Source organism: Gelria sp. Kuro-4 (genome assembly GCF_019668485.1).
GTDB lineage: Bacteria > Bacillota > DTU030 > DUMP01 > DUMP01 > DUMP01.
Genome location: NZ_AP024619.1, coordinates 2077672 through 2134247, shown reverse-complemented (window position 1 = coordinate 2134247; position 56576 = coordinate 2077672). Strand labels below are relative to the sequence as shown.

At 63.2% G+C, this 56576-nt stretch carries 61 protein-coding genes, 9 tRNA genes and 1 riboswitch (2 of these 71 only partly in view); of the genes, 61 read left to right on the top strand and 9 right to left on the bottom strand.

Translation table 11 applies throughout. The features are described from left to right. The 16 genes from polA to K5554_RS10645 form a co-directional block, all read left to right on the top strand. On the top strand, positions 1-1465 hold the 3' portion of the coding sequence (gene polA, locus K5554_RS10720; RefSeq protein ID WP_255565380.1) for a DNA polymerase I. It extends 1166 nt beyond the left edge of the window; 1465 of the gene's 2631 nt are visible here — the last part of the coding sequence; its start codon lies beyond the left edge, outside the window; the stop codon is at positions 1463-1465. 2 nt (positions 1466-1467) lie between these two features. Continuing rightward, complete coding sequence (gene mutM / locus K5554_RS10715; RefSeq protein WP_221038458.1) at positions 1468-2292, top strand: bifunctional DNA-formamidopyrimidine glycosylase/DNA-(apurinic or apyrimidinic site) lyase; 825 nt, start codon at positions 1468-1470, stop codon at positions 2290-2292. 68 nt (positions 2293-2360) lie between these two features. Next, on the top strand, positions 2361-2612 hold the full coding sequence (locus K5554_RS10710; RefSeq protein ID WP_221038457.1) for a hypothetical protein: 252 nt from the start codon (positions 2361-2363) through the stop codon (positions 2610-2612). Positions 2613-2684: 72 nt separating this feature from the next. Then, the gene (gene ytaF / locus K5554_RS10705) at positions 2685-3308 is read left to right on the top strand and encodes a sporulation membrane protein YtaF (protein WP_221038456.1); all 624 of its coding nucleotides are present in this window, start codon (positions 2685-2687) and stop codon (positions 3306-3308) included. Between the two features lie 80 nt (positions 3309-3388). After that, the gene (coaE, locus tag K5554_RS10700) at positions 3389-4033 is read left to right on the top strand and encodes a dephospho-CoA kinase (protein ID WP_221038455.1); all 645 of its coding nucleotides are present in this window, start codon (positions 3389-3391) and stop codon (positions 4031-4033) included. Then, positions 4030-4605: a lytic transglycosylase domain-containing protein gene (locus tag K5554_RS10695; RefSeq protein WP_221038454.1), complete on the top strand. Its 576-nt coding sequence runs from the start codon at positions 4030-4032 to the stop codon at positions 4603-4605. Before coaE ends, K5554_RS10695 begins: the two co-directional genes overlap by 4 nt. 65 nt (positions 4606-4670) lie before the next feature. Continuing rightward, positions 4671-5714 carry a nicotinate phosphoribosyltransferase gene (locus K5554_RS10690; RefSeq protein ID WP_221038453.1) on the top strand — a complete coding sequence of 348 codons (1044 nt, stop codon included), beginning with the start codon at positions 4671-4673 and terminating at the stop codon, positions 5712-5714. 76 nt (positions 5715-5790) lie between these two features. Beyond that, positions 5791-5878 (top strand) — tRNA-Leu (locus K5554_RS10685). A gap of 4 nt (positions 5879-5882) precedes the next feature. Continuing rightward, a tRNA-Leu gene (locus K5554_RS10680) sits at positions 5883-5965 on the top strand. A 5-nt stretch (positions 5966-5970) separates the two neighbouring features. Beyond that, positions 5971-6046 (top strand) — tRNA-Val (locus K5554_RS10675). A 5-nt stretch (positions 6047-6051) separates the two neighbouring features. After that, positions 6052-6127: transfer RNA gene (locus K5554_RS10670), tRNA-Asp, on the top strand. A 20-nt stretch (positions 6128-6147) separates the two neighbouring features. After that, a tRNA-Phe gene (locus tag K5554_RS10665) sits at positions 6148-6223 on the top strand. 3 nt (positions 6224-6226) lie between these two features. After that, positions 6227-6301: transfer RNA gene (locus tag K5554_RS10660), tRNA-Gly, on the top strand. A gap of 94 nt (positions 6302-6395) precedes the next feature. After that, entirely contained in the window at positions 6396-7319 is a 924-nt protein-coding gene (locus K5554_RS10655; protein ID WP_221038452.1) for a ComEC/Rec2 family competence protein, read from the top strand. Then, entirely contained in the window at positions 7303-7530 is a 228-nt protein-coding gene (locus K5554_RS10650; RefSeq protein WP_221038451.1) for a DUF3006 domain-containing protein, read from the top strand. Before K5554_RS10655 ends, K5554_RS10650 begins: the two co-directional genes overlap by 17 nt. A gap of 46 nt (positions 7531-7576) precedes the next feature. Further along, positions 7577-7652 (top strand) — tRNA-Cys (locus K5554_RS10645). A gap of 76 nt (positions 7653-7728) precedes the next feature. Here the strand turns inward: K5554_RS10645 and K5554_RS10640 are convergent. Beyond that, the gene (locus tag K5554_RS10640) at positions 7729-8598 is read right to left on the bottom strand and encodes an NAD(P)/FAD-dependent oxidoreductase (RefSeq protein WP_221038450.1); all 870 of its coding nucleotides are present in this window, start codon (positions 8596-8598) and stop codon (positions 7729-7731) included. Between the two features lie 134 nt (positions 8599-8732). Between K5554_RS10640 and K5554_RS10635 the strand changes: the two genes are divergently transcribed. The 4 genes from K5554_RS10635 (at position 8733) to K5554_RS10620 (ending at position 13171) form a co-directional block, all read left to right on the top strand. Continuing rightward, positions 8733-9914, top strand: coding sequence for a M20 family metallopeptidase (locus tag K5554_RS10635; RefSeq protein WP_221038449.1), 1182 nt, complete (start codon positions 8733-8735; stop codon positions 9912-9914). 147 nt (positions 9915-10061) lie between these two features. Then, a complete protein-coding gene (locus K5554_RS10630; RefSeq protein WP_221038448.1) occupies positions 10062-11642 on the top strand; it encodes an AbgT family transporter in 1581 nt (526 codons plus the stop codon). Between the two features lie 73 nt (positions 11643-11715). Then, a tRNA-Leu gene (locus K5554_RS10625) sits at positions 11716-11804 on the top strand. A 473-nt stretch (positions 11805-12277) separates the two neighbouring features. After that, the gene (locus K5554_RS10620) at positions 12278-13171 is read left to right on the top strand and encodes an MBL fold metallo-hydrolase (protein WP_221038447.1); all 894 of its coding nucleotides are present in this window, start codon (positions 12278-12280) and stop codon (positions 13169-13171) included. Positions 13172-13175: 4 nt separating this feature from the next. Here K5554_RS10620 and K5554_RS10615 read toward each other — a convergent pair whose 3' ends face one another. Next, positions 13176-13559, bottom strand: coding sequence for a nuclear transport factor 2 family protein (locus K5554_RS10615; RefSeq protein ID WP_221038446.1), 384 nt, complete (start codon positions 13557-13559; stop codon positions 13176-13178). Between the two features lie 98 nt (positions 13560-13657). On the opposite strand from K5554_RS10615, the gene K5554_RS10610 reads away from it, so the two are divergent. Further along, positions 13658-14170: a methylated-DNA--[protein]-cysteine S-methyltransferase gene (locus tag K5554_RS10610; RefSeq protein WP_221038445.1), complete on the top strand. Its 513-nt coding sequence runs from the start codon at positions 13658-13660 to the stop codon at positions 14168-14170. A gap of 9 nt (positions 14171-14179) precedes the next feature. Here the strand turns inward: K5554_RS10610 and K5554_RS10605 are convergent, their stop codons facing one another. Beyond that, a complete protein-coding gene (locus tag K5554_RS10605; protein WP_221038444.1) occupies positions 14180-14353 on the bottom strand; it encodes a hypothetical protein in 174 nt (57 codons plus the stop codon). A gap of 60 nt (positions 14354-14413) precedes the next feature. Then, positions 14414-15826, bottom strand: coding sequence for a C69 family dipeptidase (locus K5554_RS10600; RefSeq protein WP_221038443.1), 1413 nt, complete (start codon positions 15824-15826; stop codon positions 14414-14416). A 173-nt stretch (positions 15827-15999) separates the two neighbouring features. Between K5554_RS10600 and K5554_RS10595 the strand changes: the two genes are divergently transcribed. Continuing rightward, complete coding sequence (locus K5554_RS10595; protein WP_221038442.1) at positions 16000-16782, top strand: ATP-binding protein; 783 nt, start codon at positions 16000-16002, stop codon at positions 16780-16782. 2 nt (positions 16783-16784) lie between these two features. After that, positions 16785-17954 (top strand): class I SAM-dependent rRNA methyltransferase, encoded by a 1170-nt coding sequence (locus K5554_RS10590; RefSeq protein WP_221038441.1) that lies wholly within the window; start codon positions 16785-16787, stop codon positions 17952-17954. Positions 17955-18197: 243 nt separating this feature from the next. On the opposite strand, the gene K5554_RS10585 is transcribed toward K5554_RS10590, so the two are convergent. Both K5554_RS10585 and K5554_RS10580 read right to left on the bottom strand, forming a co-directional pair. Then, on the bottom strand, positions 18198-19580 hold the full coding sequence (locus tag K5554_RS10585) for a sodium:alanine symporter family protein (RefSeq protein WP_221038440.1): 1383 nt from the start codon (positions 19578-19580) through the stop codon (positions 18198-18200). 177 nt (positions 19581-19757) lie between these two features. Continuing rightward, complete coding sequence (locus K5554_RS10580; protein ID WP_255565379.1) at positions 19758-21239, bottom strand: amino acid permease; 1482 nt, start codon at positions 21237-21239, stop codon at positions 19758-19760. Positions 21240-21386: 147 nt separating this feature from the next. Between K5554_RS10580 and K5554_RS10575 the strand changes: the two genes are divergently transcribed. Further along, complete coding sequence (locus K5554_RS10575; RefSeq protein WP_221038439.1) at positions 21387-22814, top strand: aminopeptidase; 1428 nt, start codon at positions 21387-21389, stop codon at positions 22812-22814. A gap of 133 nt (positions 22815-22947) precedes the next feature. Here K5554_RS10575 and K5554_RS10570 read toward each other — a convergent pair whose 3' ends face one another. Together K5554_RS10570 and K5554_RS10565 are read right to left on the bottom strand one after the other, a co-directional pair. Beyond that, a complete protein-coding gene (locus K5554_RS10570) occupies positions 22948-23340 on the bottom strand; it encodes a DUF1540 domain-containing protein (protein ID WP_221038438.1) in 393 nt (130 codons plus the stop codon). 132 nt (positions 23341-23472) lie between these two features. Further along, complete coding sequence (locus K5554_RS10565; RefSeq protein ID WP_221038437.1) at positions 23473-24828, bottom strand: sodium-dependent transporter; 1356 nt, start codon at positions 24826-24828, stop codon at positions 23473-23475. A 276-nt stretch (positions 24829-25104) separates the two neighbouring features. Between K5554_RS10565 and K5554_RS10560 the strand changes: the two genes are divergently transcribed. The 27 genes from K5554_RS10560 to K5554_RS10430 all read left to right on the top strand — a co-directional run bounded on the left by K5554_RS10560 (position 25105) and on the right by K5554_RS10430 (position 47776). Next, entirely contained in the window at positions 25105-26235 is a 1131-nt protein-coding gene (locus K5554_RS10560) for a DUF3866 family protein (RefSeq protein ID WP_255565377.1), read from the top strand. A 183-nt stretch (positions 26236-26418) separates the two neighbouring features. After that, positions 26419-26955, top strand: coding sequence for an NUDIX hydrolase (locus K5554_RS10555; protein WP_221038436.1), 537 nt, complete (start codon positions 26419-26421; stop codon positions 26953-26955). Between the two features lie 55 nt (positions 26956-27010). Then, positions 27011-27649 (top strand): stage II sporulation protein M, encoded by a 639-nt coding sequence (gene spoIIM / locus K5554_RS10550; RefSeq protein WP_221038435.1) that lies wholly within the window; start codon positions 27011-27013, stop codon positions 27647-27649. Positions 27650-27754: 105 nt separating this feature from the next. Then, the gene (xerD, locus tag K5554_RS10545) at positions 27755-28684 is read left to right on the top strand and encodes a site-specific tyrosine recombinase XerD (RefSeq protein WP_305038858.1); all 930 of its coding nucleotides are present in this window, start codon (positions 27755-27757) and stop codon (positions 28682-28684) included. Positions 28685-28689: 5 nt separating this feature from the next. Continuing rightward, complete coding sequence (locus K5554_RS10540) at positions 28690-29856, top strand: phosphopentomutase (RefSeq protein ID WP_221040598.1); 1167 nt, start codon at positions 28690-28692, stop codon at positions 29854-29856. Positions 29857-29892: 36 nt separating this feature from the next. Continuing rightward, positions 29893-30708 (top strand): purine-nucleoside phosphorylase, encoded by an 816-nt coding sequence (locus K5554_RS10535; protein ID WP_370636983.1) that lies wholly within the window; start codon positions 29893-29895, stop codon positions 30706-30708. 78 nt (positions 30709-30786) lie between these two features. Further along, positions 30787-31962 (top strand): D-alanyl-D-alanine carboxypeptidase family protein, encoded by a 1176-nt coding sequence (locus K5554_RS10530; protein WP_221038432.1) that lies wholly within the window; start codon positions 30787-30789, stop codon positions 31960-31962. 157 nt (positions 31963-32119) lie between these two features. Next, positions 32120-32464 (top strand): anti-sigma factor antagonist, encoded by a 345-nt coding sequence (locus tag K5554_RS10525; RefSeq protein ID WP_221038431.1) that lies wholly within the window; start codon positions 32120-32122, stop codon positions 32462-32464. 1 nt (position 32465) lies between these two features. Continuing rightward, on the top strand, positions 32466-32900 hold the full coding sequence (gene spoIIAB, locus K5554_RS10520) for an anti-sigma F factor (protein ID WP_255565376.1): 435 nt from the start codon (positions 32466-32468) through the stop codon (positions 32898-32900). Further along, complete coding sequence (locus K5554_RS10515) at positions 32893-33660, top strand: SigB/SigF/SigG family RNA polymerase sigma factor (protein ID WP_221038430.1); 768 nt, start codon at positions 32893-32895, stop codon at positions 33658-33660. Before spoIIAB ends, K5554_RS10515 begins: the two co-directional genes overlap by 8 nt. Positions 33661-33760: 100 nt before the next feature. After that, complete coding sequence (locus K5554_RS10510) at positions 33761-33970, top strand: dodecin family protein (RefSeq protein WP_221038429.1); 210 nt, start codon at positions 33761-33763, stop codon at positions 33968-33970. A 181-nt stretch (positions 33971-34151) separates the two neighbouring features. Beyond that, entirely contained in the window at positions 34152-34607 is a 456-nt protein-coding gene (spoVAC, locus tag K5554_RS10505) for a stage V sporulation protein AC (RefSeq protein WP_221038428.1), read from the top strand. 11 nt (positions 34608-34618) lie between these two features. Beyond that, a complete protein-coding gene (gene spoVAD / locus K5554_RS10500) occupies positions 34619-35632 on the top strand; it encodes a stage V sporulation protein AD (protein WP_221038427.1) in 1014 nt (337 codons plus the stop codon). A 24-nt stretch (positions 35633-35656) separates the two neighbouring features. After that, positions 35657-36007 (top strand): stage V sporulation protein AE, encoded by a 351-nt coding sequence (gene spoVAE, locus K5554_RS10495; protein ID WP_221038426.1) that lies wholly within the window; start codon positions 35657-35659, stop codon positions 36005-36007. Between the two features lie 11 nt (positions 36008-36018). Beyond that, positions 36019-37485, top strand: coding sequence for a spore germination protein (locus tag K5554_RS10490; RefSeq protein WP_221038425.1), 1467 nt, complete (start codon positions 36019-36021; stop codon positions 37483-37485). A gap of 16 nt (positions 37486-37501) precedes the next feature. Beyond that, positions 37502-38458, top strand: a complete 957-nt coding sequence (locus tag K5554_RS10485; protein WP_221038424.1) for an acyl-CoA dehydratase activase-related protein — start codon at positions 37502-37504, stop codon at positions 38456-38458. Continuing rightward, positions 38455-39573 (top strand): acyl-CoA dehydratase activase-related protein, encoded by a 1119-nt coding sequence (locus K5554_RS10480; protein ID WP_221038423.1) that lies wholly within the window; start codon positions 38455-38457, stop codon positions 39571-39573. Before K5554_RS10485 ends, K5554_RS10480 begins: the two co-directional genes overlap by 4 nt. Further along, complete coding sequence (locus tag K5554_RS10475; protein WP_221038422.1) at positions 39551-40522, top strand: acyl-CoA dehydratase activase; 972 nt, start codon at positions 39551-39553, stop codon at positions 40520-40522. The genes K5554_RS10480 and K5554_RS10475 overlap by 23 nt, the downstream gene beginning before the upstream one ends. Positions 40523-40610: 88 nt before the next feature. Beyond that, a riboswitch (Lysine riboswitch) is annotated at positions 40611-40794 on the top strand. Between the two features lie 104 nt (positions 40795-40898). Then, on the top strand, positions 40899-42239 hold the full coding sequence (gene lysA, locus K5554_RS10470) for a diaminopimelate decarboxylase (protein ID WP_221038421.1): 1341 nt from the start codon (positions 40899-40901) through the stop codon (positions 42237-42239). A 167-nt stretch (positions 42240-42406) separates the two neighbouring features. Then, positions 42407-43051 carry a site-2 protease family protein gene (locus K5554_RS10465; protein WP_221038420.1) on the top strand — a complete coding sequence of 215 codons (645 nt, stop codon included), beginning with the start codon at positions 42407-42409 and terminating at the stop codon, positions 43049-43051. Between the two features lie 34 nt (positions 43052-43085). Then, the gene (trpS, locus tag K5554_RS10460) at positions 43086-44075 is read left to right on the top strand and encodes a tryptophan--tRNA ligase (RefSeq protein ID WP_221038419.1); all 990 of its coding nucleotides are present in this window, start codon (positions 43086-43088) and stop codon (positions 44073-44075) included. 10 nt (positions 44076-44085) lie between these two features. Further along, on the top strand, positions 44086-44835 hold the full coding sequence (locus K5554_RS10455; protein ID WP_221038418.1) for a ScpA family protein: 750 nt from the start codon (positions 44086-44088) through the stop codon (positions 44833-44835). Further along, on the top strand, positions 44817-45389 hold the full coding sequence (gene scpB, locus K5554_RS10450) for an SMC-Scp complex subunit ScpB (RefSeq protein ID WP_221038417.1): 573 nt from the start codon (positions 44817-44819) through the stop codon (positions 45387-45389). Before K5554_RS10455 ends, scpB begins: the two co-directional genes overlap by 19 nt. A 107-nt stretch (positions 45390-45496) precedes the next feature. Beyond that, positions 45497-46084 carry a DUF2953 domain-containing protein gene (locus K5554_RS10445; RefSeq protein ID WP_221038416.1) on the top strand — a complete coding sequence of 196 codons (588 nt, stop codon included), beginning with the start codon at positions 45497-45499 and terminating at the stop codon, positions 46082-46084. Next, entirely contained in the window at positions 46054-46551 is a 498-nt protein-coding gene (gene ytfJ / locus K5554_RS10440; protein ID WP_221038415.1) for a GerW family sporulation protein, read from the top strand. Before K5554_RS10445 ends, ytfJ begins: the two co-directional genes overlap by 31 nt. Positions 46552-46652: 101 nt before the next feature. Next, a complete protein-coding gene (locus K5554_RS10435) occupies positions 46653-47234 on the top strand; it encodes a nucleoside recognition domain-containing protein (RefSeq protein ID WP_221038414.1) in 582 nt (193 codons plus the stop codon). An 8-nt stretch (positions 47235-47242) separates the two neighbouring features. After that, the gene (locus K5554_RS10430) at positions 47243-47776 is read left to right on the top strand and encodes a spore maturation protein (protein ID WP_255565375.1); all 534 of its coding nucleotides are present in this window, start codon (positions 47243-47245) and stop codon (positions 47774-47776) included. Between the two features lie 43 nt (positions 47777-47819). Here K5554_RS10430 and K5554_RS10425 read toward each other — a convergent pair whose 3' ends face one another. Continuing rightward, a complete protein-coding gene (locus tag K5554_RS10425; RefSeq protein WP_221038413.1) occupies positions 47820-48290 on the bottom strand; it encodes a hypothetical protein in 471 nt (156 codons plus the stop codon). Positions 48291-48420: 130 nt separating this feature from the next. Here K5554_RS10425 and K5554_RS10420 point away from each other — a divergent pair, with 130 nt between their 5' ends. The 10 genes from K5554_RS10420 to thrS form a co-directional block, all read left to right on the top strand. Continuing rightward, the gene (locus K5554_RS10420) at positions 48421-49362 is read left to right on the top strand and encodes a hypothetical protein (protein WP_221038412.1); all 942 of its coding nucleotides are present in this window, start codon (positions 48421-48423) and stop codon (positions 49360-49362) included. 6 nt (positions 49363-49368) lie between these two features. After that, positions 49369-50649 carry an FAD-dependent oxidoreductase gene (locus K5554_RS10415; protein ID WP_221038411.1) on the top strand — a complete coding sequence of 427 codons (1281 nt, stop codon included), beginning with the start codon at positions 49369-49371 and terminating at the stop codon, positions 50647-50649. 20 nt (positions 50650-50669) lie between these two features. Beyond that, positions 50670-51503, top strand: coding sequence for a pseudouridine synthase (locus K5554_RS10410; protein WP_221038410.1), 834 nt, complete (start codon positions 50670-50672; stop codon positions 51501-51503). After that, a complete protein-coding gene (aroH, locus tag K5554_RS10405) occupies positions 51415-51798 on the top strand; it encodes a chorismate mutase (protein ID WP_221038409.1) in 384 nt (127 codons plus the stop codon). Before K5554_RS10410 ends, aroH begins: the two co-directional genes overlap by 89 nt. After that, on the top strand, positions 51795-52481 hold the full coding sequence (cmk, locus tag K5554_RS10400) for a (d)CMP kinase (RefSeq protein ID WP_221038408.1): 687 nt from the start codon (positions 51795-51797) through the stop codon (positions 52479-52481). The genes aroH and cmk overlap by 4 nt, the downstream gene beginning before the upstream one ends. Positions 52482-52585: 104 nt before the next feature. Beyond that, complete coding sequence (locus K5554_RS10395; protein ID WP_255565374.1) at positions 52586-53128, top strand: 1-acyl-sn-glycerol-3-phosphate acyltransferase; 543 nt, start codon at positions 52586-52588, stop codon at positions 53126-53128. Between the two features lie 71 nt (positions 53129-53199). After that, a tRNA-Val gene (locus K5554_RS10390) sits at positions 53200-53274 on the top strand. Positions 53275-53364: 90 nt separating this feature from the next. Next, entirely contained in the window at positions 53365-54249 is an 885-nt protein-coding gene (ytxC, locus tag K5554_RS10385) for a putative sporulation protein YtxC (RefSeq protein WP_221038407.1), read from the top strand. Positions 54250-54367: 118 nt separating this feature from the next. Then, positions 54368-54961: a DUF445 domain-containing protein gene (locus tag K5554_RS10380; RefSeq protein ID WP_221038406.1), complete on the top strand. Its 594-nt coding sequence runs from the start codon at positions 54368-54370 to the stop codon at positions 54959-54961. Positions 54962-55252: 291 nt separating this feature from the next. Then, positions 55253-56576: the 5' portion of a threonine--tRNA ligase gene (thrS, locus tag K5554_RS10375; RefSeq protein WP_221038405.1), read on the top strand. The gene runs 605 nt beyond the window's last position; the window shows 1324 of its 1929 coding nt (coding positions 1-1324); it begins with the start codon at positions 55253-55255; the stop codon falls past the right edge of the window.

Sequence of the window (56576 nt, the reverse complement as noted above, 5' to 3'; positions counted from 1 at the left end):
CCATGTAACGGGGGATACCCTGCTGGGTGGTTACCTCCTCAACCCCACCGCCGATGGCCGCGACCTGCCGCGCCTGGTGAAGGAGTACCTGGGCGAGGAGCTGCCCCGCCTCCCGGGTGCCCCGGGCGAAAAGAAGGCGGAAGACGCCGCCGGGCGCGCCGGCGTGTTCTGCACCTGGGCACAGGCTCTGGACACCCTCTGGCTGCGCCTGGCGGAAAACCTTAAGACGGACGAACTCTGGCCGCTCTACCAGGAGGTGGAACTGCCGCTGGCCGGCGTGCTGGCCGAGATGGAGCGCACGGGCATCAAGGTGGACAAGGAGAAACTCCTCGCCATGGGCCGGGCGATCGGCGAGCGCATGGCGGCACTGGAGGCGGAGATCTTCAGCCTGGTGGGCGAGGAGTTCAATCTGAATTCGCCTAAACAGCTCGCCTTCATCCTTTTTGACAAGCTCGGCCTGCCCGCCAAGAAGAAAACGAAAACCGGCTACTCCACCGATGCCGAGGTGCTGGAGGAGCTGGCGCCCGCCCACCCGGCGGTGGCAAAAATCCTCGAGCACCGGCAGCTCGCCAAGTTGAAATCCACGTATGTGGACGCCATGGGCGCCCAGATAAACCCGGCCACGGGGCGCATCCACACCACCTTCACCCAAACGGTGACGGCCACCGGGCGCCTGAGCAGCGTCGAACCGAACCTGCAGAACATCCCCATCCGCTTGGAGCTGGGACGGCGGCTGCGCGAGGCCTTTGTCCCCGGCGAGCCCGGCTGGCTGATCCTGGCTGCCGACTACTCCCAGATTGAACTCCGGGTGCTGGCGCACGTGGCCGGCGATGCGGCCCTGCAGGCGGCGTTCCGTAACGAGGAAGACATTCACACCCGGACGGCGGCGGAGATTTTCCGCGTGCCCATGGGCCGGGTTACCCCAGAGCTGCGCAGCCGGGCCAAAGCGGTGAACTTCGGCATCGTGTACGGCATCAGCGATTTCGGGCTGGCGCAGAACACGGGGGTTTCGCGCCAGGAGGCCCGGGAGTACATCGAAAGCTACCTGGAACGTTATCCGGGCGTGCGCGACTACATGCGCCGCGTGGTGGAACAAGCCCGGCTCACCGGTTATGTGACCACCCTCCTCAACCGCCGGCGTTACCTGCCCGACATCACCAGCCGCAACTGGGCGCGGCGTTCCTTTGCCGAACGGACGGCCCTCAACACCCCCATTCAGGGTTCCGCGGCCGATATCATCAAGGTGGCGATGCTCAAGGTGAGCGCGGCGCTCAAGGCCAGGCACCTGGCCGGCCGGCTGCTGCTGCAGGTGCACGACGAGCTGGTTTTCGAGGTGCCGCCCGAGGAGCTGCCCGAACTCCAAGAGCTTGTGCGCCGGAACATGGAGCACGCCGTGGAGCTGAGCGTGCCGCTGAAGGTGGACATTAAAGTGGGGCCCAATTGGTACCAGGTGGAGAAGGTGTAAAAATGCCGGAGCTTCCCGAAGTAGAAACTATTCGCCGGAGCTTGGAGCCGTACCTTGTGGGCCAGGAGATTACAGCGGTTCAGGTTTTCCGCCCGCGGCAGCTGAAGAACGTTACGCCTGCGGAGCTTAACCGGCGCCTCGTCGGCCGGCGCATTGCTGAACTCGGCCGGCGCGGTAAGTACCTGTTGGTCAACCTTGAGGGTGGGGAGGTTCTTGTGGTTCACCTGCGCATGACGGGCCGGCTGCTTTTTTACCCGCAGGGCGCTGCGGTGACCCCTTACACCCGGCTGCTCATGGCACTCACCCCGCCGGCCCAGCTGCACCTCCATGACGTGCGTTCATTTGCCATGGTTTTCCTGACGACAAGCGAGGCGCTGCCCTCGCTTCCCGGTTTGGTTTCCTTGGGACCGGAACCCTTGGGCCCTGCCTTTACGCCCCAGGGTTTAGGCAAGGCGCTGGCCAAGCATCGCGGTCCCATCAAAAACGTGCTCCTCGCCCAGCGGGTGGTGGCTGGGCTGGGCAATATTTATGCCGATGAAGCCCTCTTCCGGGCAGGCATAAGCCCGCTAAGGCCGGCCGATACCCTGACGGCCGAGGAGGTGGCACGCCTTTTTACCGGCATCCGGGCGGTGCTCCAGGAAGCCGTTGCAGCCGGTGGCACCTCAATCCGCGATTACGTCAACGGACAGGGCGCGCCCGGTGCCTTTCAACGGCAGCTGGCGGTGTACGGCCGTAAGGGAGAGCCGTGCCGGCGTTGCGGCACGCTGCTTATGGGCGAGCGCCTGGCGGGCCGGAGCACGGTTTTCTGCCCCAAGTGCCAGCTGTGAGCGGGGCATAGCCGCTCCCGGGCAGGGTTATCCTAGATGTGACAAGGCGTAAAACGGGAGGCCTGCCCATGGGAGCCAAGAAATACCTGCAGTACGGCGGCGTGAAGTTCTGGAACAACGTGCCGCCGGAAGAGATCAACCGGTTCGTGCGCAGCCTTCCTCCGGAAAAGAAGGACTCGCTCTTCGAGGTGGTCCAGCTCTTGGAAGCGCACGGCCTCATCACCTTGGACCGGGATGAGGTTCGCACCATCGACCGCGGGTTTGAACAGCTCTACCAGGATGGTACCAAGCGGCTGGAGATCAGCCATAAGCCGCGCTGATGCGCCCCAAGCACGGACCACGGAAAGCCTGCATAAACTGGGGAGACGAGGGGCCATCCTGGAGGGAGGAGCATGGACGAACTTTCTGCCCTAGTGCTGGCACTGGCTGTAAGCCTAGACAGCTTGGGTGTGGGCTTTGCTTATGGTGCAAAAAAGGTCAGAATACCACCCGTCTCACTCTGTTTACTGAGCGGCCTGTCCATGGCAGCCATGTACAGCAGCATGCTGGCAGGCAGAGTCCTCGCCGGCCTGCTGCCGGCGGCGAGCAGCCGCTGGCTGGGCGGTGCAATCCTTATCGGTATGGGGCTGAGCTCCTTTTTTACCGCCTGGCGGTCGCAGCGCAAAAAGACAGGCGAAGACAAGCTGCTTTCCCTGCGCATCCGCCCGCTGGGCCTCATCATCCAGGTGATTGAAGAGCCGGGCCGGGCGGACTTGGATGCCTCCGGGGAGATCAGCTCGGGTGAGGCCGTACTCCTCGGCGCCGCCCTGGCGCTCGACGCGCTGGGGGCAGGCCTGGGAGCGGCGCTGACGGCCTTTCCGCCCTTCATTACGTCAGCGCTGGTAGGAGGCGCCGCCTTGTGTACCTTAAAGGTGGGCCAGGGCCTGGGGCAGCGCCTCCTGCGGCTGGAGACTTCCTGGGCCACGCTGGTGCATGGAGCTCTGCTGGTGGCGCTCGGCTTTTATCGACTGCTGTAAAACTGTCTCCCTGCTTTTTTATTTTTCCAGCAGGGAAGCGAATCCCGTGAAGAGAATAGTATCCACCCGGAGGGATAACAATGCCGGGGACGCCGATAATCGTTCTCACCGGCGGTATTGCCAGCGGCAAGAGCACCGTCGCCCGCATGCTGGCCGAGGAGGGAGGGGAAGTGATCTCGGCCGATGTGCTGGCCCGGGAGGTGCTGGTGCCGGGAAGCCCGGGCTGGGAAGAAGTGGTGCAGACGTGGGGTACCGGGGTGCTGACACCCGAAGGTGAAATCGACCGCCGGCGCCTAGGACGGCGGGTTTTCGCGTCTTCTGAGGAGCGGCGCCGGCTGGAGGAGATAACCCACCCGCGAATCTTTGCCCTCCTGCAAGAACGGCTGGCTGCTGCCGTAGCGAGGGCGCCTTTTGTTGTCCTGGAGGTGCCGCTTTATTTCGAGACGGGGAGGAGACTGCCGGCGAGCGAGGTCTGGGTGGTTTACGCGGACCGGGCGACCCAGCTGGCCCGCCTGGTGGAGCGCAGCGGGCTCACCCCGGCCGAGGCCGAGGCGCGGCTTGCGGCCCAGCAGCCCTTGACGGAAAAGTGCGCCCTGGCCGACCGCGTCATCGATAATTCAGGAACGAGGGAGCAAACGCGCCGCGCAGTGCAGGAGGCGCTGGCGGCTCTTTGGGGGCGCCGGGGGCCAGGAGAACAGGGGAGGAGTCCAAAGGCGGTTAAATGAGTGCAAAGCGGCTTAGACTAATGAAAACCGGAGCCTGGTTGGCGGTTTGGCTGGTCTTGGCGGGCCTCGTCTTCGACAGCCGTATCTTTTGGCGCCTCTTTTTTCCTTTACACTACCAGCCCCTGCTCGAACGCTATGGCAACGAGTACCAGGTGGACCCGCTGCTTCTGGCGGCGGTGATCCGTGCTGAGAGCAAGTACCACCCGCGCGCCCGGTCGGCGGCCGGTGCCTTAGGCCTTATGCAAATCGTCCCGGAAACGGGGGCCTGGGCAGCCGAAAAACTGGGGCTGGCCGGTTTTGCAGCGGACAAGTTGTTTGACCCGGAGACGAACATCCGCATCGGGGCCTGGTACCTGCGCGACTTGTTTGATGAGTTTCACGGCAACATTGTGCTGGCCCTCGCGGCTTACAACTCCGGGCGGGGCAATGTGCGCGGCTGGCTGGCGGCGCAAAAAGAGGGGCAAGGATCATTTACCATCGAAAACATACCCTTTCCCGAAACGCGCACCTACGTGCGCAGGGTGCTGCGAAACTACCACTGGTACAAAAGAATCTATAATACCGACCCCTAAAGAGGTATTAGCGCGTGGCAGGTCGAAATAATACAAGGCAGATGCTACCAAGGGAGTGAAATAAAGTGCCGGCGCAAGAATTGACGAGCCTGGAGCGCGTGCGCAATCTCAAAGTGGCCGCTGACAAGCGGTTTCACTCGGCCACCCACGAAGAGATCATGCAAGGGGCAACCACCGACATCTACTTCGTGCGCAGCTATGAGCTGTTGCATCACATGGGGTTAGGCGCCACCCCGGTGGTGGCGGAGATCTTTGCGCGCCGCGGCGGGATTTTGGCGGGCGTGGAGGAGGTTAAACACCTCCTGGCCGGCCGCGAAGGGCTGGAGATGTGGTCGCTCGATGAAGGCGAAGAGTTTGCACCTAAGGAAGTTGTCATGCGCATTTCAGGCCCCTACGACAAATTCGGCCTCTTTGAGACGGTGATCCTGGGCTTTTTGGCCAGCCCGAGCGGCTGGGCTACCGCCGCCCGCGAGTGCAAACAGGCTGCCGGCGATGCGCCGGTGTTCTGCTTCGGAGCGCGTCACCTCCACCCTGCGGTGGCGCCGGTGATGGAGCGGGCGGCTTTGATCGGCGGCTTTGACGGTGCCAGCTGCATCCTGGCGGCCAAACTGGCCGGCCGGGAACCGGCCGGGACCGTTCCCCATGCGGTGATCCTAATTATGGGCGACACGGTGGAAGTGGCCAAGGTTTACGACAAGGTGATGCCGCCCGATGCGCCGCGGCTGGTGCTGGTGGATACTTTCCACGACGAAGCTGAGGAAGCAGTGCGGGTGGCGGAGGCCTTGGGTGAGCGTCTCAGCGGGGTTCGCCTCGACACTCCGGGCGAGCGCGGCGGGGTCACCCCCGACCTGGTGTACGAGGTCCGGCAGCGCCTCGACCAGAAGGGGTTCCAGCATGTAAATATTTTTGTCTCAGGCGGTGTAACTCCGGAGCGCATTGTCGAACTGAAGGCGGCCGGTGCAGCGGCTTTCGGCGTGGGCAGTTACATCACGGCAGCACCGCCCATTGACATGACCATGGATCTGAAGGTGGTCAGCGGGGTGCCTGTCGCCAAGCGCGGGCGGATCCCAGGCATAACCCCTAATCCGCGCCTAAAACGACAGATTTAGCGCCGAGACGATCTTGACATCGAGCAATTTTGTGCTATAATCGTTAGTGTACTCGGCAGCGCGAGCTGCCGCAAGAGCCGAAGTGGTGGAACTGGTAGACACGCTGTGTTCAGGGCGCAGTGAGCCTCGCGCTCGTGAGGGTTCGAATCCCTCCTTCGGCACCAGTGCGTCGGAGTGGCGGAACTGGCAGACGCGCACGTTTGAGGGGCGTGTGGGCAACCGTGGGGGTTCAAGTCCCCCCTCCGACACCAAATGTGGGCGAATAGCTCAGCTGGGAGAGTGCCTGGATCACACCCAGGAGGTCACAGGTTCGAGCCCTGTTTCGCCCACCATAAGCGGAGGCGTGGTGTAGTGGTTAACATGCCTGCCTGTCACGCAGGAGATCGTGGGTTCGACTCCCATCGCTTCCGCCAATTTCCCTACAAATCAATAAGCCGCGGTAGCTCAGTTGGTAGAGCAGAGGACTGAAAATCCTCGTGTCGGCAGTTCGATTCTGCCCTGCGGCACCAGAAGCGGAAGTGGCTCAGAGGTAGAGCATCGCCTTGCCAAGGCGAGGGTCGCGGGTTCGAATCCCGTCTTCCGCTCCATTTTATTTTTAAGGCACGGCCTCCCTGAAAACGGGAGGATTTTTGTTCGGCCCGTCTTACGAATCTCGGGTTGGCCGGAGGTATACATAGCACTATGAAAACTGAGCATGTGCCATCTTTTCTGCGCCGGCGGCGGTGTGTCCCGGTCTTCTTGGCGCTTCTTCTCCTGGTGCTGAGCGCCTGCAGCCCCAGTCCACCGTCCGGGCTCAGCCGGGATGCCGGCGGGAGTGGAGGAGAGCCCCGGGTCCTTGATGTCCACTACCTGGACGTGGGCCAGGCGGACAGCATCTTGGTGCAGCTGCCGGGCGGGGAGAACGTGCTCATCGATGGTGGGAACGCCGCTGACGGTGAGAACGTGGTGGATTACTTAAAAAAGAGCGGGGTGAGGAGCCTGGCCGCGGTGGTAGCCACTCATCCGCACGAGGATCACATTGGAGGGCTGCCTGCAGTCCTTGCGGCCTTGCCGGTGAAAGAGTGTTACCTGCCGCGGCGGGCCGCCGCCACCCGCACGTACGAGCGACTGCTTGCCGCCCTTAAAGAGAAGCGTGTAGTGGTTAAAGAGGCGCGTGCCGGGGCGGTCGTGCAGCTTGAGGAACCGGCGGTTAAGGCCCAGTTCCTCGGTCCGGTGCGCACTGACTATGATGATCTGAACGATGTGAGCGCGGTGCTCAAGGTTACTTACGGGCGGACGGCCTTTCTCTTTACAGGCGATGCGGGCGAGGTGGCCGAGCAGGACCTCGTGGCACGCGGCGGGCTCAAGGCCGATGTTCTGAAGGTGGGACATCACGGCTCCGCTTCGGCAACAAGCACGGCTTTCCTGCGCGCGGTGCGGCCGGCCCTGGCGGTGATCTCCGTAGGGCGCCGGAACGATTACGGCCATCCGAGCCCATCTACCCTGCGGCGCCTGGGCAGGGAAAAGGTCAAGGTGTTGCGTACGGACCAGCAGGGAACTATTGTTCTTCTGAGCGATGGAAACAGGGTTTGGGAGGAGGGGATGAAGAGTGCTGCTGATCGTTGACCGGTTGGAGGAGCGGTGGGCGGTTCTGGAGTGGGAAGAAGGCACCTTCAACTTTCCGCGTCAGCTTCTTCCAGCCGACGTGCGGGAAGGGGACGTGCTGGACGTAGCTCTTAAGCGGGACGAAGCGGCGACGCGCCGGCGCAGCGAGGAAGCCAGAAAAGCCTTGGACGACCTGCTGGCCCCGCGGTGTGAGAGCGACGAGCAGCATTAGAGGTCTTGCCCGGAAGGAAGCGGCATGGTATAATAAGGGGCGATGAGGTGCGGTGGCGAAGAGGCTAACGCCGTGGTCTGCAAAACCACTATTCGCCGGTTCGATTCCGGCCCGCACCTCCATTTTTTGCTTAAAAACCCTGCCTGCTGGTAGGTAAGAAAAAACCCTGCTGGGCAGGGTTTTTTGGTATCCGTGCTGCTATTTTTTTTGGTCCAGGTAGCGAACGGCGCTGAGCGCGGCCACCTGACCTTCGCCTACCGCCTTGGCCAGTTGGAAGGGGCGGCCGGTGCAATCGCCGGCGGCGAACAGCCCGGGAATATTGGTGCGCTGCTCGCGATCGACCCGGATGGCTGTTCCGTTGAGGTCCAGCCCGGGTACGAGGCGATTGGGGTTGGTGGCCTCGCGGATGATGAAGACGCCCTTTACGCTGAGTACCGTGCCGTCGGTCAGTTCGAGCCCCTCCACGCCGGTCAGCCCGTGGATGGCGCGGGGCCGCGCGGGCAGCACGGTAACCTTGGCATTGAGTTTGTAGCTGCGCTTGTATAAGGGGAGATAGTAAACCTCTGCTGCTACATCGGCCAGGTAGTTGGCCTCCTCTTCACCCTCAACGATGTCCGATACCACGGCCACCGGCTGGCCGCCGAAGAGGGGACCGTCACAGGTGGCACAGTAACTGACGCCGCGTCCCAGGAAGTCTTCTTCGCCGGGCAGCGTCGCCACTTCCACCACGCCGGTGGCCAGCACGGCCGCCTTAGCCTCGTAAAGGGAAGTGCGGGTGAGGAGTTGGAATCTATCGCCCAAGGGAATGATGGCCTCCACCCGCGCCGGTTCCACCCGAAGGCCGAACTGGGCCACGTGTTTAAGAGCGGCCTGGCGCAGCTCTTCCCCCCCCACACCCGGCAGCCCGAGGTAGTTGTCAATGCGGGGGGCCTTGTGCAGCTTAGGGCTGCAGAACTCCGACCCGAGAATAATGAGGTCTTTCCTGCGAATGGCGGCGTTGATGGCCGCCGACAGTCCGGCCGGGCCGCAACCCACAACGGCCAGATCATAAAGCTTGTCGTGCTCCATGTTCATCCCTCCGTGATGTCTAGAATAGGACATCCGCCCAGCATTTGCAAGAGGGGAGCAGGACAAAGGCTCTCCGGCGGCGAATAGACGAGGAGGCCTTTCAGGCCGAGAGCAGAACGGGAGGCGGGAGAACGTTGGATGATGCGGTAAAGGGGCTGGTCCGTGCGAACCTGGCGGATGTGACGCGCCTGCGTTGGGACATTCACCAACACCCGGAGCTCAGCCTGAAGGAGGAGCGCACAGCGGCCCTGGTGGAGGCGGAGCTTAAGGAGCTCGGTCTCGAGGTGAAGCGCCTTGGCGATACGGGCGTGGTAGCACTCCTCAGGGGTGGCCGCCCGGGCAAGACCCTGGCCCTGCGGGCCGACATGGACGCGTTACCGCTGCCGGAGAGGACCGCTTGCCCTTATCCTTCCCAGGTGCCGGGGGTGATGCACGCCTGCGGCCACGACGCCCACACGGCCATCCTCCTGGGGGCGGCCCAGGTGCTGACGGCCTTGCGGAAGCAGCTGACCGGGAACGTGAAGTTCCTTTTCCAGCCGGCCGAGGAAAACAACCCTACAGGCGGGGCGCACCTGCTCATGGACGCCGGTGCACTGGAGGAGCCGAAGGTCGACCTTATTCTCGCCCTGCACGTTTGGCCCGACCTGCCGGTGGGAACCATCGGCGTGCGCGCAGGCGCGCTCATGGCGGCGTCTGACCGCGTGTTCCTTACCGTAAGGGGTAGGAGCAGCCACGGCTCGGCTCCCCACCAAGGGGTGGATGCCATCGTGACCACGGCTCAGGTGCTGACGGCTCTTCAGACCATAGTGAGCCGCAACGTCAGCCCGCTGGAAGCGGCGGTACTCTCTTTCGGCACTATCAAGGGTGGTCATCGCTACAACATAATCGCCGAGGAAGTAACCCTGGAAGGGACCTGCCGCACGTTAAACGCGGAGGTGCGGAAACTCATCCCGCGCCGTCTGGCAGAGCTGGCGGAAAACGTGGCTGCGGGCCTGGGGGCTACCTGCGACGTAAAGTACGTCCATGGTTACCCGCCGCTGGTCAATACGGCCGAGGGGGTTGAACTTCTCCGGCAGGCGGGCACTGCTGCCCTCGGTGCCGGCGGGGTGGTGCAGCCGGATTACCCGGGTATGGGAGCAGAGGACTTCGCCTTCTACCTGGAAAAGGTGCCAGGGGCCCTCTTCTGGCTGGGGTGCACGGCCCCGGGGACTAAGAAGATACCACTTCATAACCCGGAGTTCCTGGTTGACGAGCGCGCTTTGCCGGTAGGGGTAGAGGTTTTTGTGCGAGCAGCTCTGGCCTATTTAAAGGGCTGAGGACTTCGCCTCGCACGCGCATAATTACGCGTTCATATGTAAGAAATCATGCCCTAACCAACAGGAATTTGCGGATGCAGGGGCGAATTTAGCACGCCAGGGCAAGGACAAAGCTGAACCCACAACTACAGATGAGGAGGTAAATTAGTGCCTGAAAAGAAGCAATCGGATGAGCTGGGCGGCTGGTTTGGTAAGTTCATTAACTGGGTGGAGGTCGTGGGTAACAGGCTCCCTCATCCTTTTACACTCTTTGTTATTCTGGCGCTCGTTACCCTGGCTCTCTCCTGGATCCTGGCTTCGGCCGGGGTCGAGGTCACCTACATGAAACCGCCGGCGAAGGTGGGTGAGGCGCCTCAGCAGGTTACTGTTGCGGTGCAGAACCTGCTGGCCTTTGGCCCCATGCGCAAGTTCATGGCGGACTTCGTCAAGAACTTCGTCGCCTTTCCGCCTCTGGGCCTCATCCTTACCATGATGCTCGGTATTGCGCTCTTGGACCAGACGGGATTCATGTCGGCGGCGATGCGCAAAACCATTCTCGGTGCTCCGCCGGCGCTCGTTACTATGGCGCTGGCCTTCGTCGGCATAAACTCTAACCTGGCCTCGGACGCCGGTTCCGTCTTCACCGCGGCCATCGGCGGCTCGCTCTTTGCGGCTCTCGGTCGCAACCCGCTGGTCGGCGTGGTCACAGGGTACGCCGCCGGGTGGAGCGGTTTCACGGCCAACCTGATGATTGCCGGCACAGACGCCCTGCTGTCCGGTATTACCGCTCCGGTGGCCCAAGCCATGGGCATCACCGCGCCCACACACCCCATGATCAACTGGTTCTTTATGATCGTGGCCACCTTCACCCTTACGCTGGGTACCACTTACGTCACCGAGCGCTTTACGGCCAAGCGGCTGGGTGACACCCGCTCACAGGGCAGGCTGGATGAAAATGCTCTGCAGGAACACGCCCTTAAACCCGAGGAAGAGCGAGGGCTGCGTTGGGCCCTGGGCGGCTTTTTGCTCTTTGTCGCTATCATGCTGATCCTTAGCCTGCCGCCGGGAGCGTTCTTCCGCAACCCCGAAGGTGCCTTCCTGCCCAAGTCGCCGCTGACTGACAGCATTATGGCCATCCTCTTCTTCTTCTTCCTGTTCGTCGGCGTGGGCTACGGCATCGGGGCCGGGACAATCAAATCGGAAAAAGACGTGCCCCGCTATATGGCCAAGGGCATCGAAGGCATCGTCGGCTTTATTGTCGTGGCTTTGCCGGCGGCGCTCTTCATCTACCTCTTTAACAGCAGCAATATCACCACTGTACTCGCCGTGAAGGGTGCCGAATTCCTGAAGGCCATGAACCTGGGCGGCATCCCCCTGGCCCTCATGTTTATCCTCCTGGTGGCCTTTATCAACCTCTTCATCGTAAGCGGTTCTTCCAAGTGGATCATCCTGGCGCCGATCTTTCTACCCATGTTCTCCGTGGTCAGCTTCTCCCCGGCGCTCACGCAGGTGGCGTACCGCATCGGTGACACCGCCACCAACATCATCTCGCCTCTTTCGCCTTACATTCCCGTTATCCTGGGCCTGCTCACCCAGTTTAACCCCAAAAAGGAAGAGGTGGGCATCGGCACCTACATCTCGCTGATGATACCGTATTCCATCGCTTATCTCATCATCCTGTCCATCCAGATCGTCATCTGGATGCTGCTCAAGCTCCCGCTCGGGCCCGGCGCCGGGATTTACCTGTAAAACGCAGCCTCCGTCCTTGCCCTTCGCTTCCCTTGAAACTTCCCGGCAAAGGTGCTAAAATGAAGCCGAAGGCGCCGGAGTGGCGGAACTGGCAGACGCAAGGGACTTAAAATCCCTCGCACGGCAACGTGCGTGCGGGTTCGACCCCCGCCTCCGGCACCAAAAAAAGATACCAAGGCCCTTCAGGTTGCCGCCTGAAGGGCCTGCTGCATGTGCGCCCGGCATGGGCGCTGTCTCTAGGGTGCAAGTCCCGAACGGCGAGGGTAGCAGTAGCCGTAGCTTAAGGCAAGGGTGTCCACCGCGAGGTCGGGTACCCACCGAAGGTGGGTGCTGAAGGAAGCCGGCGGCAAACCTGGTCGCGCTGAGCCGGGTTGCGCGTGCAGGACGTCGTTCCAACTAGCCGGCCGAGGTTGGGCTGGCAACGCGCCGGGCACTGGGACGGGTTGGCCTGGGGGCGTTCTCGATACCCCGGAGTGCGCGGTGCGCGGTGGAAGGGTGAACCGGGCTGCCGGGGCGGAAGCGCTGCAGATGAGCGGGTCATCACCTTGAGTGGCGGGCGGTGAAGGCGGGTTGCTGGCTAAGACAGATTTTGGTATCATGTAGATAATTCAGATTGGGGAAAAAGGGGTGGTGCAATGTTAACCCATATTCAAGGCCGCACCTATTACCTCCCGGGACCGGTTAATATCGGCGTTTATCTCTATCCTGAGGGTGGGGCCGCCGTCATCGATACAGGGCTGGACGACGAGAGCGGGCGCCGGGTGCTCAAGGCCCTGCGCGCGGCGGACGCACTCCCGCTTAGAAACATCGTCAACACCCACAGTCACGCGGACCACTGCGGCGGTAACGCCTTCCTGCAAAAGCGTACCGAGGCCCTGACCTGGGCGGCACCGCTGGAGGCGGCGGTCATCGAGAATCCCTACCTGGAACCCTTGTACCTCTCAGGCGGGGACCCGTTCCCTGCCTTGAAGAATAAGTTCCTCATGGCCAAGCCCTCCCGGGTGGACCGGCACCTGGAAAGCGAAAACACCGGGCCGGAGCCGCTTAGGGTGGTGCCCCTGCCCGGACATGCGCCGGAACAGGTAGGAGTGCTGACGCCGGATGCGGTCCTGTTTTGCGCGGACGCCTTTTTTTCCGGCGCGACCCTGGACAAGTACTATCTCCCCTACTTTGCCCGGGTGCAGCCGGCGCTCGCCACGCTGGAGAAGCTGGCGACCTTTGAGGCCGACTTTTTTGTGCCCAGCCATGGGGAGCTTACCACCGACCCCGGCCCGGTTGTGGCCGCCAACAAAACACGGCTTACGGCCGTGAGCGAACATATTCTCGCCCTGCTCGCCGAACCGCACAGCCGGGAGGATCTGGTGGCGCGCATTGCCGGCGACAAGGGTATCGCTCTTAACACCGACCAGTACTTTCTTTCCACCGCGGCAGTTGCCGCTCACCTGGCTTACCTGGCCGAAGGGGGTCTGGTCCGGCACCGCTTTGAAGGGGGACGGCTTATTTGGCAGCGTGCCACCGGGACGCCCTGAGCCCTTACAGCCGCTGGGGGCGCCAGATGGAGGCGGCCGGCGCCGGGTCATGATAGCTGCGTACGGCCTGGATCCTGTCACCGGAAAATTCAAATACGGCGGCGGCAGGAAGGTCCACATGGCTGCCGTCGGGCAGCACCATGTGGCAGGTGTATTCGAGGAACCCCTTGCCTTCGCAGAAGGCGGCGGTGTGGACGTCGTAGGCACAGGTGCGCACACGGTCAACAAAGGACGTGCAATAAATCCTGGCGTCGGCTTTACCGGTAACCTCGCCGTACAGGGGATCGACCAGCTGCACGTCTGGCGCCAGGAAGTCCAAGGCGGTTTCCACTTCCTTGTTGCCCAGGGCGGTGAGATAAGTACGGGCAATGGCTTCATGGCTCTGCACCGAACATCACCTCTTCTGTGCTGTCAAGGTCGAAAGACGGGGCGCACTTAGCATGTGCCGTGGGCGGCGGTTTATGCTTACAGGAAGGGAGCAGTAAGATGATTGAGTGGAAGGAATGCGAAACGGCGCTGGGAAGAGTGTTCCTGGCCTACAGCTCACGGGGACTCTGCCGGCTTTCCTTCGGCGACCGGGTCGAAAGGGAAGTCGCCTGGCTTGAGGCTCACTTTCCGCACGAAGCGGTCCGCGGGCCAGTCACCGGCCCGGGCCGGGTGGGCGAGGCGGAGCGGCAGCTCCAGGAGTACCTGGCCGGCCGGCGGCGCGTTTTCGACCTGCCGCTGGACTTAAATGGCACTTCCTTTCAGCTGGCGGTGTGGCGTACCCTGCTTACGGTTCCCTTCGGGGCGACCACCAGCTACGGCGAGCTTGCCCGGCGGGCGGGATTCCCCCAGGCGGCGCGGGCGGTGGGCGGGGCGATGCGCGCCAATCCCGTGGCCGTGGTGGTCCCCTGCCACCGGGTGCTGAAAGCAGACGGCGCGCTCGGCGAGTACGCCGGCGGGCGCCCGCGCAAGCACTTTCTTTTGGACCTGGAAGGGGTTAAAGTAAAGGAGTAAGGGGCGGCCCTAGCGGGGCCGCCCCTTACTGGTAAGTTCGTTGGGCGGTGTCTTGTACGGGTTTTCGCGCACCTGGCGCGGGGAAAGATCCTGCTCTTCGATTTCTCTTTCCTCCACCAGGTCACCCTTGTGGCGCGTCCTGACAGACGGTAAATCGTCGGGCGCGTGCTCCTTGCGGCGCACCGAGCGGCCCCCTTTCCCACTTCCTGACTCTAATATGCTGCGCCGGTCCCCTGCTTATACCTACCCCAGCGCCAGTACGGCCTCTTTCACCTTGCGCGCTGTCGCCAAGGCTTCGTCAACGCAACGCGCCGTAAAGGCGGTGAGGCGGGCGGCGGCGTCTTCTTCCTTCCCGGCAGCGACGGCGGCCAGGGCTTCTTTTTCCACGGCGCGGGCCTCGAGGGCCCACGCCGCCTCCAGGCGGTCAAAGGCCAGGCGCGCGACCGGCTGGCGCAGGTTAAAGAAGCTGCCTTCCTCATCGCCCTTGAGCACATCGAGCAGGTGGCGGAACTTCCACCAGTAAGATGCAGAACTGTACGTATCGCGCGGCACTTCCGGGGGAGGCAGGAGAGCGGTGACGGTGCCGGCGCGGGTCACGGTTTCCGGCAGGGAAGCGAGCGGGAGAAAGACAGGCAGGTAGACACCGGTGCAGGGTGTGCCTGCGCACCACCACATATGGGGCAAACCCTGGCCCGGCTCCGGCAGGCTGAAAACGGCGGAACTGGCAGTATTCCCCCAGGTGAAGCCGGCCGGCGACGAGTGCATGCAGATGGTGAGAAAGTCCGGCAGGGCGGCGTTGAAGTACGGCCCGGCCAGGAAGGTGTCTTCGTAATGGTCGCGCAGGATGCGTTTGACCCACTGCGGCGAAATCCCCTGGTCCCTGCCTTCCGCCAAGAGCTGCCGCAGGCGTTGGGCGCGGATGTGCGACACCTGGAGGGGTTTATGCCGGTCGGTATAGGCCAGGGCGAAATCAAAGAGCGCTTCTTTTCCGGCCGGCCACCAGCCCTTTTCCACCGCCCGGCCGACAAGGTCGGGGCTGCTTTCGTCCCAGTGCGTGCGGATGCTGGGTTCATTGGAAATGGCGGCGTAACCGCTGGTGATGCGGCGGGCTACCCAGCGCTTGCCGGCTGTCTCCAGCACCCAGGCTTCCTTCGGGTCGGCGATGATGAAGGAGTTGTTGTAAGAACCTTGCAGGTGGTCGGATCCAGGCACACCGGAGCCCCACTGGCCGTAGTCTTCCACCAGTTCAGCGATAACGGTGAGCGCTTCAGCTGCACTTTTGCCGCGCTCAAGGCCGAGGCGGAGGAGCTCCATCCCCAAAAGGCCCGCCTCAGGGGGCCTGCCTTCGAGCTGGCGCGCGGCCGCCAGGGCGCTCTCCCGGGTAAAGATGGCCTCATTGCCGATGGCCACACCAAACTCGTTGAAGCCTTCCTCATAACCCCAACACCAGTAAGGACGGGAACCCACGGTGGCATACGTCACCTCGGACTGTGGGAGCGCGACATAGGCCAGGGTGAGCTTTTCCCCCGGCGCATGGCGGGCGCGGGGAGAGTAGTGGAGCGGCTGGCAGTCAAAGGCCGGTCGGTCGCTGTTTTTGCCGAGGATCACGGTACCGGTGGACGTAACGTCGGGCAGGGCCACGAGTGTGTCGCACATTGCCACCTTACCCCCCTAAAGAAGCTCAAGAAGTTAAACAGGCTTTTTTTCTTCCGCTTCTTTTTTTATTACTATTCGCGCCTCCGGTGCTTCTCTCCTGCTGGCCGGCCCACCTTGCTTCTTCACTACGGTTAGACTATGATGGTGTGGTGAAAGAGTGGGAGGAGACCATAGTGCGAAAGAGCGACAACAAGTGGTTTCTGAGTAAAATAAAGCAGGCCGTCCGCCGTTACCGGCTGCTTGAGCCCGGGGATCGTGTGGCGGTGGGGCTTTCGGGGGGAAAAGACAGCGTCTTTCTCCTGCATGTGCTCCTCTTTTTGCGGCAGACTTCTTACCCCGACCTCAAACTTTTTCCGGTGCATGTGGATCTCGGCTGGGAGGAGGACATAGGGCCCCTGGAGGATTACTGCCGGGAACACGGCGTGCCGCTTACCCGGGAAAAAACGGCCATCGGCGACATTGTCTTTAAGGTGCGGGAGGAGCCGAACCCGTGCGCGCTCTGCGCCCACCTCAGGCGCGGGGCGCTCAATAACGTGGCGCTGGCGTTGGGCTGTACCAAGGTGGCGCTGGGACATCACGCCGACGACGTTTTGGCCACTTTTTTCCTCAACCTCATTTACACAGGCTGTTTAGACACCTTCCTGCCGCGCACGCAGCTCAGCCGCAGCGGACTTACAGTAATCCGCCCGCTGGTTTACATTCCGGAGCAAACCATCCGGTCTGTTGCGGCCCGCGAAGGCCTGCCCGTGGTGAAAAGCGGCTGCCCGGCGGCCGGGCGGACCAAGCGGGCCGAGATGCGGGATTTGGTGCGGGAGCTCACAGGGCGCTATCCCGATCTGTACCGCCGTTTTCTGACCGCCTGGGAGAGCCCGCGGGGATTCTCCACCTGGGGGCCTTTGGTAAGGCCGGCAGACGGCAAAAAGAACAGGCAGAACCAAGTTGGCGAGGGGGAGTAAGCGTGGCCCGGGCGATCATCTCGAAAAAGGGTGCCGGCCGGCTGAAAGTAGGCCACCCCTGGGTGTTTGCCTCGGACATCCTCGCGGTGGAAGGGGAGTTTGCACCGGGAGATGTGGTGACGATCGGCGACGAACGCGGGCACTTTCTCGGGCAGGGGTACTTTAACCCGCGCTCGCAGATTGCCCTGCGCTTCTTGACGCCGGAAGAGGAGGAGATCGGACCGGCCTTCTGGCGGCGTCGGCTGGCGGCCGCCTGGGAGTACCGCCGCCGGTTTGTGGATACTTCCTCGTGCCGCGTTGTCTTCGCTGAAGCCGATTTTCTTCCCGCCCTCATCGTGGACAAATTTGGGGACTACCTGGTGCTGCAGACTCTGGCCCTGGGGATTGCACGCTGGCAGGAGACGCTGGTTAAGCTTCTGGTGGAGATCCTGGCTCCGCGCGGGATTTATGCCCGCAACGACGTCAAGGTCCGGGAGATTGAAGGGCTGCCCCAGGAAAAGGGCTTCCTCTACGGGCAGTTCGACCCGCTCCTTGCGATTGAAGAACACGGCCTAAGGTTCTGGGTGGATGTGGCAAACGGGCAGAAAACAGGTTACTTTCTCGACCAGCGGGAAAACCGCGCGGCCCTGGCGCCGCTGGTCTCAGGTGCCCGGGTGCTCGACTGCTTTTGCCACACCGGCGCCTTTGCCCTGCACGCCGCCCACTACGGTGCCCGGGAAGTTCTGGGTATCGATGTCTCCCCGGAAGCCGTCGAGATGGCGAGAAAGAACGCTGCGCTGAACGGGCTCACCCCGCTCTGCCGGTTTGAGGTGGCCAATGCCTTTGACGAGCTCCGGGCACTGGCCCAACGGCGGGAAAAGTTCGATGTGGTCATTCTGGACCCGCCCGCCTTCACGAAGAGCCGCCATGCGGTGGAGGGGGCGGCGCGCGGTTATAAAGAAATCAACCTGCGGGCGCTGAAGCTCATTCCCCCGGGCGGGTTCCTGGTGACGGCCTCTTGTTCTCAGCACATGAGCCCGGAGCTTTTCCGCGCGGTGGTAGCGGATGCGGCGGCCGACGCCCGCCGCCGCCTGCGCTTGGTCGAGTACCGCACCCAGGCCAAAGACCATCCCGTGCTCCTGACGGCGCCGGAAACCGAGTACCTTAAGTTCTTCATCTTCCAGGTGTTCTAGTACGAAAAAGGCGTAAGAAGAGGCCCCGTGCGGGGCCTCTTACTTAACGTCGAAGCTGTCCTTAGGAGTAGGGGAGGCGGGCGTCCGGGCCTTTTTGGCTTGCCCTGCCTTCTTTTTGGCACCGCGCTCCTTCTTCTCGGCCACGTTCTCACCTCCTGTTGGTATTGTTGCCCAGCGGCGTGAATTCATGTATAAGGGCCCCTGTGGCTGCCACAGGGGCCTTGGGATTGTTCTTTGCCGGGTTTATTCCAGTAGGGTACCGCTCCACTTCAGTTGGCTGGGTTCGTCTGGGGCCCGCCAGAAGAAATCGTAGGTGGCTTCCCACACCTTCCGCCGCAGGGAGAAGATGACGAGGAGGTTGATGATCACCACGATGGCCATGAAGAAATCGGCCAGGCCCCAGATGTGCTGCAGGCCGCCTACCGCCCCGTACACCAGGCCGATGATGTAAAGGTAGCGAATGACCACGGCGGCTTTATTGCCCAGGGCGTAGGCGATACCGGTTTCGCAGTAGAATTCATTGGTGAGCGCGGTGGTATAGGCGAAGAGAAGGATGCCCACGGTGACGATGATGTTGCCCACCACCGGCAGGCCGGTGTTAAAGGCATGCTTGGTGAGCTCCACGCCGAGGAGGCCGCTCGGCAGCGCACCGGTGAACATGATCACCAGCGCCGTGGCTGAGCAGACCACGATGGTATCCAGGAAGACCTCAAACACGCCCCAGATGCCCTGGCGCACCGGGTGGTTGACGGTGGCGGTGGAGTGGGCCACGGGCGCCGAACCCATCCCGCCTTCATTGGAGAAAATGCCGCGGGCGAACCCGTGGCGAATGGCCAGCATGGCCGTGGAGCCAGCGAAGCCGCCGGCCGCCGCCGCACCGGTGAAGGCGTCGCGAAAGATTTGCCCGAAGACCTCGGGGATCCGGCCGGCGTTCATCAGGATAATAACTAAAGCGCCCAGCGCGTAGAAAAAGGCCATGAAGGGAACAACCTTTTCTGCCACTTCACCGATGCGCTTTACCCCGCCGATGATTACCAGACCGGCCAGGACGGCGATGAGAATGCCGCCGGCGAGCGTGGGCAGGCCGAAGGAACTCTGCAGGGTAAGGGCCAGGGTGTTCGATTGTACAAAGCCGAAGACGAAGAACATAAAGGCGAACATGATGGCAAAAATAAAAGCCAACCACTTCCACTGCAGCCCGAGCCCACGTGTAATGTAGTACATGCCGCCGCCGCGGTAGATGCCGGTCTCGGGGTCTTTGATGCGATAAGTGAGCCCCAGTACAATCTCGGCGTACTTATTGATCATGGCAAAGAGGGCCACCACCCACATCCAAAAGACTGCGCCCGGCCCACCCAGGCCGATGGCCATGCCTACGCCCGCTATGTTGCCCACGCCGATGGTGGCCGAGAGGGCGGTGGCCGCAGCTTGGAAGGGCGTCAGGTTTCCTTCGCCTTCGGTCCGGCGATCGAACATCTTAAACAGGGTGTTCTTTAGAATCCAGCCCAGCTTGGTAAACTGGATGAAGTGCAACCGAAAAGAGAAGGTCAAAGACACTGCCACGATAATGATGATGAGCGGCCAACCCCACAAGAAGTCGCTGATACGGTACAAAGTCGCCAGCACGGAATCTCGCCCCCTTTTCTTGGTCCTGCCCTTTTACGCTTACGGTTCCTGACGCTTTTCGCATCCCTCCTTTCGAAAAGACTGGGGCCTTCCGCAAGCCCTAATTAATTGTATGCTGCCTCTTTTTGACATATCTTTTGACAAAGGACAAAGGAAATCCTCCCTTGTAGGAAAAATTTAGGAGGATTTCTTTTGCTCTGGTTCGCTTTCATTCGGCAGGGGCTTGGCTGCAGGCTCGGGTACCAAGGGGTAGCCCGCCGCCGGCTCGACGGGCAGCCTTTTGCTGTGCCGGTAACCATAAAAGAGGTACACGGCGATGCCCACGGCCAGCCAGAGCGCCAGCCGGATCCAGGTGACGGGCGGTAGGTTTGCTATTAAGTAGAGGGAAAAGGCCATGGCAAGAAGAGGCGTCCAGGGAACAAAGGGAGTCTTAAAGGGGCGAGGTAGCTGCGGATAGCGCCGGCGCAGGACCAGAAGCCCGGCCGAGACAAAGAGAAAGGCCGACAGGGTGCCGATGTTGGCCAACTGCGCCACCACTTCCACGGGAATGAGGGCCGCCAGCGAAGTTACACCGGCGGCGATAATGCCGAGGCTGGCTGCGGGGGTTTTAAACCGGGAGCTTAAGCTGGCGAAAAGAGGTGGCAGCAGGCCGTCGCGTCCCATGGCAAAAAACACGCGGCTCTGGGCGAAGAGGTTGGCCAAAAGAACACTGGTGAGCCCGGCCAGGGCACCAATGGCGACAAGGGCCGAGGCCCAGCCCATGCCGGCGCTGAGGAGGGCGGTGGCAATGGGGGAAGCCGTGTTGAGGCGCGGGTAGTGAACCATGCCGGTGAGTACCAGGGTCACCAGTACGTAAAGGACTGTGGAAAGCACCAGGGAGCCGATTATCCCTATGGTAAGGTCGCGGCGGGGATTCTTTACTTCCTCGCCGGCGGCGGCTACGGCGTCAAAGCCGACATAGGCGAAAAAGATGATGGCTGCGCCGTGCATTACGCCCGCGGGACCGAAGGGGAAAAAGGGACGCCAGTTGGCCGAATTGATACGGGTGGCCCCGAGAATGATGAAAAGGAGGACAACCCCGAGCTTTAAGGTGACCATCAGGTGCGTCAGGTTGGCGCTGCGGCGCGTGCCGGTAATGCCGATCGCGGCCACCAGGGCGATGATGAAAACCGGGGGCAGGTTGAGTACGCCGCCCGCGAGCGGGCCGGCGGTAAACGCTTTCGGGAGGATAAGCCCAAAAGAGCGCAGCAGGTCGGCAAGATACGAGCCCCAGCCGATGGCCACGGCGGCCGAGGCCACGATGTATTCCAGAATGAGGTTCCAGCCGATCAGCCAGGCGGGCAGTTCGCCCAGGGAGGCGTACGTATAGGTGTAGGCACTCCCGGCCGCCGGAAGCATCGAAGCAAACTCAGCGTAAACCAGGGCCGCCAGCCCGGCCGCCGTACCGGAGATGAGGAAGGATACAGCCAGGCCGGGTCCGGCGTAGCGGGCGGCGGCAACCCCGGTGAGCACGAAGATGCCGGTGCCGATGATGCCCCCGACACCCAGGGCCACCAGATCGAGCGCACCCAGGGTGCGCTTCAGGCCGCCGCGGGCGCGCCCTTCCTGGAGCAACACCTCCACCGGTTTGCGCTGAAACATTCGCCGCCAACCGTTCACCGTACCAGCCTCCCCAGCCGTTTCTTCTTACCCTTAATATGTCCACGGCGTTGCCGGCCGCATGCCCCGGGGGAGCTTGCCGCCGGGGGGTGTGAATGCTGGTGGATTGTGGTAAACTAAAGGGGATAACACGAGGAGGGATACAGCATGCAAGAAGCCAGTGCAGGGAAGAAACTGTTTGAAGAACTGGCCTATAAGCCTAAACCGGCTTGGGACCGCCTGAAGGGAGAAGAGCGCCAGCGGGTTTTTACGCTGGCCGAAGGTTACAAGGCCTTTCTCACGGCCGCCAAAACGGAGCGCGAAGCCAATGCTTTGATCCTCAGCGAGGCGGAAAAGCAGGGCTTTCGCCCGGCCGAGAAAGTTCCGGGCCGCCTGACGCCGGGGACAAGGCTTTACTACAACAACCGGGGCCGGAGCGCTGCTCTGGTGGTGGTCGGCCGGGAGCCTATTAGCGCTGGTTTCCGCTTGGTGGGTTCGCACATCGATTCCCCCCGGCTGGATCTTAAGCCGCGCCCCCTGTACGAAGAAGAAGGCCTGGCCCTTCTCAAGACGCATTATTACGGCGGCATTAAGAAGTACCAGTGGCCGGTGCATCCCCTGGCACTGCACGGCCTGGTGGTGCTCTCGGACGGCCGGCGGCGGGACATCCGTCTGGGTGAAGAGGCGGGCGACCCGGTGTTTTGCGTCACCGACCTCCTGCCGCACCTGGCCTACGAACAGATGGAAAAAAAGGCCAAGGAAGTGGTCAGCGGCGAAGCACTTAACATCGTGGTCGGAAACCTGCCCTACCCGGAGGAGGAAGACGTCAAAGAACGGATCAAGCTGGCCGTCTTAAAGCTCCTTAGGGACACCTACGGTATCAGGGAAGAAGACTTCATCAGCGCCGAGCTGGAGGCGGTTCCCGCCGGCGCGGCGCGCGATGTCGGCTTCGACCGCAGCATGGTGGGGGCTTACGGCCAGGACGACCGCATCTCGGCCTATACCAGCTTGCGGGGCCTGCTCGAGGTGCGCCAGCCAGCGAAAACGGCCATCTGCCTGTTTACCGATAAAGAGGAAGTGGGCAGCATGGGCAACACGGGCGCGCGTTCGCGCTTCTTCGAAAACGTGCTGGCCGACCTGGCACACCGGGAGGGCGCAGAGTCGGTGGACCTGGCGGTACGGCAGGCGCTGGCGCGCGGAGAGGCGCTTTCGGCCGACGTCAACGCAGCGCTCGATCCTTCGTACCAGGAGGTAAGCGACAAGCGCAACTCCGCCCTCTTGGGCTACGGCATCAACCTCAGCAAATACACCGGAGCGCGCGGCAAGAGCGGCTCCAGCGAAGCCAGCGCTGAGTTTACCGCCGCGGTGCGCGACCTCCTCAACCGGCACAACGTCGCCTGGCAACCGGGGGAACTGGGTAAGGTAGATGAAGGCGGCGGCGGGACCATCGCGCAGTTCCTGGCTGACCTGGGGATGGACGTTATCGATGCCGGGGTGGCCATCCTCAGCATGCACTCGCCGTTTGAGGTGGCGAGCAAGGTGGATGTCTACATGGCCTACCGGGCGTACAAGGTTTTCTGGGAGCCGGAAAAATAAGCTGGTCCGTCATGATGTGCCGTGCGGGCAGTGGCCCGGCGGGCCGGTTCATATGAGGACAAAAATGCCTGGGTTTAAACCCAGGCTTTCTTTTTTGTGACCTGTCCGCCTCAGGCTTGAGCGCAGGGGCTGGCTAGCCCTGGTTGTTATTGGCGTAGGTGTCGCAGTTCGTGGCCTGGCACTCGGTGGCACCATTGCCCGAGACGAAGATAGAGTCTGCCGCACAGAGGTTGCCTTCCGCCCAGTACTTACAGCTGTCGACCACACAGGTGACGCTCGGCGTAATCTGCACCCCGTCGCGGAACACGCCGGTGAGCATCCCGCCCCAGTTGACGTTATCCAGCGAGCCGAGCATGTTGGCCAGGCCGCGGCGGTGGGCAAAGGTTTTACACTCGGTCTGTTCCTTTTGCTGAGCCATCTTGCCTTCTTCTTCATGCAAGATGTCGATGTTGGCGGCGGAACAAAGGTCGCCCGGCAGCCAGTGGGTGCAGGTGTTAACTTCACACTTCACGCTTGGATTTGGCATCTTACTACCTCCTCTTTGCATTCTAGCCTTAATTTAACCGCGGAGGCGAAGGCCCATTCCGCCGCCGGGCGTAAAAAAAAGAAGCAGCGCGGGCGGCGCTGCTTGCAGTAAACGCTGTAAGAGTTGCTAGAACTAGAACTTGAACACACCTAAGCCGGCGAGGAAGAGAAAGGCGACCAGTGCGGGGGCGATATACTTGAGCATCACGTTGGCCCAGAAATCGCCCAGCCCGAAGGTGAGCGTCCCGTCGTTGGTCGCTTCCCGCAGGGCGTTCTTGGTGCCCCAAATCCAGGTGACGACAATGGCGGTGAACATGCCGCCCAGCGGCAGGAGCAGGTTGTTCGCCACCCAGTCCAGCTGGTCAAAGAATACCTTGCCGGCAATCTGGAAGCCGCTCCAGACGCCCATGGAGAGGGAAGCGCCGATGCCGATGACGAACATGATGCTCCCGAGGACCACTGTGGCCCGCTTGCGCTGCCAGCCGTGCTCTTCCATCATATACGCCGTCAGCGGCTCCAGCAGGGAGATGGCGGAGGTGAGGGCCGCCAGGAGGAGCAGCAGGAAGAAGGCCCCGCCGAACAGGTTCCCCAGCGGCATTTCGCTAAAGACGGCGGGCAGAGTAACGAAGGTGAGCCCGGGACCGGCCGCGGGCTCGAACCCGTAGTTAAATACCGCCGGGAAGATGATCAGGCCGGCCGTAAAGGCCACCAGCGTGTCCATGATCGGCACGATGGTGGAGACCTGCGGGATGTTCTCTTTCTTGCTAAGGTAGCTGCCGTAGGTGAGGATGGAGCCCATGCCGAGACTAAGGGAGAAGAACACCTGGCCCAGGGCGTCGAGGAAGGTCTTGCCGGTGACCTTGGAGAAGTCCGGCACCAGGTAGAACTGCAGGCCCTTGGCGGCGCCGGGCAGGGTGAGGGAGCGAATAGCCAGGATGATGACAATGGCGAAGAGAGCAGGCATCATGATGTTGGAGTACTTCTCGATGCCGCCCTGCACGCCGTTGTAGCAGATCCAGATGGTGACGCCCATGAAGATGGCGTGGAAGAGGAGAGGCAGAAGCGGATTGGAGATGAAGCTGCCGAAGAGTTCTCCCGTAAGCTTCGGGTCGGTCATGTGGAAACCGGCGATGGCCCGGAAGAGGTAATAAATCACCCAGCCACCGACCACACTGTAGTAGGAAAGAATCAGAAAGCCGGCCAAAAGGCCCATGCCGCCGACCCAGGTCCAGCCGGGAGCGACCTTCTTGAAGGCGCCGACGTTGGAAAGCTGCGTATAACGGCCCAGCGTGACCTCGCCCATGAACATGGTAACACCGACAAGAATGACAATCCCAAGATAAATAACGAGGAAGGCGGCCCCGCCGTTGGCCCCGGCCAACCAGGGGAAGCGCCAGATGTTCCCGAGGCCGATGGCCGAACCGGCTGCTGCGAAAATAAAACCGATCTTGCTGGCGAACCCTTCGCGCGTACCGTTCTCTTGACTCACCGATCTCTCCTCCTTTTCTTGGCCTCTTGGTTTGTGGCATTTGCGTCAAATATCCGACTACTCACCCCCTTCGTTAGCCGGCCGGCCATCATCGCCCATGTTACCAATTGCTCTGAATCAGTTATAGTTTTCTTTGTTATGGGCAAAATTACTCCTTGGGTCACGGCGGGAAAGGCAAAATTTTTCCCGTTGCCGCCGTTTCCGGCCGTAGGAAGAGATAACACAGCCGCCGAGCAGGAGAACAAGGCGCCATGCCGAAAATAGGAGAGGAAAGCAGTGGTAAGCCTGCATCGCACCTGGGGAAGGGTTGTAACAGAATGCCAGCTGCCGTCGGGGGTACAGGAACTGCGGGTGGAGCTGGGGGGCCGGGAGGCGCTGGCTCTCAACTACCCGGAGCTCACCGGCCGGGCCGAAGCAGGCTCGCTGGTGGCCCTCAATACCACCGCGCTCGACCTGGGGCTGGGAACGGGCGGCTACCACTTTGTCACTGCGGTGCTGAACGCCTGCCCCGGCTGTCCCGCGCCCGGGCGGAGCCTTGCCCCGGGGCACATCATGAAGCTGCGGTACACTCCTTGCCAGGTGCGTTGCCTGGCGGTGGAGGAAGAGGCCAGCCCTTACCATGCCATCCTTCGAGACCGCGACAGCATTGCCGGGCTGCCGGTGGTGGTGGCGGAGCTGCACAGCATGGTCGCGCCGGCGGCGGCCGGAGCTTACTCTGTCCTGGGCTCCGGCGCGCGCATCGTCTACATCATGACCGATGGCGCGGCGCTGCCCCTGGCCTTTAGCCGTTTGATCCCGCCCCTTAAGGCAAAGGGGCTGCTTACCGCCGTTGTGACCGCTGGACAGGCGTTTGGCGGGGATTGGGAGGCGGTCACCATCTTCAGCGCCCTCCTGGCCGCCCGGTGGGCGCTCGAAGCCGATGTCGCCATTGTGGCCATGGGGCCCGGCATTGCCGGCACGGGCACGCGTTTCGGTTTTTCCGGGGTGGAACAGGGCCAGGTGGTGGATGCGGTGAACGTGCTCCACGGTCAGGCGGTGGCTGTGCCGCGGCTCAGTGCGGCCGACCCGCGCCCGCGCCACCGCGGGGTAAGCCATCACACCTTAACCGCCCTGGGCCGGGTGGCCCAGACGCCGGCGACCGTGGTGCTGCCGCAGTCCGCCGACGCCGGATTCTTGGAAGGTGTCCGGCAGCGCCTGGCGGCTGCCGGCGTCGCGGCCCGGCACCAGTTGCGTTACGCGGCGGGTGAGCCCGGGCTGGAGCTTTTGGCTGCCCTGGGCATCCCGGTGACCAGCATGGGCCGTTCCCCCGATGAAGACCCGCCCTTTTTCCTGGCGGCGGCCGCGGCCGGCGTGGTGGCCGGGGAGCTGGCTAAGCCAGGTGGCGGCGCAAGGCAGCCAGGAGCGTAAGCCCGGCCGGACCGAGGCTCTCAAGGAAGGGTAGCAGCTCCCGAGCCCGTCCCTTCCACGCGACGCCGCGGCGGGTGAAAAGCGCTTCGATGGCGCTCGCCTCCTTTTCTTGGGCTGAGTTACGTGTGTTCTCAGTATCTATTTATGTCCCAAGTAAGGCATTATGAGAGGAGAAAACTGACTGTGCAGCTTAAGGAAGAAACCCTCAGGCGCGAAGAAGTGTACCGCGGCCGAATCTTTTGCGTGGAGCGAGCGCTGGTGCGGCTGCCCAACGGCAAAGAGGGGCAGCGGGAGGTGGTACGTCACCCGGGGGCGGTGGCCGTCCTGGCCTGGACCGACCCGGAGACGCTGCTTTTGGTACGGCAGTTCCGTTATGCCGCGGGTGAAGAACTTTGGGAGATCCCGGCGGGCAAGCTGGAACCCGGCGAAGACCCGGCGGTCTGTGCCGCCCGCGAGTTAAGCGAGGAGACGGGCTATGCCCCGGGAGACCTTAAGGAACTGGCGCGCTTTTACTCCAGCCCCGGCTTTTCTTCCGAAGTGCTTTATCTTTATGAAGCCCGTGGTTTAAGGGCAGGGTCCGGCGAGAAGGACGACGACGAGTTTCTGGAGGTGCGACGTATCCCCTTGAAGACGGCACTCGACTGGGTGGCCCGGGGGCAAGTCCATGATGCCAAAACCCTGATCGCCCTGCTTCTGGCGGGGCAGAGAAACATCGCATAGCACCTGCCGGCGCTGCATAAGCATGAAAGGAGGCTGGTCAAGGGGGGGGGTTTGCGTGCTGCGCTTACGCCTGGAGCAGGATTTGGCCCAGCACGTGCGGGAAAACGTGGGCGTTTACTTTTTTGTGGCCCTGCTTTTCCTCGTGGGGGTGGTCTTTGGGGCGCTGGCGGTAAAGGCCCTGCCCACGGAGCAAAAGGCGGAACTTATGGATTACCTGAACCTTTTTCTTAAGGACGTCGCCGGGCGACCGAGTATCCCGGGGAGCGAGCTGGTCGGCCGGACGGTCTGGGCCAACTTAAAGAGCATCGCACTCATCTGGCTGAGCGGCCTGACGGTGATCGGACTGCCGCTCGCCCTCATTCTACTCTTCACCAAGGGCTTCGCCGGCGGCTTTACGGTGGGCTTTCTCGTGGATGAAATCAGCTGGCGCGGCCTTGTGGTGGCGGCGGCGGCGGTGCTCCCCCAGAGCCTGCTCACGGTGCCGGCCGTTCTCCTGGTGGGAGCGGGCGCTGTCTGCTTTGCGTTGTTTGTTCTGCGGCAGCGCTTTCTTAACCGCCGCGCACCGGCGCCGGTGCCGTTGCTCAGCTATGCGTTTTTTCTGGCGGCCGCCGCCTTGGCGGTGGCCGTAGCCGGAGCGATCGAAGCTTACATCACGCCCGTCTTCCTGCGCGCCACCACGAACTGGTTTCTGTAGAAGAGTCCGGCCCAGGTAAGCGGAGGGCAGTTTCTTGGCGCTGAAGGTGGACAAGCCGGCACAACACCTTTCGCAGGGTAGAACCGAGTGAGAGGAGGGAGGCCCTTGCAGGGGGGAGAGGAGGAACAGGACCGGGCGGTCCTTACGGACTTCCTCGCTTATCTTCGGGTGGAACGGGGCCTGGCGGCCAACACTGTGGCCGGCTACCGCCGGGACTTGGAAAAGCTGGCGGCTTACCTTGGCGCGCACGGCCAATCCCTCCGGGCGGCAGCGCCGGCAGAGCTCACGGCCTATGTCCATGCGCTGGCGCGCTCGGGCTTAAGCCCCGCCAGCATTGCCCGCAGTGAGGCCGCCCTGCGCACGTTTTATCGCTTCCTGCAGGAAGAAGGCCGCCGGGCCGATAATCCAGCCCGGGATTTGCTGCGGCCGCGCCAGAGCCTGCGCCTGCCCCGGACCCTCAGTCAGGAACAGGTTGGCGAGCTGCTGGATGCGGTCCAGGGCCGAGCCCCAGCGCAGCTCCGGGACCGGGCGATGCTGGAGCTTATGTACGCCTGTGGGCTGCGGGTTTCCGAACTGGTGAAGCTGGAGCTTAAAGACCTGCACTTGGCCGAGCGCTACGTGCGCTGCCAAGGAAAAGGGAGCAAAGAAAGGATTGTCCCGGTGGGCGAAAAAGCGGCTCAGGCCCTTTTGGCCTACCTCGACGGCGGCCGGTCCCAGCTTCTTAGGCACCGCCGCGACCAGGCGCTCTTTCTTAACCAGCGGGGCCGGCGCCTTACGCGCCAGGGGTTCTGGCAGATCCTCAAGAAGTACACCCGCGCCGTGGAGTTGCCGCCGGCGACCAGCCCGCACACCCTGCGCCATTCTTTTGCCACGCACCTGCTCGAAAATAATGCCGACCTGCGCACGGTGCAGGAACTTTTGGGGCATGCCGACATCACCACCACCCAGATTTACACCCAGGTTACGCCGCAACACCTCTTGGAGGTTTACCAACGCTGCCACCCGCACGGGCGGCCCGGTGGAGAAAGGGAGTGAGCCAGCTGTTAAGACGCGTTGTGGTGGTAGTGGCCGACAGTGCAGGGGCCGGCGCGCTGCCGGACGCCGGCGCCTACGGCGACGAAGCGAGCAATACCCTGGGGCATGTGGCGCAGGCGGCGGGCGGTTTAAAGCTGCCGCTTCTTCAGCGCCTTGGCCTGGGCAACATCCTGCCGCTCCAGGGCGTGCCCCCGGCCCGGGAGCCGCTGGCGGCGTTCGGACGCCTGGCCGAGCAGTCGGCGGGCAAGGATACCACCACGGGGCACTGGGAGCTTATGGGTATCATCCTGCCGCGTCCCTTTCCAGTCTACCCGCAGGGCTTTCCGCCCGCTCTGATTGCCCGCTTTGAGAAGGCCATCGGCCGTCGGACTTTAGGCAACAAGCCGGCTTCCGGCACGGCGATCATCGAAGAGTTGGGAGCGGAGCACCTGGCCACCGGTTGGCCCATCGTGTACACTTCCGCCGACAGCGTCTTTCAGGTGGCCGCGCACGAAGAAGTGATACCGCCGGAGGAACTGTACCACATCTGCGCCGTCGCCCGCCGGCTGCTCACGGGCGCAGACGCGGTGGCGCGGGTGATCGCCCGCCCCTTCGTAGGCCGACCGGGGAGCTTTCGCCGCACCGCCGACCGGCGTGACTTTTCCCTGCCGCCTCCCGCTCCCACCGTACTGGACCAGGCGCTGGCCGCCGGCCGGCGCGTGCTGGGCGTCGGCAAGATAGGCGATATCTTCGCCGGGCGGGGACTTACCGAGTGCCGGCACACCGCCGGCAATGCCGCCGGCCTGGCGGCCACCCGGGCGGCGCTGGAGGAGGGGACGTGGGACCTCGTCTTTACCAACCTGGTGGACTTCGACATGCTCTACGGCCACCGCAACGATGCCGCGGGCTACGCGCGGGCGCTGGAGGAGATGGACCGGGGCCTGGGGAGGGTCCTGGCAGCCCTGGGACAAGAGGACGTGTTTTTCTTGACGGCGGACCACGGCTGCGATCCCACCACGCCGAGCACCGACCACTCGCGGGAGTACGTACCGCTACTGGCGTACGGCCGAACGGTCCGGGCGGTGTCGCTGGGGACGCGCACTACCTTTGCCGACCTGGGGGCGACGGTGGCGGACATACTGGGGCTGGCCTGGGAAGGACCGGGCACCAGTTTTTGGCCGGCGCTACAGTGAAGACGATGGAAAGGAGCTGAAAGGATGGCTTTAACACTGAAAGCCAGAGTGCAGGAAGCGGCGCGGTTTTTACAGGGATTACGGCCGCTCGCGCCGCGCGCCGGGCTCATCCTGGGGAGCGGCCTGGGCGGCGTCGCCGAGGAGGTCGAGGATCCTCTCACGCTTGCGTACCGCGACATCCCGCATTTTCCGCTTTCAACGGTGGAGGGGCATGCCGGCCGGCTGATCCTGGGCCGGTGGGCCGGGCGGGAGGTGGTCATCTTTCAAGGGCGGTTCCACTACTACGAAGGCTACACCCTGGAGGAGATCACCTTCCCGGTGCGCGTGCTGCGGGCGCTGGGCGCCGGGGTGCTTGTGGTGACCAACGCCGCCGGCGGCATCAACCCAAGGCTTAGTCCCGGCGACCTGATGCTGATCACGGATCACATCAACTTTATGGGCACCAACCCACTCATCGGGCCCAACGATCCCGAGCTCGGGCCGCGTTTTCCTTCACTGACCCCGCCCTATGCGCCTGAACTGTGCACCCTCGCGCGCCAGGTGGCGCGTGCAGAGGGCCTGGAACTAAAAGAAGGAGTCTACATCGGCGTTACCGGACCTAGTTTTGAGACCCCGGCGGAACTTCGGGCCTTCGCCCGGCTGGGCGCGGACGCCGTGGGCATGTCCACCGTCCCGGAGGTGATTGTGGCCGGGCACGCCGGCCTTAGGGTGCTGGCCGTCTCGGTGATAACCAACAGCGCCCGCGGGCACGCCGAAGAAGTGGCCCAGCACGGCGCTGTTCTTGAGGTGGCGGCGGCCAGCGGCCCGCGGCTGGCCAGGCTGCTTAGGGGTACCCTGGCGCGACTCCCGTAGCGTCAAGCCTGGAGCGCATGGTTTTGCCGCATCCTGGATAAGCTAGCCCCGACAAAGCAAAAGGAAGGGAGATCCAGGATGGGGAAAAAGAGACTAACCCGGGTCGGGGCCGGGCTGTTGGTCCTCCTGCTCGCCCTGACCCTGCCGTCCGGGCCGGCCCGCGCCCAGGAGCTTGAGACCAGCGCGGTGAGCGCCGTGCTCATGGACCCGGCCACCGGGGAGGTGTTGTTCAGCAAGAACCCGCATGAAAGGCGGGAGCCGGCCAGCATCACCAAGATCATGACCCTGCTCCTTACCATGGAGGCGGTGGAAGAAGGGCGCATCAGGCTCGATGACAAGGTGATCACCTCCGAGAACGCACGGGCACAAAGCGATACCGATGGTTCGGTGGTCTTTTTGGAGCAGGGTGAAAAGCGCAGCGTGGAGGAGCTGCTCATCGGCGTTGCCGTAGGGTCGGGCAACGATGCCTGCATCGCCCTGGCCGAACACATCGCCGGCAGCGAGGCCAAGTTTGTGGAGCTGATGAACCAGCGGGCCCGCGAACTGGGGATGAAGGATACCAACTTTGTCAACTGCCATGGTATGCCGGCGGAGAATCACTACACCTCGGCCTACGACGTGGCCGTTATGTCGCGGGAGGCGGTGAAGCACCCACAGCTTTTGAAGTATACCTCCATTTACGAGTACCGTTACCGGGAGAACCCGCCGCTCATCCTCTGGAACACCAACAAGCTTCTGGCCTGGTACGAAGACGTGGTGGACGGGCTGAAAACCGGTTGGACCGAAAAGGCCGGGTACTGCCTCTCCGCCACCGGCAGAAAGAACGGCTTCCGCCTGGTGAGTGTGGTCCTGGGCTGCCCGGTGCCACGCAGTCACTTCCAAGAAGCCATTAAACTCCTCAATTACGGTTTTGCCAACTACACTTCGCTGCCGGTGGCCAAAGCGGGGGAAGTAAAGGCGACCCTCCCGGTGCTGCGCGGGACCGCGCGCCAGGTGGAACTGGTGTGCGCCCGCGACCTGGGCGTCACCGTTCCCAAGGGCGAGGAAGACAAGGTGAGCTACGAACTGAGGATCGATATGGAGCAGGCCAAAGCTCCAGTAGCCAAGGGGACGCCTTGCGGCCGTTTGGTGGCCTTTAAGGACGGCAAACCGGCCGGCGAGGTGGAGCTCGTTACGGCCGCGGATGTGGAAGTGCTGGGCTGGAACGGCCTGTTCACCCGGGTTCTCCAGGGCTGGTTCAAGGGTGCCCCGTAAGTGAGGAACAGCGGCGCAACTAGGGCCAGGGCGGCAGCCTTGCGCCCTATATTTTTTCTTTTTTGCCCTGCGGGCAGGGAAAGGAAGCTTTCAGGGCGAATATGAAAAGTCATATGGTAAATACTGAGAGAAGTTCCAGACCTAGGGAGGGAGAAACGTGGAGGTAGCGCTGACGCAGAAAGAGAGTTGTCTCATCGCTGCGCTGAACGGTGAGCTGGACGTGGCGACCGTCCCGTGGGCCCGGGCGCAGCTGGAAGCTGCTCTCACACCGGGCATCAAAGGACTGGTTTTGGACGTAAGCCGGGTTACGTTCATGGACAGCTCCGGTTTAGGTTTCTTACTGGGCCGCTACCGCTGGTTTATGGAGCGGGGCGGAGCGGTGGCTGTGGCCGGTGCGCGGTCCCAAGTCAAGCGCGTGCTGGAGCTTTCCGGCCTGGCCAAGATTATGCCGGTGACAGCCACGGTAAAAGAGGCTCTGGAGCGCGTAGGGAGGGAGAAGTGACGTGAAGGAGAACGAAATGCGCCTGGAGTTCCCCAGCCGGCCGGAAAACGTAGCCTTTGCCCGCGCCACCGTGGCGGCCTTCGCCAGCCAGCTGGACCCGACGCTGCCGGAGCTGGCCGACATCAGTACGGCGGTCTCCGAGGCGGTCACCAACGCCGTGGTACATGCCTACCCCGAGGGCGAAGGGCCGGTGCGCATCGCGGTGCGCCTGGCGGGGCGAAGGGTGATCATTGAGGTGGCGGACGAGGGGAGGGGCATTGCGGACATCGGTGCGGCGCGGCGCTTCGGCGGCAGCACGCGGCCGGGGGAGCGGATGGGCATCGGGCTCTCCCTGATAGAGGCCTGCATGGACCGGGTAGAGGTGAACTCCAGCCGGGGAACCTGCGTGCACATGGAAAAAACCCTGGGCGAGCGGAGGGGCGGGCAGGATGACTGAGCGCTACGTCAACCTGGACCTGCCGGAGCGAACGGTGGAAGACCCGGAGAAGGTAGCCGGCCTGGTACGGCGGGCCCAGGCGGGAGACCGCGCTGCCCGCGAGAAGTTGATTCAGGACAATCTGCGCCTGGTGGTGGGGATTGCGCGGCGTTTCTGCGGCCGCGGGTACGAATTTGAAGATCTTTTTCAAGTCGGCACCATCGGCTTGATGAAGGCCGTCGACAAATTTGACCTCGGCTACGGGGTGCAGTTTTCCACCTACGCCGTTCCGATGATTGTGGGCGAGATCCGCCGCTTTCTGCGCGACGACAATCCCGTCCGGGTCAGCCGCTCCCTTAAAGAGACGGCACTGCGCGCCCGGCGGGCCGCCGGCGCTCTCGGGCAACGTTTGGGGCGGGAACCGACCTTGAGCGAGCTGGCGGCCGAGGTGGGAGTACCAGCGGAAGAGCTGGTGGCCGCGTTGGAGGCTACCCAGGCACCTGCCTCGCTTTCCGACCCCATCTACCAGGACGAGGGAGCAGCCATCAACGTGGAGGACCAACTGGGGGAGGAAGAGGGCGAGGAAATCCTGGAGCACGTGCTCCTTGGCCAGGTGCTGGAAAAGTTGACCCCGCGCGAAAGGTTCATCATCCAGGAACGCTTTTACGCCGACAAAACCCAGGCGGAGGTGGCGGCCGAGCTGGGGCTTTCACAGGTCCAGATCTCGCGCCTGGAAAAACAGGTGCTGCTGAAAATAAAGCGGTTGATGGCCGGCGGGTAAGGACCCGCTTTTTTGTATGGTTTTTTCAGGGGGAAGCCATACTAGTGTTGGCTGAGGGGCGCTACGCCCAGGCACGAGCAAAAGTGAAGGAGGTACGCCGGTGACAGTCGTCAAGGTGATAGAAGTGGTGGGCGAGTCGAAGGATAGCTGGGACGGGGCGGTTCGCGATGCCGTAAAGCAAGCTTCCAAGACCGTCCGCAACATCTCGGGCGTGGAAATCTACAACCTTACCGCCAACGTGCAAAATGGCGACGTTGTGGAGTACAAGGCCAACTGCAAGATCGCCTTTCCCGTGGACGGGACCGAATGAGGAGGGCACCCCGCGGTGCTCTCCTTTCTGACTCTGCCCGGCGGCCTTACGCCGGCAGGAGGCGGCAAAGCTCGCCGCTTGCAGACGAAGTAGATCCGGCCACGGAAAAAAACAATGGAAAAAGAGGCATAAGGTTCCAGGAATCCAGAAAAAATAGAGGCAGCTTGGCGGAGGTGAGACGGTGACGGCGCAAGCTCCCAACCTCGACAAAAAACTCTACTACTGGCGGGTGCAACAAAAAAAGCCCCAGCCACCGGTTCTCCGAAACACGGTTCTGGCTTTTGTGGTAGGCGGCCTCATCTGCGTTCTCGGGCAGGCGGTGCTCACCTTCTTTCAGTCCCTGGGCATGTCGGCGAAAGAAGCCGCTGGCCCCACGGCCAGCGTTATGGTTTTCTTAGGGGCCTTCTTTACCGGCCTGGGCTGGTATGACGAACTCGGCAAGTTTGCCGGCGCCGGATCGGTGGTTCCCATCACCGGCTTTGCCAACTCCATCGTCTCGCCGGCGATGGAGTTCAAGCGGGAGGGCTTTATCCTGGGGGTCGGCGCCCGCATGTTTGTGGTGGCCGGGCCGGTTCTAGTCTATGGAACGGTAACAGCCGTACTGGTCGGCCTTATCTATTGGTTGACAAAGCTCTAGGAGGCACGGGTGTGGCACAGAGCAAAAAGGTGGGCCAGCAGACCTTTCTCTTCAGCCGGCCGCTGCCCATTCTCAGTGCGGCGAGCGTGGTCGGCAAAAAAGAAGGCGAAGGCCCGTTGGGCGGGTACTTTGACCAGGTGGTTACCGACCCGATTTTCGGTGAGAAGAGCTGGGAAAAGGCCGAGTCGAAAATGGTGCAGAGCGCCATCGGGTTGGCGCTCAAGAAGGCAAACCTCGCTTACGGCGATTTGGATTTCATGTTCGGCGGCGATCTATTAAACCAGATTATCGCCTCCAACTTCGCCGCCCGTGACGTACCGGTCCCTTTTTACGGCCTCTTTGGAGCCTGCTCCACCTTCGCCGAAGCCCTTTCCCTGGCTGGCATCACCCTGGACGGCGGCTTTGCCGCGCGGACGCTGGTCACTGCTTCTTCGCATTACCAGACGGCAGAGCGGCAGTACCGCTTCCCCACCGAGCTGGGGGTACAGCGCAAGCCCACGGCGCAGTGGACGGTAACAGGAGCAGCGGCGGCCGTCATCGGGGAAAGCGGTTCCGGTGCCGCCCTCACCTGTGCCACAGCGGGCAAGGTGGTGGACATGGGTATCAAAGATGTGAACGATATGGGTTCCGCCATGGCGCCTGCGGCGGTGGCCACCATCAAGCAGCACTTTGTGGACACGGGACGCTCCCCGGATTATTACGATGTCATCGCCACCGGCGACCTGGGGAGCGTGGGCAAGGCCCTGGCGGAGGACATGCTGGCGGAAGCAGGCTATGACCTCAGCCGCAATTATACCGATTGTGGGGTGCTGATCTTCCGGCCGGACCAGGATGTGCACGCCGGCGGGAGCGGGTGCGCCTGTTCGGGAGCGGTTTTTTCCGGCTACTTTTACAGCGGGCTCCTGAGCGGCAAGTGGCGCAAGGTGCTTTTGGTGAGTACCGGGGCGCTGCTCAGCCCCACCTCTTACCAGCAGGGTGAATCCATACCGTGCATTGCCCACGCTGTATCCGTGGAAAAAGTCTAAGTGCGAGGGTAGGGGGCATGTACCGTGCAGTACCTACTGGCTTTTGTGGTGGGAGGAGCCATTTGCGCTGTGGGCCAACTCCTGATGGACCTGACACCGTTGACGCCGGCCCACGTACTGGTTCTATTTGTCTCCCTGGGCGCCCTGCTCAGCGGGCTGGGGATTTACGAAAAGCTCGTGCAGGTGGGGGGAGCGGGAGCAACCATTCCGCTCACCGGTTTCGGCTATTCCATTGTGAGCGGGGTGTTTGAGGAAATCGATGCCAAGGGTGCCGTGGGGATCTTAAGCGGGGTGTTTAAGAACACCAGTATGGGCATCGCAGCGGCGGTTTTCTTCGGCTTTGCCATGGCGCTCCTCTTTAACCCGAAGGGCTAGGGGGGACGAGGGTGGAGCTGGCCCGGAAGCTCGAGGACAACCTTGCTTATCTCGAGGCCGAACTCGGCCTTGAGGAAAGCTTCGATATTGTTTCCCGGCGTTTGACGGTGGCCGGGCGGGAGGCGGCGCTGATCTTTGTGGATGGCTTCGCCAAGGACCAGGTCCTGCTGCGGCTGCTGCAGATTCTGCAGGGTCTTACACCCGACAAGGTCGCTCCGCAACCCATCCAAAAACTGCTGGCGCAGTACATCGGTTACATTGAGGTTGACACCGTTGACTCCCTGGAGGACATCCCCAAGCAGGTACTGGCCGGGCCCGTGGCCCTCATTATCGATGGGCAGCGGGAGGCCATCGTCATTGACGCGCGCGAGTACCCGGCGCGCGGCCCGGAAGAGCCGGATATTGAACGGGTAACGCGCGGTTCGCGCGACGGTTTCACCGAAACGCTTGTTTTCAATACTGCTCTCATCCGCCGGCGCGTTCGTGACCCCAAGCTCCGGGTGGAGCTGCAGCAGGCAGGAAAGCGGTCGCTCTCCGATATTGCCGTCGTCTACATCAAAGACATTGCGGACCCGGGACTGGTTAAGCTCATTAAGGAGCGCCTCAAGGCCGTCGATATCGATGGCCTGCCCATGGCGGAAAAATCGGTTGAGGAATTTCTTACCCTGGGCACCTGGAACCCTTTTCCCGAGGTGCGTTACACCGAACGTCCCGACGTGGCCGCCGTGCACATTCTTGAAGGACACGTGCTGATCCTGGTGGACACTTCACCCAGCGCCATCATCGCCCCGGCCACGCTCTTTCACCATGTGCAGCACGCCGAGGAATTCCGGCAGAACCCGCTGGTGGGAGCGTACCTGCGCTGGGTGCGTTTCTTCGGCGTGGCCGCGTCGCTCATCGTCACCCCGCTCTGGCTGCTCTTTGCCCTCCACCCCGAGGTTGTGCCTGCGGCCCTCAAGTTTATCGGGCCGCAGAAGCTGGGGAAGGTGCCCCTTTTCTTCCAGTTTGTCTTTGCGGAACTAGGCCTTGATCTTGTGCGCATGGCCGCCATTCACACGCCCAGCGCCCTGGCCACCGCCCTCGGCATCATCGCCGCCTTTATGATCGGCGACTTTGCGTCCAAGGTCGGGCTGGTTATACCCGAGGTGGTGGTGTACATGGCCATCGCCGCGGTGGGGACGTTCGCTACCCCCAGCTACGAGTTCGGCATGGCCGTCCGGCTCTGCCGGCTGGCACTGCTCATACTGGTGGGTGCCTGGGGAGGAACGGGGCTGGCCGCCGGTCTCATCGGACTCTTTATCCTCCTTACGGCTACCAAATCCTTTAATGTTCCCTACCTCTGGCCGCTCCTGCCCTGGGACGGTGCGGCCCTCTGGGATATTTTATTGCGCCGCCCCATCCCCGTGAAAAGGTTCCGGCCGCGGGCCCTGCATCCCCAGGACCCGGACCGGCTCCCGCCCCGCGCTGATAACACGTGAAGAGGTGAAGCTGAGAATGCGGCTGGGCATACCGCGCGCCCTGCTCTACTACCACTACCACCCGCTCTGGCTGACCTTTTGGCAGCGCCTGGGTGTGGAGGTGGTGACCTCCCCGCCCACCACCAAGGAGATCCTCAACCAGGGAGTCCTGGCGGCCGTCCCCGAGGCCTGCCTGCCGGTGAAGGTGTTCTACGGCCACACCCTCCAGCTGGTTCCCCGGGTGGATTATCTTTTCGTGCCGCGGCTGGTGAGCGCCGAGCCGGGAACCTACATCTGTCCTAAGCTCATGGGCCTGCCGGACATGCTGCGCCATGCCGGCCTGAAGCTCCCCCCGGTGCTCGGGCCCACGTTGAACGCCCGCCTGGGGCGCCGGGCCTGGGAGAACAGCCTGCTTAATACGGCCCGGGTGCTGGGCTTTACGGTTGCGGACGCCAGGGCCGCCTGGCGGGCGGCCGCCGGCGAACAGGCGCGTTACCTGGTGCGCCTGGGTGAGGGGAGGGCACCCCTGGAGGAGGAAGGCGTGGCCCCGGAAGCAGCGGCCGCACCGGTTAAGGGCACCCTCTTGGTGCTGGGACACCCTTACAACGTCTTCGACGAGTTTGTCAACATGGGACTCATCGCGCGCCTTAAGCGCCGGGGTTACCGCGTGCTTACCGCGGAGATGCTGCCCAGCCGGCTCATCGCCGCCGAGGCGGCACGGCTTCCCAAGTCGCTCTTTTGGAGCCTGGGCCGGCTCATCCTAGGCGCAGGCGGCCACTACCTGCGCGGGGGCGGTGTCGCCGGCATCATCCACGTGGTGTCCTTCGGCTGCGGCCCCGACTCCCTGGTGGGCGAGCTCCTGGAACGCCGCGCCCACCGCCGGGGACGCTTACCCTTTCTCCTTTTAACCCTGGATGAGCACACGGGTGAAGGCGGTTTGGTGACCCGCGTGGAGGCTTTCCTGGACATGATCGAATGGAGGGGCGCGTCGTGAAGGTGACTTTTCCTCATATGGGGCACATCTATATCCCGCTGCGCGCTTTTTTTACGGCCTTGGGGGTGGAGGTGGTGGTGCCTCCTCCGGTCAGCCGGGAGACGCTGAGCCTGGGGACGCGCTATGCACCGGAGTTCGCCTGTTTGCCGCTCAAGGTGAACGTGGGCAACTTCCTTGAGGCGGCCCGCAAAGGGGCGGATACCGTGGTGATGGCCGGCGGGGTGGGACCCTGCCGCTTCGGTTATTACGCCCAGGTGGAGCAGGAAATCTTGCGCGACCTGGGAGTAAATCTGCGCATGGTGGTGCTGGAGCCCCCGCAGGGCCACTGGCGGGAACTCTGGCAGGGCCTGCGCGACATCACCGGCGGGGCCGGCCTGCGGGAGATCTGGCGGGCCGGCCGGCTGGCCTGGCGCAAGCTGACCGTCCTGGACGAACTGGAACACGAGGTGCATCGGGCGCGGGCGCAGGAAGGTGAGCGCGGGGCCACCACCAGGGCGTGGCAAAGGATTCTCGACCAGGTGGATGAAGCCGGCAGCGTGCCGGAGGTGGAGGAGGCGGCCCGCCGGGGGAAGGTACTCCTTAAGGCTCTGCCTCGCCGGGAAGGCGAGGCCCCGCTGCGCATCGGGATCGTGGGCGAGATTTACACGGTGCTGGAGCCGGCCGTGAACCTGGAGTTGGAGCGCGTGCTGGGGGAAATGGGCGCTATCGTGGAGCGCTCCATCTACCTCAGCGACTGGGTGAAAACCAACTTGGTGCTACACTCCCTGCACCTCAGGGACGACCGGGAAGAGTACCGCCTGGCTGCGCCCTACCTGGGCCACTTTGTCGGCGGGCACGGCCTGGAAAGCATCAGCTGGACCGTGCGTTACGCCCGCGCCGGTTTTGACGGGGTTATTCAGCTGGCGCCGCTCACCTGCATGCCGGAAATAGTGGCGGAAAGCATCCTGCCCAAGGTGAGCCGGGATGTGGGTATTCCTGTCCTCACCTTTATGCTGGATGAGCATGCCAGTGAGGTAGGGGTGCGCACCCGGCTGGAGGCCTTCTGCGACCTCCTGTGCGCCCGGCGCCGGCAGAAAGAAGGAGGAACAGCGTTTGCAGGCGTATCTCGGCATTGACGTCGGTTCGGTGAGCACCAACCTGGTACTTTTAGACGAAGGGGGGGAAGTGCTCACCAGCCTTTACCTCAGGACCCGCGGCAATCCCATCCGGGCCGTGCAGGAGGGCCTGGCCTGCGTGGAGCGGGAAATCCCTGCGCGCCTCAGCATCGCCGGTGTTGGTACCACCGGCAGCGGGCGGCAGCTCGCGGCGGCCATGGTGGGCGCCGATGCGGTGAAAAACGAGATCACCGCTCATGCGGTGGCCGCCTTGAGCCAGGTCCCGGCCGTGCAGACGGTGCTGGAGATCGGGGGCCAGGATTCCAAGATCATCATCCTCCGCCACGGCGTGGTGGTGGACTTTGCCATGAATACCGTCTGCGCGGCCGGAACGGGTTCCTTTCTCGACCGCCAGGCGGCCCGGCTGGGCGTGCCCATCGAGGAGTTCGGCGGCCTGGCCGTGAAAGCCGCCAACCCGGTACGGATCGCCGGCCGCTGCGCTGTCTTTGCCGAGTCGGACATGATTCACAAGCAACAGCTGGGACACCCGGTGGAGGATATCGTGGCCGGGCTCTGCCAGGCCTTGGTGCGCAACTACCTGAACAACGTGGCTAAAGGGAAGGAAATCCGCTCCCCTATTCTTTTTCAGGGCGGCGTGGCGGCCAATGTGGGCATGCGCCGGGCCTTTGAAGAGGCGCTGGGCCGGGCGGTCACGGTACCGGCGCACCACGCGGTCATGGGGGCGCTGGGGGCCGCCCAGCTGGCCCGCCGGGCCGTGGCCGACGGCAGCCCTTCCCGCTTCCAGGGCTTTGACGTGAGCCGCTGGCGTTTTCAGGTGGCCAGCCGCTCCTGCAGCGGCTGCGCCAACCAGTGCGAGGTGGTGGAGATTCGTGCCGGCGACCGGGTGCTGGCGCGCTGGGGCGACCGCTGCGGCCGCTGGAGCCTCACCGGCGAGGCCGCCGGCAGGTAAAATGTATGTTACGGCGCCGCACGGCGTTGACAGCGGGGACAGGGGCGTGTTATGATAAGCGCAAACTTTTAGCACCTCATCTCGGCTGAGGTGGGGTAGAGGCGCGAGGGCCAAGAGTAACCCGCTCGAGCAGGGCAGCGAGGAAGGCGGGGGAAAGGGGCCGTCGCCGAAGCAGGGAAGAGGCGCCGGCTTCCCGGCTGGGCCCAGGCTGAACAAGTCTGGGACTGTCACCGGCGGTTTACCGTGGCTGCCGGTGGAGCGCTATCTCACGGAAAGGGGGTAGCCAGGGATGAGAGTGTCCCGTTCCGCTAAAGGCCGCTTTCTCGTTTAGTTTTACTCCCCAGCGGAGGGTTAAACAAGCGAGGAGGCGGACGTAATGAAGCTTATGGGGACGGCCCGGATAAACGGGCAAGGGTATCTGGAGATCGGCGGTGTGCCTGTACCGGACCTGGCAGCGCGGTACGGCACCCCGCTTTATGTCATGGATGAAGAGCTCATCCGCGCCAACTGCCGCAGCTGGCGCAAGGCGGCGCAGGCGAACTTCCCCCGGGCCGAGGTGGCCTACGCCTGCAAGGCCTTTTGCACCCTGGCCATGTGCCGCCTGGCCGAGGAAGAGGAACTGGCCCTGGATGTGGTCTCCGGCGGCGAGCTCTACACGGCGCTGACGGCGGGCTTTCCGGCGGGACGCATTTACTTCAACGGCAACAATAAGAGCCCGGCCGAGCTGGAGCAAGCAGTGCGGGCGCGGGTGGGGCGCATCATCGTCGATAACTTTTACGAGCTCGACCTCCTGGAAGAAGTGGCGGCACGGCTGCACCAGCGGGTGAGTGTTCTCCTCCGGGTCTCGCCCGGGATTGAGGCGCACACCCACGCTTACGTTCAGACCGGCCAACTGGATTCCAAATTCGGCTTTACGCTGGAAAACGGTCAGGCGCTTACGGCAGTGGAGGAGGCTCTAACGAAGAGCCGCCTGGATCTTAGAGGGTTGCACTGTCACATCGGTTCGCAAATCTTTGCCCTTGATGGCTACGTTAAAGCGGCCCAGGTGATGATCGATTTTCTTGGCGAAGTGAGGCGCCTCACCGGCCTTACCTTCGAGGAATTGGACCTGGGCGGAGGGCTGGGGGTGTACTACAGCGACGACGATGCCCCGGTGAGCCCGGCCGCCTGTATCGATACCATCGCGGCGGCCCTCAAGGCTTACTGTCAGGAGAAGCGCTTTCCCCTGCCGAAGGTGATCTTCGAGCCCGGCCGTTCCATCGTCGGCCCGGCGGGAACTGCTGTCTACCGGGTAGGGGCGCGCAAGGAAATCCCGGGCGTGCGCACCTACGTCGCCGTGGACGGTGGTATGGCCGATAACCCGCGCCCGGCCCTCTATGGGTCGCGCTACAGCGCCCTGGTGGCCAACAAGGCGAATCACCTGCCGGCCGAGGTGGTGACCATTGCCGGCAAGTGCTGTGAGTCGGGCGATGTACTCATCCAAGACATTAACCTGCCGCGGCTGGAGCCGGGCGACCTCATCGCCGTCTTTACGGCCGGGGCCTATCAGTATTCCATGGCCAGCAACTACAACCGCCTGGCCCGCCCGGCGGTGGTCTTTGTCCGCGATGGCCGGGCCTCTGTGGTGGTCCAGCGGGAAAGCCTGGCGGACCTGGTGCGCAACGACCGCATTCCCGCCGCGTGGCGTGAGCAGGAGTCTTTGCGGGCGGTGCGCTGAAACGAATGCGCAAGCCAGACGGGGACCGGCCCCGTTCTGGCTTTTTTTCGCCCCTTGGTTGTGCTATAATTTCCCTTAAGTGGCACGCCGGGAAAGGCGCCGGCGCGCAGGCGATGAAGCGCGACTGGACCGGCCGGGCCGCGGGACAAAGAGGAAGGAAGGTACGTATGTGGCTTGCCCGCGACATGATCTTTCGCATTCCGGCCCTGCTGCTGGCGCTGACGGTACATGAGTATGCCCATGCGAAGGTGGCGGATGCGCTGGGTGATCCCACGCCCCGCGCTTACGGGCGGCTGACGCTTAATCCGCTGGCTCACCTGGACCCTTTAGGGCTCTTAATGCTCTGGCTGGTGCGCTTCGGCTGGGCCAAGCCGGTTCCGATAAACCCCAATTACCTGCGGCCGCGCCGGGCCGGCCTGATCCTCGTCTCCCTGGCTGGAGCGGGGGCCAACGTCCTGACGGCGCTTGTCCTCTTAATTCTCCTTAAGCTGCAGGTGCTGCTCTTCAACGAAGGCCTGGCCAGCATTGTGGAGCTGGCCATGTGGTATAATATTTTTCTGGCTGTCTTTAACTTAATACCGATTCCGCCTCTGGACGGCTCAAAGGTGCTGGCGGAGCTGCTGCCGCGCCGCACAGCCTATGAGCTGGCGCGCTGGGAGCCGTACGGCCCGGTAATCCTTATCGTGCTCCTTTACCTGGGCCTGACCAGCATAATCCTCTTACCGCTTGCCTCCTGGTTGTACCAGGTTTTGTACAGCGTGACCGACCTTATTGTGTTTGGCTTCCTGTATCGTATCCTGCTGCGCTTTTGAAGCAGCCAAATCTCTACGCGAAGGGATGAGAGGGATGAAAGGTCGTGTTCTCAACGGCATGCGCCCGACGGGGCGACTCCACCTGGGCAATTACCTGGGCTCTGTGGTCAACATGGTGGAGCTGCAAAAGGATTACGAGTGTTACTTCACCATCGTTGATTGGCACGCCTTGACGACAGGCTATGAGGATACAGCTGAGCTGCAGGATAACATTCTGAACATCGCCATCGACTGGCTGAGCGCCGGGATTGACCCGGAGAAGAGCACCGTATTTGTTCAGTCCAACGTGAAGGAACATGGCGAACTGCACCTACTCTTTTCCATGGTCACCCCGCTCTCCTGGCTCGAGCGGGTGCCGACGTACAAGGAACAGCTCAAGCAGCTGGAAGGCCGCAACATCGCCACCTACGGTTTCTTGGGTTATCCGGTGCTGATGGCCGCCGACATCCTTGTTTACAAGGCCGACACGGTTCCGGTGGGTGAGGACCAGCTGCCCCACCTGGAGATCGCCCGGGAGATTGCCCGGCGTTTCAACTTCCTCTACCAGAAACAGGTCTTTCCCGAGCCCCAGGCTAAGCTTACCAAGTTCGCGTTGCTGCCCGGTATCGACGGCCGCAAGATGAGCAAGAGCTACGGCAACGAGATCCGCATGTCGGACTCGCCGGAGGAAATCCGCGCCAAGGTGGCGCAGATGGTCACCGACCCTGAGCGCATCAAAAAGACCGATCCCGGGCACCCGGAGGTTTGCGTCCCTTACCAGTTCTACAAGGCCTTCAGCGCTGCCACCCACGAAGCGGTGGCAAAGGAGTGCAAGAGCGCCGGCATCGGCTGCGTGGCATGCAAGCGGCGGCTGGCCGATGTGATCGCCGAGCGGATGGCGCCCATTCATGAACGGCGCCAGCAGCTTGCGGCTCACCCGGACGACGTGCGCGATATCCTCCGGGAAGGGGCACGGCGGGCGCGCCTGGTGGCGGCCCGTACCGTCGAGGAAGCCCGGGAAGCCATGAACCTGCGCGACCTTTAGGTTTAGGTACGTGGCCGTGGCGTACGAGGTTAGGCTGGAGAACTTCAGCGGGCCGTTCGACCTCCTCTGCCACTTAATCGAAGCCCGGGAACTTGACATCTGCACTATCTCCTTGGCTGCGGTGGTGGACCAGTATTTGGCGTACGTGGAGGCGGCCGCCGGCCAGACCGACCTGGATGCCATCGGGGAGTTTCTGGTGATGGCGGCCCGCCTCCTGGTGCTGAAGGCCCGCATGCTGCTGCCGGCGACCGAAGCGCCGCCGGAGGAGGATGAAGAGGAAAGCCCTGAGCAGCTGGTGGACCACCTGCGTGAGTACAAGGCTTTCCGGGATGCAGCGCGGGAGCTGGCCCGCCGCCTGAGTGAGGAGACGAACTTTTTCCCTTCACCGGGCCTTGGCGCCGCGGAGCTGGGCGAGGCCCGGGCCGAGCGGCCGGAGCTGAAGCTTGACCCGGAGGTGCTTTCAGCCGCCTGGGCCCGTGTGGCCCCGCTCTTCAAGCCGCCGGCTCCGGTCACCATCATCCCTGATACGCCCACGGTTCAGGAGGAGCTTAAGCGGCTCCTCAGGCGCCTGCGGCAGGTGCCGACGATGGAGTTCCGGCGTTACCTGGGCCGGAGGGCGCGCCCGGGCCGCGTAGTGCCGGCTTTTCTGGCCCTCTTGGAGCTTTGGCACCGCGAGCGGGTGCGGGTCTGGCAAAAGGAGCGGTTCGGGGAAATCATCGTGGCGCGGCAGGAGGGTGAGACGTGCAGCTCGAATCAGTGACGGCTCTTCTGGAGGCGCTGCTTTTTGCCGCCGGCCGGCCGGTTTCCGTTTCCGAGCTGGCGGCTGCGGTCGGGCTTTCGGTCGAGGATGCCGAGCTCGCGCTGGCGGAGCTTAGGCGCCAGCTGGCGGAGGGCAGGCGCGGCCTGGTCCTGCGTGAGGTGGCGGGCGGTCTGCAGCTTTTTACCCGGCCTGAATTTGCCCCCTACATCCGCCGCCTGCTGCAGCCGCCGGAGAGACCACGCCTTTCCCAGGCGGCACTGGAAACCCTGGCCATCATCGCCTACCGCCAGCCCATCACCCGGCTGGAGATTGAGGCGGTGCGCGGGGTCCGGGTGGACCAGGTGCTCTTTACCCTGGAAGAGCGGGGCCTGATAACGGCGGTGGGCCGCAAGGAGGGGCCGGGCCGGCCCGTTCTTTTTGGAACCACACCGGCCTTTTTGCGCAGCTTGGGCCTGAAGAGCTTAGGCGACCTGCCCCCGCTGCCGGAAGCGGCGGCAACAAGTGAAGGCCGCCCCCCAAAAGAAAGCCACCCGCAAGCAAAAAGCCCGGAATAATTCTTCCGGGCTTTTTGTATGAGCGCACGCAGAAGGGAAAGAATAGGCAAAAGGCTGGGGGGTGAGGCGGGTTGCCTTACGGGTATTTTGGGGTGGCCCCCCTCCTTTTGTTCATACTTTTCCTGGCGGCGCGCATCCGGCTCGAACTGGTTTACTGCACCTGTCCGCAGGAAGAATTCGCACTGCGCCTCGGCCTGCTCTGGCAGGTACGCCGGTGCCAGATCAGGCTGCCGTTTTACACCTGGCGGCCGGGTGCGGGCGGGGGGCAGCCCAGCGCGCGCCTGGGTGGGCGCCGGTGGGGCGCCCGGGTGCGTTTAGCGGACACGCGTTTCCTGCTCCGGTTGGCTGCGGGCTTGCTGCAGCGGCTCGAGCTCGAGGCCGAAGGCTGGATTAGATTTGGCACCGGGGACGCCGCCGCCACCGGTTTTGCGAGTGGCCTCATCTGGAGCGGCCTGGGGCTGGCGCAGGCGCTGGCGCAGCAGGTGCTGCGGCGCAGCCGCATCCGCATCCAGCTGGAACCCGAGTTTGCGCGCGGCTGCCTGGAGGTGGATCTTAAGTGCATAGCCGCTGTGCCTGTGACTCATATTATAAGTGTTGCTGCACGCGCCCTTACATACCTGTGGCAAGAGCAGGCAGAACGAAAGCGGCGAGGGGGTAAAGAAGGATGGCCGAACATCCTATTCAGGGCCTCATGAAGACGGCTATGGAGAGCATCAAGGACATGGTGGATGTCAACACCGTGGTCGGGGACCCGGTGGAGACCCCGGACGGCAGCGTGATCATTCCCGTGTCTCGGGTCTCGCTGGGCTTTGCCGCCGGCGGCGGGGAGTACGAACCCCGGGGCGGCGGCCAGGGTGGGGAGGCTGGAGCCGCCCTGCCTTTTGGCGGCGGCAGCGGTGCCGGGGTGAGTGTGCAACCGGTGGCCTTTGTGGTGGTGGGCGGAGGGCAGGTGCGGCTCCTGCCGGTGGACAGCCGGGCCCTTTACGACCGCCTGATCGACCTGGCACCGCAGGTGCTCGAGCACCTGGATTCCCTGGTCGGCGGCCTGAAAACCAAGCGCCCGCGCGAAGATACGGAAGAAGAAAACGGGCGTGGCCGTTCCCGTTACCGGGGAAGTGACCATGAACCGTCACCGGAGTACAGCCCTCAAGGGCGAAGATAGAGCAGGCACGAAAGGAGGCCGTCGGCCTCCTTTCTTCGTTGTTCTGCCCCTTGCCGGCCCATCATAGCCATGAAAAGAGAAGGCATGTAAGGGGTGGGAAGATGCTCGATGTGCTCTGGCTCTCCTTTCTTGTCGGCGGCCTCGGCCTGGCCCTCGTAAACGGGCGTTCCGAGGCGGTGACCCTGGCGCTGATGCAGGCCTCGGCCGAGGCAGTGGAACTGGCCCTGGGGCTGGTCGGCGCCATGGCGTTTTGGCTCGGGCTGATGCGCATCGCCGAAGAGGCCGGACTGGTCCGCGGCCTGGCCCGGGTACTGGCACCGCTCTTCCGCTTCCTTTTCCCCAGTGTGCCCAAGGGGGACCAGGCGGAAGGGGCGATCCTCATGAACATCGCCGCCAACGTGCTCGGTTTGGGCAACGCGGCGACGCCCCTGGGGCTTAAGGCCATGCAACGCCTGCAGGAGCTGAACCCGCACCCCGAAGAAGCGACGCCGGCCATGTGTACCTTCCTGGCGCTTAACACCTGCTGTGTCACCCTGGTTCCTACCGCGGTACTCGCAGCGCGGGCCGCGGCTGGATCGTCGGCGCCGGCGGTGATTGTCGGTCCGACGTTTCTCGCCACCTTAACCGCCACGGTGGTGGCGGTTGCAGCCGATCGGCTGTTCCGTTCGCGCTGGAAGAGGTGAAGGGGATCATGGCTGCTGCTTTGCTTTGGGCCAGCAACGCCGCCGTCCTGATGTTTGTCCTTCTGGTGCTGGTGGCGGGCTGGTGCCGGGGCGTCAAGGTGTATGAGACCTTTTTGGCCGGCGCTCAGGAAGGCTTCGAGCTGGCGGTGCGGCTGATCCCTTACCTGGTCGGTATGCTGGTGGCCATCGCCACATTGCGTGCCTCCGGCCTGCTGGATATTGCCCTGGCACCGCTGCGCGGCCCCCTGGCCACCCTGGGGCTCCCACCCGAGCTTCTCCCCCTCGCCCTTGCCCGGCCCCTTTCAGGCAGCGCCTCCTTTGCCCTGATGGCGGATGCCCTGCAGACCTACGGGCCGGACTCGCTGCTCGGGCGCATGGCTTCCACCATGCAGGGCGCCACCGACACAACCCTGTACATCCTCACCGTCTACTTCGGTTCGGTAGGGGTAAAGCGCACCCGCTATGCACTGCCGGTGGGGCTTATGGCCGACGTTGCCGGCATCGGCGCCGCCGTCTTCATCGCCCGCCTGCTCTGGGGCTAAGCGCGCTGCCGGGTCCCACTGGGCGGGAAGTCCCAAGGGCGGTTCAGGCGGACAGGGGAGAGGCGGTGCTCTGAAGGAGGGCGGACAGGTTGATGACGAACTTGCCGTTGCCGCTCGGCTCGATGGCCTCTTCCTTGAGGGCGATGCGGTGCTCTTTCGCCGGCGTTACCAGGTTCAGGCCGAACGCGCGGGCCAGCTCGCGCGGCGTCAGGCTCAAGGAGGTGGCGATGAACAACATGAGGTGTGCCGCCGGCTCAAGCGGCGGTAGCTCCACCGGCTCGCTGGGGCCGGCCTGGTAGGCGGTTGCGGAGACCTTCTGGTGGTTTAAAAAGAGGCACTTGCGTCCCGTAGCAGTGATGCGGGCGTGGGCGGGCAAATGCACCGGGTACATGTACTCGTCCTTGCCAAAGGACTCAGGAACCACCTGCTGCCCGGCGCTTAGGAGCAGCTCGAACCAGGCCGGGACCTTCAGCGCCAAGGGCGTCAGGGTCACAAACTCAATCCCCAGTTGCAAAGGTTGTCACCTCCTGCTGTGACAGGGTGGTTTTTGCTGTTATAGTATTCGCTCCTCTTTACAGGTGTGCTAAGGCACCATCTCCGGCCGCTTTTCATAGCCTAGGAGAGAGCTGTAAGGAGGGGTGAAGATGGAGCAGGCGGCGGAGTGGTCCCTCTTCTGCGTCGACGCTGGTAGCGCCTATTGTCCGTGTTACCTGGCGGAAAGCGGCGAGTGCATCGCCTGTTCGCTGCTCAGGGGGGAAGATTTCTGCCAGTGTTCCTGGAGCGGCACCTGCAGCTATCTGAATCAGCGCTGGGCACGCGGCGCGGTTAAGAGCCGACAGGAAGAAGAAGTGGAGGTGACACGAACAGAGCTGGCACCCAACTTGTTTTGCCTCGAACTTATGCTGCAAGCGGAAATGGCACGGGAATTGGTAAACCCGGGGGCCTTTCTGCTGCTCCGCGCCCTGGAACTGCCGCCCCAGGCGTGGGTTCCGGTAAGCGTGGTGGAGGTTCGTGGGGAGAAGGTCCGGGTGGTGGTCTACGTCGACGGCCCTAAAACGCGCTTTTTAGTCAAGCCGGCGTCGCACCTAGTGGTGAAAGGCCCGTTTTATAACGGCGTACAGGGTTTGGCGATCCTCAAGCGGGTGCGGGACGGCCTGGGCCTCATCATTGCCGGGGGAGTGGGTCAATCGACGGCAGCTTCGGTGGCCGGGCAGTTGTTGCGGGGTGGCAACCGGGTGCGGGCCTGCCTGGCCCCCGGGCGGGCCGGCTTAAATTACACGGCGGACCTGCTGCGCGCCTTGGGCGTCGAGGTTAACGAGGTGAGCAGCCTGCGCCGCGAGGGATTGGCGACGCTCAGTCAGTGGCTTAAGGAGGAGCCGGAAGTGGTTTTCAGCGGCGGCCCTGATGCCCTGCACCGGGGAGTGGCCCGGGTGCTCCAGGAGCAGGGCGCGGCCGCGCCGCTGGTGACGTCCCAAAACGCGGTCATGTGCTGCGGCGAGGGGCTGTGCGGAAGCTGCGTCGTCTTTACCGCAAAGCGGCGCCGTGTCCCGCGCTGTAAGGCACAGTATCAGTCGGAGGGGAGGTAAAATTCGGTGGTCAAGGTGATCGTGGTGGGCGGCGGCTGGGCCGGCTGCGCGGCGGCCCTGGCCGCCAAGCAGGCGGGGGCGGAAGTGGTGCTCCTGGAAAGGACGGACATGCTCCTGGGAGCCGGCCTGGTTGGCGGCATCATGATGAACAACGGGCGGCGGACGGCGGCGCTGGAAGCCACGGCACTGGGCGGGGAGGCCATCTTTGCCGCCCTGGAGGGCATCTACCGTCACCGGAACCTGAGCTTCCCCGGTCACGCCCATGCCTGCCTGTATGACGTGCTGAAAGCAGAGCCTGCCATCCGCAGCCTCCTGGCGGCGCGCGGCGTTACCATCCGCACCCAAAGCCGGGTCGCCGGGGTGAAGAAAGAAGGAGACCGTGTCCGGGCGGTTATCCTGGAAGATGGCACCGTGCTTTACGCCGACAGCTTTGTGGACGCCACGGGGACTTCCGGCCCCATGGGCAATTGCCTGCGCTACGGGCAGGGCTGCGCGCTCTGCATCCAGCGTTGCCCGGCCTTTGGGCCGCGCACCTCGCTGGTGGCGCTGGCGGGCGGCAGCGAATACCCGTTCGTGAAGCCGGACGGCACCTACGGCGCCATGAGCGGGTCCTGCAAGCTGGTCAAAGAATCGCTTGCACCCGACCTGCGCGCCGAGCTCGAGGCCAGCGGCAAGGTGGAGGTACCGCTTCCCTCTGAGCTCGTCCGCCCGCAGAAGCTGAAGATGAAGGTGTGCCAGCAGTATGCACTGCCGGCTTTTGCGAACAATATCATTCTGCTCGATACGGGGCATGCTAAACTCATGGCTCCTTTCTTTCCCCTCGAGTACCTGCGCCGTCTGCCGGGCTTTGCCGAGGCCCGTTTTGCCGACCCATACGCCGCCGGGAAAGGGAACTCGATGCGGCTTCTGGCCATGGCCTACCGGGACAACGCGCTCAAGGTCACCGGCCTGGCCAACGTCTTTGTCGGTGGGGAGAAGCAGGGGCCGGCGGTGGGACATACGGAAGCCATCACCACCGGGCTTTTGGCGGGACACAACGCCGTGCGGGGGGCCAGGAACAAGGACTTCCTGGTGTTGCCGCGCACGCTGGCCAGCGGCGAACTGATCGCCCAAATCACGGCCGACCTCGCAGCGGGTCGTCCGGGCAGCCGCAGCTATAGTTTTTCTGGAGCAGGATTTTTCCAGCTCATGCGCGAAAAGAATCTTTACTGCACCGAGGAAGCCGAAGTGTTCCGGCGGGTTAAGGATGCCGGCTTGGAGGGCATTTACGCCCGTCCTTTGAAGTAAGAGGGCTGGGGGGAAGGGGAGTGCAAGAGCGCCTGCAAAAGCTGATCGCACAGGCCGGGCTGGCTTCGCGGCGGCGAGCCGAGGAGCTTATCGCCCAGGGTCTGGTACAGGTGAACGGCGAGACCGTGACGGAGCTCGGTGCCAAGGCCGACTTGGAGCGGGACACGATCACCGTGCAGGGGAAAAAGCTCCCTTCCCCCCGGCGCCTTTACCTTCTCATCAACAAACCGCGCGGTTACGTGACCACCGTCCGCGATCCCCAGGGGCGTCCTACCGTTCTCGATCTGGTGGGCACGCGGGAGCGGGTTTTTCCCGTGGGCCGGCTGGACATCGATAGCGAGGGGCTGCTCATCCTCACCAACGATGGCCGCCTAGCCTATCTTCTCACCCACCCGCGCTTCCAAGTCGAAAAGGTTTACGAAGCATGGGTGCACGGCAAACCCAGGCCAGAGGACCTTGCAGCCCTGCTTTCCGGTGTGCTTCTGGAGGACGGCCCGGCGCGGGTCCAAGCTGTTGAGGTTTTGGGGACCTGGACAGGCGGCAGCCGACTGGCGGTGACCATGGTGGAAGGGCGCAAGCGCGAGGTGCGGCGGCTTTTGGCCGCAGTGGGCTTTCCGGTGGAGCGGCTCATTCGCCGGCGCCTGGGACCGCTGCCGCTGGGAAGGCTCCCGGCCGGCCGGTTTCGCCCTTTGACGGCCGGGGAGGTGGCAGCTTTATACCATGCCGCCGCAGGCGAAGGAGCAAAGGGAAAGGGGAGAGCGAGCGATGGCCCTACGGGGCGTACGAGGAGCCACCACCTGCGCCGCAAACACTGCGGAGGCCATTCTGGAGGCGACAAAGGAGCTTCTTACTGAACTGGTCAAAAGAAACGGCCTGGCTGTGCCCGATATCGCGGCGGCCATTTTCAGCTTGACGGACGACCTGGATGCAGCCTTTCCCGCCACAGCGGCCCGTACCTTGGGCTGGCAGGAGGTGCCGCTTTTTTGTTGCCGGGAAATTCCGGTCCCGGGCAGTATTCCGCGCTGCCTGCGCATCCTGCTCCTGGTGAACAGCGAGCGGCCGCAAAATGCGTTCAGCTTCGTTTATCTACGCGGCGCCCGGGCGCTGCGCCCCGACATAGCTGCGTGCGAAAGCGAGGACCGGGAATGAAGAAACTGCAGGTTGCCATCGATGGGCCGGCGGGCTCAGGCAAAAGCACGGTGGCCCGTCAGCTGGCTCAGATCCTGGGGTACCTGTACCTTGACACCGGCGCCATGTACCGCGCGATAACCTTAAAAGCCCTGCGCTGCGGGGTTCCGTTGGACGACGAAGAGGCCTTAAGCCGTTTGGCCCAGGGCGCGCGCATTGAGCTCAAAAGCCGGCCCGACGGCGGACAAGCTGTTTTCCTGGACGGGGAGGAGGTAACGTCTGCGCTGCGCGCGCCGGCGGTTAACGCGGCGGTGTCGCGGGTGGCCCAGGTGCCCGGTGTACGCCGCCAGCTTACCCGCCGGCAGCAGGCTTTAGGGGCAGCGGGCGGGGTGGTGATGGACGGGCGCGACATCGGCACGGTGGTGCTGCCGGCGGCCGATGTGAAGGTTTTCCTCACGGCGTCGTTGGGGGAAAGGGTAAAGCGCCGGCTGAAGGAGCTGGGCGAGCGCGGCTTTCAGCTTACCCCGGAGGCGGTGCGGCAGGAGGTCCTGCGCCGCGACCGGGAGGACGAGCAGCGGGCCCTGGCGCCGCTTCGGCCGGCCCCCGATGCCCACATCATCGATACCAGTGACCTTACTCCGGCAGAGGTGGTGGCGCGCATCATAGCGCTGGTGCGCCAACGCCAGGGCGGCGCGGGGCGCTGAAGCGGCCCCGGCCGGCGCCCCTGCCTGTGACCGGTGCTGGCGAAAGGAGAGGAGCCGAACTGTTATACTGGGTGGGCAAATTCATATGCGGCCTACTTCTTAGATTGTTTTACGGGTTGCGGGTTTACCGGGCCGAACTGGTCCCGGCCGACGGCCCGCTGATCGTGGTCGCCAACCACGTGAGTTACTTGGACCCGCCCGTTCTTGGGGTGGCCTTTCCCAGGCGAGTGTACTTCATGGCTAAGGAGGAACTCTTTCGCATTCCAGCCTTCGGTTGGCTGCTGCGCGGACTGGGAGCCTTTCCCGTCAAGCGCGGTGTGCCCGATCGGCGGGTCATTAAGCGCGCTCTCGCTGTGCTTGCGGCCGGGGAGGTGCTGGGCATCTTTCCGGAAGGGACGCGCAGTAAAACGGGTGAACTGGGCGAGGCGGAAGAAGGCGCGGCGCTTCTGGCGCTCCGGACCGGCGCCCGCCTGGTGCCGGCCGGGATCCGCGGCACGCGCGGCCGGGGGCCGGTGCGCGTGGTTTTTGGGCCGCCGGTGGACGGGAGCGACCTTAACCCAAAGGACCGTACCAGCGTTAAGGTTCTTTCCCAGCGCATCATGGACAGCATCGCCGTCCTCTTGCAGAAGGCGGATGAGCTGGACTAAGCGCCACGGCCACCACCCCGCTTTTTCCCTTGACTTTTGGCAGCGGAGCTCATATAATAAAAACGTGATCGGCGCACTTAGCTCAGCGGGAGAGCACCTCCTTGACGCGGAGGGGGCCAGAGGTTCGATCCCTCTAGTGCGCACCAGAGTACTTAAGCGCAGCTTGGGGCTGCGCTTTTCGCTTTGTATAGGCCCAATGGGGGGCACATATAATAATAACCGAAAGGGGTGTCGACATGAGGCACAGCATCAACATCGCCACGACAGAGCACCCCGCCGCCGTACGCCAGCGATTGACAGAGGAACTCTTGCAGCTTAAGCGGGAAGGGCTGGATGTCAGCCTGAGCGAGTCCATCTACGGCAACCAGACCTTCCTGGGTTGCGATATAAACACCCGCACCTTACTGCCTCCTGGTGAGGCTCAACTTGTCTTGCGCTACTTTATCGCCAATGCCTTGGCAGATGTGATCCTTAACCACTGGGAAGAGTCCCTGGTGCGCGAGCTGGTACGGGAAGAGTGCCGCCACTTTTCGGGGGAGGAACGCCGTGAAATAGCCCAAATGGTCCTCAGAAAGCTGGGGGAAACCTGGAATCAAGGGCAGGGGACACCTTACCTGCGGCGGCGGGGACAAATAGCGAAGAAGCTTTTGGAATACCTGGAAACTTCTGATTTCCTGGTGCTGGAAGGCTTTATTCGTTTCCGCCTTTCCGAGTACCGCGAGGAACTACGCGAAGTGGTGAGCCGGGCAGCGGACGACTTTGTGGTGGAAAAGGAATACCAGGAGTTTATTCGCCTGCTGCGCTATTTTGTGGACCTACAGGGCCCGCAGCTGCCGGAGGTGCAGGTGGTACTGAAGCAGGGCGATCGGTTTGAGCTGTTTGACGCCGAAAACCGGGCGCTGCGGAGGCAAGAACTCCCGGAACGGACGGTGCCGGAGGAAGATCTAAACTATGGGGACCTGCTGATCAGCACCTTGATTGCCCTTTCACCTGCGCACATCACCCTTCACTTGGGATCACAGCGGGTCACAGAGGAACTCGTGGCCACGATTCACGACGTCTTTGCCGGCCGCGTCGATATCTGCCCCGGCTGCCGGCTGTGCCAGCCACTCGCAGACTGAACCATAGGCGTGTAGAGGCGTACCTTAAGGAGAAGAAGAAGGCCTTGCCCGAAGCGGCAAGGTCTTGTACTATCTAAGAGGTGAAGGCAGTGCCGAGGTAAGTAAAGGGGAGCAAAGCATGCTGTACGCGGTTCTGGGCGTAAGCGGGGCCCTCATCGGCTGGCTGACGAACGTGGTGGCGGTGTGGCTTCTTTTTCGCCCGCGGCGGGCCATACGCATCGGTCCTTGGCAGCTGCAGGGGCTCTTGCCCCAGCGACACAAGGAAATCGCCCGCAGTGTCGGGGAGGCAATAGAAAGAGAACTCCTCACGGCCGGCGACATAACCGGGCAGCTTACGCGTCCGGAATGGAAGGCCACGCTCGCGGTTGCACTCACCGAGAAGGCTACGGCCGAGCTCGACCGGCGCCTGCCGGCCTTTGTGCCCGCTTCACTGCGCCGCTGGTTCACGGAGCAGCTGGAACGCATAGTCCAGCGCGAAGGGACAAGGGCCCTGGATGCTGTGCTCGCGGATGTGGCATCCAGCCTGGAAGAACTGCACGTGGGTGCGATCGTGGAGCAGCGGTTGGCGGCCTTTCCCCTGGAGCACCTGGAGGCCTTAAGCTGGCAGGTGGCGGGGCGGGAGCTCCGCTATATCGAATATGTGGGCGGTGTACTAGGCCTCATCATTGGACTGGCTCAGGCGGCGCTGGTGGCCAGCGGCTGGGTGCACTGAAGGCTTGACAAGCCGGGGGCGTAAGCGTATAATGAGGCCAACGTAAAGCGATGACGAGGACGATTAGGCTGCTTCCGGGCCGCAGCGAGGAAGGACCGCAGGGTGGAAGTCTTTCCGGTAACCGGTCGGCCGAAAACCCCCTCGAAGCGCCTGCCGAAAGCGAGTAGGTAAGGCCGGCGAAGGCCGTTAGAGCTTAAGAGGCGCGGAGCGCGAATTAGGGTGGAACCGCGGGTTGACCCCGTCCCTTCATTGGGACGGGGTTTGTTTATTATCGGCGAAGGAGGACACACCATGGCGGAGATTGTTGTGAACTGGGAAGGTAAAGAGGCCCGTTTCCCTGCCGGGGTTGTCGGGAAAGAAGTTGTGCGCAGCCTGGCGCCGCACCTGGCGGCAAGGGCACTGGTTATGGAAGTAGGGGGGGAAGTCAAGGATCTGTCGCATCCCCTCACGGCAGACTGCCAGGTTAAGTTTCTCACTTGGGACGATGGTGCTGGCAAGCGGGCCCTGCGCCACAGCACGTCCCATGTCTTGGCCCAGGCGGTGAAAAAGGTTTTCCCCGAGGCCAAGCTTGCCATCGGCCCGGCCATTGAGGACGGGTTCTATTATGACTTTGCCGTCCCGCGCGCCTTTACCCCGGAGGACCTGGAAAAAATCAGCGCGGAGATGGACAAGATCATCGCGGCCGACCTGCCCTTTGAGCGGCGCGAGATCAGCCGGGCACAGGCCCTGGCCTTTTTCCGGGAGAAGGGCGAGAACTACAAGGTGGAACTGATCGAGGACCTGCCTGCCGAGGCGGTGATTTCCCTCTACCGGCAGGGGGACTTTGTGGACCTCTGCGCCGGCCCGCATGTTCCGAGCACCGGTTACATTAAGGCCTTCAAGCTCCTGAGCGTGGCCGGGGCCTATTGGCGGGGTGATGAAAAGCGCGAGATGCTGCAGCGCATCTACGGTACGGCTTTCGCCAGCGCCGAGGAGCTGGCTGAACACCTGCGCCTCCTGGAGGAAGCGGCGCGGCGTGACCACCGCAAGCTGGGGCGTGAACTGGACCTCTTCAGCATCCAGGAAGAGGGCCCCGGGTTCCCCTTCTTCCATCCCAAAGGGATGATTCTGCGCAACGAACTCGAGGCTTTTTGGCGCGAAGAGCACCGTCGTCGCGGCTACGATGAAATCCGGACGCCCATCATCCTGAGCCAGGAACTTTGGCAGCGTTCCGGCCACTGGGACCACTACCGGGAAAACATGTACTTCACTGAAATCGACGGCCGCGGTTTCGCCATTAAGCCGATGAACTGCCCGGGTGGCATTCTCGTGTACAAATCCAGGGCCCACAGCTACCGGGAGTTTCCCATCCGCCTGGCCGAGATGGGACTGGTACACCGGCACGAACGCGCCGGTGTACTCCATGGCCTGATGCGCGTGCGCTGCTTCACCCAGGACGATGCCCACATCTTCATGCTGCCGTCCCAGATCACCGAGGAGATTAAGGGCGTTATCGATCTTATCACCTACATTTACAGCGTCTTCGGGTTCAGCTACCAGGTGGAGCTTTCCACCAAGCCGGAAAACGCCATGGGTTCGGATGAGGTCTGGGAAGAGGCCACGAGTGCCCTGCGGC

Bases quoted from the DNA above. Each gene is read 5' to 3' on its own strand.
- coaE (WP_221038455.1), top strand. From the start codon at position 3,389: ATGCCGGGGACGCCGATAATCGTTCTCACCGGCGGTATTGCCAGCGGC.
- K5554_RS10465 (WP_221038420.1), top strand. From the start codon at position 42,407: ATGTGGCTTGCCCGCGACATGATCTTTCGCATTCCGGCCCTGCTGCTG.
- K5554_RS10575 (WP_221038439.1), top strand. From the start codon at position 21,387: ATGCAAGAAGCCAGTGCAGGGAAGAAACTGTTTGAAGAACTGGCCTAT.
- mutM (WP_221038458.1), top strand. From the start codon at position 1,468: ATGCCGGAGCTTCCCGAAGTAGAAACTATTCGCCGGAGCTTGGAGCCG.
- K5554_RS10570 (WP_221038438.1), bottom strand. From the start codon at position 23,340: ATGCCAAATCCAAGCGTGAAGTGTGAAGTTAACACCTGCACCCACTGG.
- K5554_RS10695 (WP_221038454.1), top strand. From the start codon at position 4,030: ATGAGTGCAAAGCGGCTTAGACTAATGAAAACCGGAGCCTGGTTGGCG.
- trpS (WP_221038419.1), top strand. From the start codon at position 43,086: ATGAAAGGTCGTGTTCTCAACGGCATGCGCCCGACGGGGCGACTCCAC.
- K5554_RS10430 (WP_255565375.1), top strand. From the start codon at position 47,243: ATGGCTGCTGCTTTGCTTTGGGCCAGCAACGCCGCCGTCCTGATGTTT.
- K5554_RS10610 (WP_221038445.1), top strand. From the start codon at position 13,658: ATGATTGAGTGGAAGGAATGCGAAACGGCGCTGGGAAGAGTGTTCCTG.
- K5554_RS10380 (WP_221038406.1), top strand. From the start codon at position 54,368: ATGCTGTACGCGGTTCTGGGCGTAAGCGGGGCCCTCATCGGCTGGCTG.
- K5554_RS10435 (WP_221038414.1), top strand. From the start codon at position 46,653: ATGCTCGATGTGCTCTGGCTCTCCTTTCTTGTCGGCGGCCTCGGCCTG.
- ytxC (WP_221038407.1), top strand. From the start codon at position 53,365: ATGAGGCACAGCATCAACATCGCCACGACAGAGCACCCCGCCGCCGTA.
- K5554_RS10620 (WP_221038447.1), top strand. From the start codon at position 12,278: ATGTTAACCCATATTCAAGGCCGCACCTATTACCTCCCGGGACCGGTT.
- K5554_RS10515 (WP_221038430.1), top strand. From the start codon at position 32,893: ATGACTGAGCGCTACGTCAACCTGGACCTGCCGGAGCGAACGGTGGAA.
- K5554_RS10530 (WP_221038432.1), top strand. From the start codon at position 30,787: ATGGGGAAAAAGAGACTAACCCGGGTCGGGGCCGGGCTGTTGGTCCTC.
- ytfJ (WP_221038415.1), top strand. From the start codon at position 46,054: ATGGCCGAACATCCTATTCAGGGCCTCATGAAGACGGCTATGGAGAGC.
- lysA (WP_221038421.1), top strand. From the start codon at position 40,899: ATGAAGCTTATGGGGACGGCCCGGATAAACGGGCAAGGGTATCTGGAG.
- cmk (WP_221038408.1), top strand. From the start codon at position 51,795: ATGAAGAAACTGCAGGTTGCCATCGATGGGCCGGCGGGCTCAGGCAAA.
- ytaF (WP_221038456.1), top strand. From the start codon at position 2,685: ATGGACGAACTTTCTGCCCTAGTGCTGGCACTGGCTGTAAGCCTAGAC.
- K5554_RS10485 (WP_221038424.1), top strand. From the start codon at position 37,502: ATGCGGCTGGGCATACCGCGCGCCCTGCTCTACTACCACTACCACCCG.
- K5554_RS10640 (WP_221038450.1), bottom strand. From the start codon at position 8,598: ATGGAGCACGACAAGCTTTATGATCTGGCCGTTGTGGGTTGCGGCCCG.
- K5554_RS10710 (WP_221038457.1), top strand. From the start codon at position 2,361: ATGGGAGCCAAGAAATACCTGCAGTACGGCGGCGTGAAGTTCTGGAAC.
- aroH (WP_221038409.1), top strand. From the start codon at position 51,415: ATGGCCCTACGGGGCGTACGAGGAGCCACCACCTGCGCCGCAAACACT.
- K5554_RS10655 (WP_221038452.1), top strand. From the start codon at position 6,396: ATGAAAACTGAGCATGTGCCATCTTTTCTGCGCCGGCGGCGGTGTGTC.
- K5554_RS10420 (WP_221038412.1), top strand. From the start codon at position 48,421: ATGGAGCAGGCGGCGGAGTGGTCCCTCTTCTGCGTCGACGCTGGTAGC.
- K5554_RS10600 (WP_221038443.1), bottom strand. From the start codon at position 15,826: ATGTGCGACACACTCGTGGCCCTGCCCGACGTTACGTCCACCGGTACC.